The organism is Microbacterium sp. CIAB417 (assembly GCF_022788845.1).
Window position 1 is genome coordinate 1,129,195 of the sequence record NZ_JAHZUT010000001.1, and the last position, 56,121, is coordinate 1,185,315.

The window sequence follows — 56,121 nt, forward strand, 5'->3', positions numbered from 1 at the left end:
TGCTTGCGCGTCAGCGGTTCCTTCCCTGGGCTGTCCGATGTGCTCATGCCTTGCTCCGATACAGATGATGCTTCGCGATGTACTGAACGACTCCGTCGGGGACGAGGTACCACACCGGCTCCCCCTCGTGGACGCGCTGGCGGCAGTCCGTCGAGGAGATCGACAGCGCCGGCACCTCCAACTGGCTGACATCGTCGCTCGGGAGGCCATCGGTGCTCAGAACGTGTCCTGGACGCGAGACCGCGACGAAGTGGGCCAGATCCCACAACTCATCATGGTCCCTCCAGCTGAGAATCTGCGCTACGGCATCCGCTCCGCTGATGAAGAAGAGTTCGGCATCGGGTCGCTGCTGCTTGAGATCCCGCAGCGTGTCGATCGTGTAGGTGTCGCCCTCGCGATCGATGTCGACGCGACTGACCGTGAATCGCGGGTTGGACGCCGTGGCGATCACCGTCATCAGATAGCGGTGCTCGCTGGGCGTGACCGTGCGCTTCTGCCACGGTCGGCCGGTGGGGACGAAGATCACCTCGTCGAGGTCGAACGAGTGCGCGACCTCGCTCGCCGCGACCAGGTGCCCGTGATGGATCGGGTCGAAGGTCCCGCCCATCACCCCGATACGCGGTGCCCGTGAGGTCGTGGTCTCCATGGGCGGCTCAGTGGCCGTGCCCTGCTCCGTGGCCGTCCTTGCCGTGCTGCGCTGCCCACGCCTCGGCCTTCGCCGAGTGGCGGTTCGCGACGTGGCGGTAGGAGAACGTCACCAGTCCCAGAAGAGCGAACACGATCGCGGCGATGACACCGAAGATCAGCGTCTCGAGCGCCACGTTGCCGTGGTGCTCCGTCTCAGCGGCTGCCATCGCCATCTGTGCGACGAGATTCATCCTGACTCCGTTTCGTGACCGGGGGCGCGAACGCGCTTCCCCATCCTATCGCTCAGCCGCGCGTCTGCCCGGCCCCACGCGCGAGCCACTTCGTGCTGGTCAGCTCGGACAGTCCCATCGGACCTCGCGCGTGCAGCTTCTGCGTGGAGATCCCGACCTCGGCCCCGAACCCGAACTCCGCGCCGTCGGTGAACCGCGTCGAGGCGTTCGCCATGACCACCGCGGAGTCGACCTCGGCGAGGAAGCGCTCGGCGTTTCGGGCATCCGTGGTGATGATCGATTCGGTGTGCCCCGTGCTGTACCGGCGGATGTGCGCGAGCGCATCGTCCAGGGTGTCGACGACCTTGATCGCGATGTCGAGGCTGAGGTACTCAGTGGCCCAGTCCTCCTCGGTGGCGGGGATCACTCCGCTCACGAGTCCGGCCACCATGTCGTCGCCGTGCACGGCGACGCCTTCGCTCTGCAGCGCGCTGGCGACGAGCGGGATCAGCCGGGGCGCGGCCTGACGAAGGACCAGCACGGTCTCGACGGCGTTGCAGACGCTGGGCCGCTGGACCTTGGCGTTCACCACGATGTCGCGCGCCCAGTCGTCGGGAGCCGTCTCGTCGAGCACGATGTGCACGACGCCGGCACCGGTCTCGATCACCGGGACGGTCGACTCGGTGACCACCGTCTCGATGAGGGCCGCACTGCCGCGCGGCACGAGCACGTCGACGAATCCGCGCCCGTGCATGAGCGCCTTGGCCCCCTCGCGCCCGAAGTCGTCGACGGTCTGGACGGCCTCTGGGGTGACACCGGCGCCGGCGAGAGCCGCGCGCATGATCTCGACGAGAACGGTGTTCGACTCCCGGGCCGCACTGCCGCCGCGCAGCACGACGGCGTTGCCCGACCGCAGGGCGAGCGCGGCGATGTCGACCGTGACGTTCGGACGCGCCTCATAGATCGCCCCGACGACGCCGAACGGCACGCGCACCTGTTCCAGCGCGACGCCGTTGGGCATCCGGTGTCCGCCGACGACCTGACCGACCGGGTCGGGCAGCGTCGCGACGTCGCGGACGGCGGCCGCCAGAGCGGCGACCCGCCTGTCGTCCAGGCGCAGTCTGTCGATGAGCGCCGCGCCGATTCCGTCGGCCACGCCGCGAGCGATGTCTCCGGCGTTCGCGGCGATGATCCGAGCAGCTCCCGCCTCGATGGCCTGCGCGATCGCCTCGAGAGCGCGCGCCTTGTCATCGCTGGTGAGCCGGGCGATCGCTCGCGACGCATCCTTCGCCTGCCTCAGGCGCTCCTGCGGCCCGGCGGCCTCCGCAGCGGCGGATCCGACGGGTGCGGTGAGGGTGTCGACGCTCATCCGCCCAGTGTATCCAGCGCGCGAGCTCGACAGGGCCGATGTGACGGCGGCGAGACAGCCGCGATCAGCCCTGTGCCGCCGGCACGAACCACGTGCCGATGGACTCCCCGGACAGGGCGCGGTCGATGAGGTCGGCGCTGGTCACGAGCACGCCGATCCCGGATGCCGCGGCCAGCCGCGCCGCCGACACCTTGGTCGCCGCACCGCCCGTGCCCACGCTGTTGACCACGGTGGCACCGAACTCGAGGCCTGAGAGGTCCTCCTCGGGACGGATCGTCTCGATCGGCTCGGCCAGCGGGTCCGTCGGCGGCCTGGTGTACAGCGCCTCGACGTCGCTGAGCAGAACGAGGGCGTCCGCCTGGATGAGCTGGGCCACGAGTGCCGCCAGGCGGTCGTTGTCGCCGAAGCGGATCTCCTGCGTGGCGACAGTGTCGTTCTCGTTCACGATGGGCAGAATCCGCAGGCCCAGCAGGCGCTCCATGGCGCGACGGGCGTTGCTGCGGGACGTCGCGTGCTCCAGGTCTCCCGTGGTCAGCAGCACCTGTCCCGCGACGATGCCGAACGGACGCAGCGCCTCCTGGTAGCGGTAGACGAGGATGTTCTGACCGACCGCGGCCGCCGCCTGCTGGGTGGCGAGGTCGGTGGGCCGGGCATCCAGGTTCAGGAACGGGATGCCGGTGGCGATCGCCCCCGAGGAGACGAGAACGATCTCGCATCCGCGACCGTGCGCCTTCTGCAGCGCGTGCACGATCATCGGGATGCGCCACGACGACTCGCCGCTGATCGACGACGAACCCACCTTCACCACGATGCGCGCGGCGGTCGCGAGCCCTTCCCTGGTTCGTGCTGTCATTCCTCGTCCCCGTCGACGTCCTCGGCGGTGACGCGGCGGCGTTCCTCGGCTTCGGCGCGCTGCGCGGCGCGGGCGTCCATCCGCTCGTGGTACTGCTCGCGGCGCTGGCTCGTCGTGCGGCGTCCGTTCGGCGCCAGACGCGGATCGGTTCCTCGCGGGGCGACCATGAGCTCGGCTGCCGAGGACATCGAGGGCTCCCAGTCGAAGACCAGCCCGTCGCCCTCGCCGATGACGACCGTCGCTCCGGGTGTGGCGCCCACTCGGAACAGCTCGTCCTCGACGCCCAGCCGTTCCAGACGGTCCGCGAGGTAGCCCACGGCCTCCTCGTTCTGGAAGTCGGTCTGCTGCACCCAGCGCACGGGCTTCTCGCCGAGCACGCGGTACACGTTGCCGTAGCTGCCGCCCTCGACGCGCACGGTGAACTCCTTCACCGCGCCCTTCGGACGGATCACGACCCGCTCGCGCGGCACTTCGACCGCGGCCTGCGCGCGATGCTGCTCGACGATCTCACCCAGCGCGAACGTCAGCGGCCGCAGCCCCTCGTGCGAGACCGTGGAGATCTCGAACACGCGGAATCCGCGTTCCTCGAGCTCGGGGCGGACGAGCTCGGCCAAGTCGCGCGCCTCGGGCACGTCGACCTTGTTCAGGGCGATCAGCTGCGGGCGTTCGAGCAGCGGCACCTGCCCCTCGGGTACCTCATAGGCGGCCAGCTCGGCGATGATGACGTCGAGGTCGCTGATCGGATCGCGACCGGGTTCGAGCGTCGCGCAGTCGAGGACGTGCAGAAGCGCGGAGCATCGCTCCACGTGGCGCAGGAACTCCAGGCCGAGTCCCCGCCCCTCGCTCGCGCCCTCGATCAGTCCGGGCACGTCCGCCACGGTGTAGCGGGCGTCGCCCGCCTGCACGACGCCGAGGTTCGGGTGCAGAGTCGTGAACGGGTAGTCGGCGATCTTCGGGCGTGCGGCCGAGATCGCGGCGATGAGGCTGGACTTCCCCGCCGAGGGGTACCCGACCAGAGCGACATCGGCGACGGTCTTGAGCTCGAGGATGACGTCGCCCTCGAAGCCCGGCGTTCCGAGCAGGGCGAATCCGGGGGCCTTGCGCTTGGGCGTCGCCAGAGCTGCGTTGCCCAGCCCTCCGCGGCCGCCCTGCGCGACGACGAAGCGCTCCCCCGGAACGACCATGTCGATGAGGACCTCGCCCGAGGCATCCTTCACGACCGTGCCGACCGGCACCGGGAGCTCCAGGGTCTCGCCCGCGAACCCGGACCGGTGATCGCCCATGCCGAATCCGCCGTTGCCGCTCGAGCGGTGAGGCGAGTGGTGATACGACAGCAGCGTGCCGGTCTGCGGGTCGGCGACGAGCACGATGTCGCCGCCGTCTCCGCCGTTGCCCCCGTCGGGCCCGCCGAGCGGCTTGAACTTCTCGCGATGCACCGACACACAGCCGTTGCCGCCCTTGCCGGCGCGCAGGTGGAGCGTCACCGTGTCGACGAACGTGACCATGCGTCAGAACTCCTCGGAATACGCGAACGGGACGGGCAAATGCCCGCCCCGTCCGGATGATAGCTGTGCGCTGCGATTACTCGGCAGCCGCGACGATGTTGACGACCTTGCGGCCACCCTTCGCGCCGAACTCCACCGAACCGGCGGCGAGAGCGAACAGCGTGTCGTCACCACCACGGCCGACGTTGACGCCGGGGTGGAAGTGCGTGCCGCGCTGGCGGACCAGGATCTCGCCGGCGTTGACGGTCTGACCGCCGAAGCGCTTCACGCCGAGTCGCTGTGCGTTGGAGTCACGACCGTTGCGGGTCGAGCTCGCACCCTTCTTGTGTGCCATTTCTCAGCTCCTCTTCGTGCTTACTTGATGCCGGTGATCTTGACGCGCGTGAGCTCCTGGCGGTGGCCCTGACGCTTCTTGTAGCCGGTCTTGTTCTTGAACTTCTGGATGACGATCTTCGGGCCGCGGAGGTTGCCGAGCACCTCTGCGGTGACCTTGACCTTCGCCAGCTTGTCGGCGTCGGTGGTCACCGTGGCGCCGTCGACGAGCAGCACGGCAGGCAGCTCGATCTTCTCGCCCTGGGCAGCCTGAACACGGTCGAGCTGAACGATCGTGCCGACCTCGACCTTCTCCTGCCGTCCACCGGCGCGCACTACTGCGTAAACCACTTCATACCTGTTTCGTTGGGGAGCACTCGGCTCCGGAAATCTCACGGGAAGACTGTGCCTGCGTTCGTCGCAGGTCTGACGGGTGCGAGCACCGGGGCTCATCCGGACCGCCCCGAGGGACGGCTCAGCTCGCGCACCAAGGGTCCACTTTACCGGATGCCGGGCGCAGAGGCAAAGCGAGCGGATCCCGTGTCGCACGACGCACCCGGGAATAGGATCGCACGGTGACCGTACTCGTCGACGACCCGATCTGGCCCGCGCACGGACGCCTGTGGGCGCACCTGGTGAGCGACGCGGACCTCGACGAGCTCCACGTGTTCGCCCGCGCCAACGACGTCCCCGCACGCGCCTTCGACCTGGATCACTACGACGTGCCGGAGGAGATCCTCCCCCGGCTCGTCGCTGCGGGTGCGGTTCATGTCGGCGGCAAGGAGCTCACGCGCCGGCTGATCGCGTCAGGACTGCGCGTCCCCGCCCGCGACCGGCGCGGTCGCTGACCCCGCTTCGGCGTTCACGGCCACCGGAGTGCCGGTGAGCGCCGCCGTGGTGACGCGACGACGGTTGCGCCCCTGCCCGGGTGCCTTCGGCTCGGGGAGGGCGTCCAGCACCGAGTCGAGCAGCTGCTCGGCCTCGCTGCGGGGAGCCTTGGAACGCTCGGACCGCTTCTTGCGCGCCTTCTTGGGACGCTCGGCCACCGGCTCGACGGGCGCCGGGGCATCCGTCGACTCGCCGGACGCGGCACGCGTGGAAGCGGCGATCTGCGCGAGCGCGGACTTCGCCCCTTCCGGGATGCCGTGCGTCACGACCGAGGAGGCCGCCGGTGCGCTGCTGCTCTGGTTGCCGCCGCGCTGACGGCGACCGGAGGATCCGGAGGAGCTCGCGCGGTGCTTGACCACGGGATCGTGGTGCACGATGACGCCGCGGCCCGCGCAGACCTCGCAGGGTTCGGAGAACGTCTCCAGAAGACCCAGCCCGAGCTTCTTGCGCGTCATCTGCACCAGCCCCAGCGACGTCACCTCGGCGACCTGGTGCTTGGTGCGGTCACGGCTCAGGCACTCGACGAGGCGCCGCAGCACCAGGTCGCGATTCGACTCGAGGACCATGTCGATGAAGTCGACGACGATGATGCCGCCGATGTCGCGCAGACGCAGCTGGCGGACGATCTCCTCCGCGGCTTCGAGGTTGTTCTTGGTGACCGTCTCCTCCAGGTTGCCCCCGGATCCGACGAACTTGCCGGTGTTGACGTCGACGACGGTCATCGCCTCGGTGCGGTCGATCACGAGCGAGCCGCCGGAGGGCAGCCACACCTTGCGGTCCAGCGCCTTCTCGATCTGCTCCGTGACGCGGAAGGCGTCGAACGGGTCGATCTCGTCCTCGTAGGACTCGACGCGCTCGAGCAGATCCGGGGCGACGCTCTCGAGATAGGCGCGGATCGTGCGCTGAGCCTCGTCGCCCTGGATGAGCATCTTCGTGAAGTCCTCGTTGAACACGTCGCGGACGATCTTCACGAGCAGATCGGGTTCGGCGTGCAGCAGCGCGGGCGCCTGCTGGCTCTCGACCTGCTTCTGGATGTGCTCCCACTGGTTGGTGAGGCGCTGGACGTCCCGGGTCAGCTGGTCCTCCGTGGCGCCTTCGGCGGCCGTGCGGACGATGACACCGCTGGACTCCGGCAGCACCTCCTTGAGGATGCGCTTGAGGCGGGCGCGCTCGTTGTCCGGGAGCTTGCGCGAGATGCCGTTCATCGATCCGTTCGGCACGTACACGAGGTAACGGCCGGGGAGCGAGACCTGACTGGTCAGCCTGGCCCCCTTGTGCCCGACGGGGTCCTTCGTCACCTGGACGAGAACGCGGTCACCCGGCTTGAGCGCCAGTTCGATGCGGCGCGGCTGGTTGCCGGTCTCGACGCCGTCCCAGTCGACCTCTCCCGAGTACAGCACCGCGTTGCGTCCCCGACCGATGTCGACGAACGCCGCCTCCATGCTGGGAAGGACGTTCTGCACGCGGCCGAGGTACACGTTCCCGATGAGCGAGGCGTCCTGGTTGCGCGCGACGTAGTGCTCCACGAGCACGTTGTCCTCGAGGACTGCGATCTGGGTGCGGCCGTTCTTGGAGCGGACGACCATCATGCGGTCGACGGCCTCGCGCCGGGCGAGGAACTCGGCTTCGGTCACGACAGGACGTCGACGGCCGGCGTCGCGGCCGTCGCGGCGGCGCTGCTTCTTGGCCTCCAGGCGCGTGGATCCCTTGATCGCCTTCGGCTCGGTGATGTACTCGACGACGCGCTGACGCTGACGCGGCTCCGAACGCTCGTCGTCGCCATCGCCGCCGCGCCCTCGGCGGCGGCCGCGGCGCGAGGACGAACCCGTGTCATCGGAGTCCTGGTCACGGTCACGGTCGCGCTCGCGGCCGGGGCGCGCGGGCAGGGGCACGATCTCGGGAGCGTAGAAGTGCAGTTGCGTGGAGACCTGCGAGACGAACGTCTCCGGGATCAACCCGAGGCTGACCGCGGTCACGGGCTCGGGCTTCGCGGGCTTCTCGGCGACGGGCTCTGCCTGTTCCGTGGAAGCCTCGGCCGGAGTCTCGGCGACGGGCTCGGCGGATTCGGTGGCGGGCCCAGCCGGTGCCTCCGCGCCGGGCCCTGCGGGCTCGGCGGCAGGCTCTGCGGGCTTCTCCGTGGTGGGATCCGCGGGAGTCTGTCCCTGCGGGGACGCGGATTCTGCGGGAGCCTCCGTGGACGAGGCCGACACCGGCTCGGCGGGCGCGGCGTCCGTGGCCGGGTCATCCGCCGCCGGCTCCACCGGGGGCGCGTCCGTCTCGGCGTCAGCCGCAGCCACGATCACGTCTGCGGCGGGAGTGTCCTCGCTCGCAGCTTCCGGCTCGGGCGCGTCGACCGCCGGAGTCTCCTCCGCAGCGTCCTCGGCGGGAGTGTCCTGCGCCGCCTCGTCGACCGGGGCCGCGTCGGCCTCCGGCGCCTGTGGCGTCGCGTCTAGCGGTCGCTCTGCATTCTCGTCGAGGGTCGGGGTGTTGTTGTCATTGTTCTCATCGGCCATCTCTGGCGTACTCCCTGCACGGGCACTGTGTGCTCCGCGAAATCTCATGCGGCACGGGCCGCGAACTCACTCGGCGTGCGATCGGCTCTTGTGCTCTGATCGCGTGGGGCATGGGCCCCGAAGTCTTCGTCGATGCCCGTCTGCGGCGGCGCCGCGAGAAGCATCACAGGTCATTATCGCATCAAGCGCGGATTATCGCGGCATCGGAACCGCCGATCGTCCCGGCCGCCTCACGCCCGGCGCATAGCAATCGCTGAGATACTGGCGCTATGACGCAGCAGCGCCCCCGCTACATCGGGTACGGAATCTGGTTGATCATCGCGAGCATCATCGGATGGTGGGCCGCCTTCCAGCTCACGGTGGAGAAGTTCATCAAGCTCGAGGACCCGGACTCGCTGTCCAGCTGCTACTTCAGTGTCATCCTGCAGTGCGACGCGAACCTCGACTCCTGGCAGGGATCGGCCTTCGGGTTCCCGAACCCGATCATCGGGGTCACCGGCTGGATGGCCGTGCTCGTCATGGGCGTCGCCGTCCTTGCGAACGTGCGCTTCCCGCGCTGGTTCTGGGGCCTGTTCGGTCTCGGCATCACCGGGGCCTTCGTCTTCATCTGCTGGCTGATCACCCAGAGCATCTACGCGGACAACCTCGGAACGCTCTGCCCGTGGTGCATGGTGACATGGTCGGTCACGATCCCGACGTTCCTCGCGACCATGGTGCACCTCGCGCGCAACGGCACCTTCGCGACCTCCGAGCGCGTCCAGCAGCGCGCCGCACGGCTGATGGCCTGGGTGCCGCTCGCGACGATCGTCGCCTACGCGATCGTGATCATGATGGCGCAGCTGGCCGGTCTCGACCTGCTCGGTGAGGTCTACCGCGCGATCTTCTGATCCGCGGGGATGAGGAGTGCCCGCCCTCCCTGACGGAGGACGGGCACACGATCCCGGCTCAACGCCGCTGCGCGGCAACAGCCTGGCCTGCTCAGGTTTCGACTCGCTGCGCTCGCTCAACCTTGACACGTCCCGGCTCAACGCCGCTGCGCGGCAACAGCCAAGCCTGCTGAGGTTTCGACTCGCTGCGCTCGCTCAACCTTGACACGATCCCGGCTCAACGCCGCTGCGCGGCATTGAGCCGGGACGTGTCAAAACCAGATGGCGAGCTCGCGAGCCGCGGACTCCGGGCTGTCGGAGCCGTGCACGAGGTTCTGCTGGACGGCCAGACCCCAGTCGCGTCCGAAGTCGCCGCGGATGGTCCCCGGCGCCGCGGTGGTCGGGTCGGTCGTGCCGGCGAGGGAACGGAACCCCTCGATCACGCGGTTGCCCGCGAGGCGGATCGCGACGGACGGTCCGGAGAGCATGAACTCGAGCAGCGGCTCGTAGAACGGCTTGCCCTCGTGCTCGGCGTAGTGCGCGGCGAGCAGATCGCGGTCGGGCTCGACCAGGCGGATGTCGACGAGTGCGTAGCCCTTCGCCTCGATGCGCGCGAGGATCGCGCCGGTGAGGCCGCGAGCGACGCCGTCCGGCTTGACGAGGACGAGGGTTTCTTCGGTGGCCATGTCATTCACTCTCTGTCGAAGAATCGGTTTCGGCTCCGGCCGGACGTCGTGCGTCCAGCTTGGCCCCCATGATCGTCGCATACGCCCACATGCCGCCGAAAACCAGGACGACCATGAGGATGGCCGGGACCAGGATCGCGGACAGCGCGATAATCAGTTGGATCACCCAACCGGCCGCGATCGCCCACGGCCGGGTGATGAGGCCCGCCACGGCGATGCATGCGACAGCCAGGATCGCGCCGCCGACGATGCCCCACCAGTGCGGGATGCCTTCCGGCAGCACACGGAGTCCGAAGATCGTGAGACCGGCGAGGAAGACGATGATCGCCTCGAAGCCGAGCACGATCGGCGCGAGCTTCTGCACCAGCGTGCGCGGTGCGCGGGGACGCCGCGCCTGCGCGGCGCTCACGCCCGCCACCCCGACTTCCAGTCCTCTTCCTCGGCGAGGGCGATCGCCTCGCCCGCCAGTACGACGGAGCCGGCGATCACCACGGCACGACGATCCGAGGACGCCGCCCACTCGCGCGCCGCATCCGCGGCGTCCGCGAGAGAAGGATGCACGGTCGCGCGGTGACCCGCCTGCTCCACGAGATCGGCGATCGCATCGGCATCGCTCGCGCGCTCCGAATCGGGGGAGGTCGCGAAGACGTGGGCGGCAGCCGGGGCGAGCACGGAGACGATCCCGGCGGCGTCCTTGTCGGACAGGATGCCGAGCACGAGCCCCCACTCGTCGAAGTCGAAGCTGTCGTCCAGTGCCTGCGCGAGCGCCGTCGCCCCGTGCGGATTGTGCGCCGCGTCGACGATGACCGTCGGGGCGATGCCCAGCAGCTGCAGCCGTCCGGGCGAAGTCGCGCCCTGAAGGCCCTCGGTGATGATGTCCCCCGCGATCGCCTGGGATCCCGCGCCGATGAGCGACTCGACCGCGGCGATGGCGAGAGCCGCGTTGTGCCCCTGATGCGCGCCGTGCAGCGGCAGGTACTCCTCCACGTACTGGCCCGCGAGGCCCCGGACCGTCAGCAGCTGCCCGCCGACCGCCAGCTTCTGCTCGGCGAGGCCGAAATCCGTCCCCTCGAACGCGATGGTGGCGTTCTTCTCCGCAGCGACTCGCCGCAGGACCGCGACGGCCTCCTCCGGCTGCTGGGCGGAGACGACGGCGGCGCCCTCCTTGATGATCCCCGCCTTGACCTCGGCGATCTCCGCGATCGTGTCGCCGAGCCGGTCCGCGTGATCGATGTCGATCGGGGCGAACACGGCCACGTCTCCGTCGGCGGTGTTGGTGGAATCCCAGGCGCCGCCCATTCCGACCTCGAGCACGAGGACGTCGACCGGGGCATCCGACGCCGCGACGAAGGCGAGCACCGTCAGCAGCTCGAAGAACGTCAGGGGCGCGTCGCCCGCGGCCTCCAGCTCGGCGTCCACGATCCCGACGAACGGGTCGATCTCGTCCCAGGCGTCCGCCACGGCGGCGTCGTCGATCGGCTCGCCGTCGATCATGATGCGCTCGGTGAACCGCTCCAGGTGCGGGCTCGTGAACAGCCCGGTGCGCAGACCGTGGGCGCGCAACAGGCTCTCGATCATGCGCGCCGTCGACGTCTTGCCGTTCGTGCCGGTGATGTGCACCACGCGATAGGTGCGCTGCGGGTCGTCCAGCAGCGTGAGGATGCGCGCCACGCGCTCCTTGCGCGGCTGCACCCACCGTTCGCCGGCGCGCGCGAGAAGCGTCTCGTAGACCTCGTCGGCTCTCTGCCTGTCACTCACTTGTTCTCGCTCCGCTCGCTCGGCACGGATCCTTCGGCTCCTCCGACGCGGGTGACGGCGATCGTGAAGTCGCCGCGGTTCGCGTACGTGCCCTTCTCGATCTCGGCGGTGAACTCCGCGGCGTCCAGCGCATCCCCGGCACGCGCCACCCGATGCTCCACGGCGAGAGTCTCCCCCGCGACATCCGCGATGTCGAACGCGGCGGCCACGGCATCGGCGTCCTCGGCATCCGAGAACAGCAGCCCCAGACGGATGCGATCGCTCACGTCGAACCCGGCGTTCTTGCGCGTCTCCTGCACGGCGCGGATGACGTCGCGCGCCAGGCCTTCGGCCTCGAGCTCCGGCGTCGTCGCGGTGTCCAGCAGCACGAAGCCGCCGGTCGGGATGATCGCGAGCGCCTCGCCCTCCGGGCGGCCGGTCGTCTCCAGCGCGAGCTCGTACTCGTGCGGCTCGAGGACGATGCCGTCCGCGGTGACCACCCCGCCGTCCTCGGTCCAGAAGCCGTCCTTGGCGGCGCGGATGACGCGCTGCACCTCCTTGCCCAGACGCGGGCCCGCGGCACGGGCGTTGACGCTGAGCCGGTGGCTGATGCCGTACTCCCCCGCGGCCGTGTCGGTGAGCGGGACCAGTTCGACCGTCTTGACGTTGAGCTCGTCGCGCAGGATGTCCTCGAACTGGCCGAGAGACGCCGCCAGCGGCGACACGACGGTCAGCCGCGCGAGAGGCAGGCGCACGCGCAGTCGTTCCTTCTTGCGCAGCGCGTTGCCGACGCTGGACAGCTCGCGCACGGCATCCATGGCGTCGCGGATCTCGTCCGCGGCCGGGAACGCCGCGGCATCCGGCCAGTCCTCGAGATGCACGCTGCGTCCGCCGGTGAGGCCCTGCCACACGCGTTCTCCGATCAGCGGCACCAGGGGCGCGGCCACGCGGCACAGAGTCTCGAGGACGGTGTACAGCGTGTCGAAGGCCTCGCGGCTGGCCGGATCATCCGTCACGCCGACCCAGAACCGGTCGCGCGAACGACGGATGTACCAGTTGGTCAGCACCTCTGCGAAGTCACGCAGCCGCCCGGCCGCGGTCGTGGAGTCGAGCCCCTCGAGATCGGAGCGCACATCGCGGACCAGGTCGCCCAGGCGCGCGAGGATGTAGCGGTCGAGCACGTCCTCGGAGTCCGTGCGCCAGCTGGCCTGATAGCCGTCCGAGGCGTTGGCATAGGTGGCGAAGAAGTACCAGGAGTTCCACAGCGGCAGCAGGAACTCGCGCACGCCGGAGCGGATGCCCTCCTCGGTGACCGACAGGTTGCCGCCGCGCAGCACCGAGCTGGACATGAGGAACCAGCGCATCGCGTCGGAGCCGTCGCGATCGAAGACCTCGCTCACGTCCGGATAGTTGCGCAGGGACTTGGACATCTTGTAGCCGTCGCTGCCGAGCACGATGCCGTGGCAGCTCACGCCGGTGAAGGCCGGACGGCCGAACAGCGCGGTGGACAGCACGTGCATGACGTAGAACCAGCCGCGGGTCTGCCCGATGTACTCCACGACGAAATCCGCCGGAGCGTGCGTGTCGAACCACTCCTGGTTCTCGAACGGGTAGTGCACCTGCGCGTACGGCATCGAACCGGAGTCGAACCACACGTCGAAGACGTCCTCGATGCGGCGCATCGTGCTCTTGCCGGTGGGGTCGTCGGGGTTGGGACGCGTGAGCTCGTCGATGTACGGCCGGTGCAGGTCGACCTCTCCGTCGGGGTTGCGCGGCAGCGTGCCGAAGTCGCGCTCCAGCTCCTCCAGCGAACCGTACGCGTCCACGCGGGGGTGCTCGGGGTCGTCGCTCTTCCAGATCGGGATCGGCGAGCCCCAGTAGCGGTTGCGACTGATCGACCAGTCGCGCGCCCCCTCGAGCCACTTGCCGAACTGGCCGTGCTTGACGTTCTCCGGCACCCACGTGATCTGCTCGTTGTTCGCGAGCATGTCGTCCTTGATGTCGGTGACACGGATGAACCAGCTCGACACGGCCTTGTAGATCAGGGGGTTCCGGCAGCGCCAGCAGTGCGGGTAGGAGTGCTCGTAGCTCTGCAGTCGCAGCAGCTTCCCGCGCTCGCGCAGCAGCCGGACGAGCGGCGTGTTGGCGTCCATCCACAGCTGACCGGCGACATCCGTCACGCTGGACAGGAACCGTCCGCCGTCGTCCAGGGACAGGATGGTGGGGATGCCGGCCGCATTGGTGATCCGCTGGTCGTCCTCACCGTAGGCCGGTGCCTGGTGGACGACTCCGGTGCCGTCGGAGGTCGTGACGTAGTCGTCCACGAGCACGCGCCAGGCGTTCTCGGTCCCGTACGTCGCCGTGTCGGTGTAGTAGTCGAACGGCGGCTCGTAGCCGAGTCCGGAGAGCTCGGCGCCGGAGAGCGTGCGCTCGACGGCCGCGGCGGCCGCCGCGGCATCCTCGTAGCCGAGATCCTTCGCATAGCCGGACAGGAGGTCGGCGGCGAGCAGGTAACGACCCTCGCTGCCGTCGGCCGCGCCGCTCGGACCTGCGGGGAGCACGACGTACGCGATGTCCGGCCCGACGGCGAGCGCCATGTTCGTCGGGAGGGTCCAGGGCGTCGTGGTCCAGGCCAGCACGCGCACCCCGTCGAGGCCCTGCGCCTGAGCATCCGCACCGGTGAGCGGGAACGCGACGGTCACCGACGGGTCCTGGCGCGTCTGGTAGACGTCGTCGTCCATGCGCAGCTCGTGGGCGCTCAGCGGGGTCTCGTCGCGCCAGCAGTACGGCAGCACGCGATACCCCTCGTAGGCGAGACCTTTGTCGTACAGCGTCTTGAACGCCCACAGGACGCTCTCCATGTAGCCGAGATCGAGTGTCTTGTAGCCGCGGTCGAAGTCGACCCAGCGCGCTTGGCGCGTGACGTAGTCCTGCCACTCGCGCGTGTAGGCGAGCACCGAGTTCTTCGCCTTCGCGTTGAAGACGTCGATGCCCATGTCCTCGATCTCGCTCTTCTCGGTGATCCCGAGCTGCTTCATCGCCTCGAGCTCGGCGGGCAGGCCGTGCGTGTCCCATCCGAAGACCCGGTCGACCTTCTTGCCGAGCATGGTCTGGAAGCGCGGGAACAGATCCTTGGCGTATCCGGTGAGGAGGTGGCCGTAGTGCGGCAGGCCGTTGGCGAACGGCGGGCCGTCGTAGAACACCCATTCCTCGGCGCCCTCGCGCTGCGCGACGGAGGCCCGGAACGTGTCGTCCGTCTTCCAGAACTCCAGGATCTCCCGCTCGATCGCGGGGAACCGCGGGCTCGGCGTGACGGAGTCGGCCGCGGGGCCGAAGGCGGAGGTGCGGGGATAGGTCATCGTGTCTCGCAGTGGTCGTGGCGGATGCTGCTGCGAGGACGACCCTGTAGACAGGACCGCGGTACCACCCCGCGTGCGCCGCCTCACGGCGGGGCCACTCTCACTGCGGCGATGACGGGCCTGCCCCGCTCGGTTCTACTGGGTCTCGCGACCGTTCTTCCGAGAGCTCCCCGGTGATGGCCGGATCGATGCTTTGCGTCCATTGTACGCGCGGTCACGATGACCACGGATCACTCCCACCGGGAGACCAGCTCTGACGCAGGTCACGACTCCCGGTGGTAGCCGTGCAGGTCTTCCTGGACGCCGTTGATCCAGATCTCGGCGCCGCCGTCGGGATCCGGGATGCGGATCGTCCGCGCGAAGGCCTCATCCACGACCGATGCGTCGAATCCGGCGTCCCGCAGGCGCTGCGCGAGCGCGTCCAGGTCTTCGCGCGTCTCGAAGCTCAGCCCGATGCCGGGATCCCCGGAGTGCAGCCCGACCCGGCCGGCCTCGGCGTGCAGCTCGACCCAGCCACCGCGATCCGACGCGATCCCGGCGCGCAGACCGAGGGCTTCCAGGATCGCGCGCGGCTCGGCGAGGTCCTGCTGGAACCAGATCGGCTGCACCGACACGTCTCCGGATCGGGCGGCCGAACCCGCCGAGACCGAGATCGCGACGCCGGACGCCGCACGGACGGTCAGCATCTCGCCCACACCCTCCATCGACCCCCGCTCGACGTCGAACGACGACAGCGTGGATGCCGCGGCATTCACGTCCTCGACCAGGAGATGGACGTCCACCGCGCCAGGAGCATGCTCCGGCGTGGCGTGGTGCACGGCCAGCACGCCGTCGGCGTGGAACTCGCCCCACTCCGGCGCCGGCGCGAACGGTGTCGTGAAGCCGAGCACCTCGGCCAGTGCCCACCACCGCTCGGGCCTGCGCGTGTAGAGGATCTGCTGGACGACGGTCATGACTCCCCCTCGAGGTACGCGCGCAGCGCCTTCTCGACGAGGGCCGAAAGGCTCGTGCCTTCATCGATCGCGCGGTGCTTGACGCCGCGGACGAGATCCGGCGGCAGGTAGACGTTGAACTGCACCTTCGGTTCGGATGCTTGCATGCTAGCAATATAGAAGATGAGCAACGAATCCGCAAGCGTCCGACCCACGGCCTACGCTCGACGCATGGTCCGCTCCCCCGAATCCCCCGCCGCGCCGCGCGTCTCCCCGCCCGATGTTCCCGACGTCCTCACACCGGCCGAGCCCGCGCGCCGCGCCGACCTGCTCCAGTCCCGGCTCGCCCTCACGGGTGACGTCGACCTGGCCCACGCGACGCTCGAGCAGTGCGAGCTCTCCGTCGACGCCGGCACGGTGGATCTGACCGGGGCCGACCTTCTGGACGTCGAGATCATCGGCGTCCGCGCCGCGTCCGTCGGCCTGCGCGACGCGGGGATCCGTCGCCTGCGCGTCAGGGGCGGACGCATCGGAACGCTCGACCTCTCCACCACCCGGATCGGTGAGCTCGAACTGCGCGACCTGCACATCGACTACCTCAACCTCGGCGCCGCCAAGGGCACGGACCTGCTGTTCGCGGACTCGACGATCCGGACGCTCGACATGCCGCAGGCGCAGCTCACGCGCGTGCGGTTCGACGAATGCCGCAGCGACGAGGTCGACCCCCGCGGTCTGCGCGCGACCGACGTCGACCTGCGGGGACTGGACGCGATGTCGTTCACCGACGCGAACAGCCTGCGCGGCGTCACGCTCACCGGCTTCCAGGTCCAGCAGCTGGCGCCCGTGCTCGCAGCCGGCGTGGGGATCAGGGTGCGGGACTGAGCCCTGCCGCCAGCAGTTCGCGGGTGAAGGGATGCTGCGGCGCCGCGAACACGTCCGCCACAGGACCCTGCTCGACGATCGCCCCGTCCTGCATCACGAGGACGTCCTCCGCGACCGCTGCGACGACGTCGAGATCGTGCGACACGAAGAGCATCGTGAGGCCGCGCTCGTGCTGGAGTCGCAGCAGCAGTCGTAGCACGCGCTCCCGGATGGACGGATCCAGCGCCGACACCGGCTCATCCAGCACCAGGACATCCGGATCCGCGGCGAGCGCGCGGGCGATGGCGGCGCGCTGCCTCTGGCCCCCGGACAATGCCGACGGGCGCCGCGCCGCCAGGGCCGGATCGAGATCGACTTCCTCGAGCAGCGCCGTCGCGCGCTCCGCGCGCTCGCCCCTGGGCACTCCCGCGGCCTCCAGCGCCTCGCGCAGCGAGCGACCGATGCTCCAGCGCGGGTCGAACGCCCCGAGCGGATTCTGATGGACGAACTGGACACGATGCGGCCCGTGCCAGCGGATCTCTCCCGCGTCCGGGCGTTCGACCCCGATGATCATCCGTGCGAGTGTCGTCTTGCCGGATCCGGATTCGCCGACCACGCCCAGCGTCCGTCCGCGCGCCACGGCGAACGTCGCCTCGGTCACGGCCGTCACTCCTCCGAACGCCTTCGCGAGTCCGTCGACTGAGAGCAGCGTTTCGCCGGGCGCAGCCGAGGTCTCGCGCGGCCGATGGCGGGTCGCGGCGACGAGCGTCCTGGTGTACGGCTCCCGCGGGGCGTCGAGCACCTGAGCGGCGGGTCCCGCCTCGATGACCCGCCCGTCGCGCATCACGAGGATTCGATCGGCCACGCGGCGCACAGCGGCGAAGTCGTGACTGATGAACAGCACGGCGGTCCCGGCATCCGCGATCTCGCGGAGCAGGTCGAGCACGCGGGCCTGGACTGTCGAGTCCAGAGCCGTGGTGGGCTCGTCGGCGACGAGGACCGAGGGCGACGCGGCCAGTGCCGACGCGATCAGGGCGCGCTGGCGCAGCCCCCCGGACAGCTCGTGCGGATACTGCCGAGCGCGACGGCCAGCATCCGGCATCCACACGCGCTCGAGCGCCTCCTGGACGCGGGCGCGCAGCGCCGCGCCCCGCAGGCCCTTCTCGTGCAGGCGCAGGGGCTCGGCGACCTCCGAGCCGATCCGCTGGAGCGGGTCGAGCGACACCAGCGCATCCTGCGACACCAGCGCGACGGTTCTGCCGCGCAGCCGCCTCCAGGAGCGCTCATCGAGCCGTCGCACGTCGGCACCGGCCACCTCCCAGCGCTCCGCCGTGACCCGCGCGTCCGACGGGACCAGCCCCAGCATGGCGCGGGCCGTCAGCGACTTGCCCGCCCCCGACTCCCCGACGATCGCCACGCACTCACCCGCATCCAGGGAGAACGACACGTCGTCGACCACGACGTCTCGCCCGAACGCGATCCGCAGCCCCTGCACGTCGAGAGCCGTCATACCCGCCGCCCTTCCGCGCTCGCCCGCAGCACGCGCCCGACCGCCGTGGCCGCGATCACGGTCAGTGTGATCGCGAGACCGGGGAACACCGAGATCCACCAGGCCTGACCCAGCACGTTGCGCCCGCCCGCCAGCATGAGCCCCCATTCCGGCGTCGGCTCCGTGGGGCCGAGCCCGAGGAAGCTGAGTCCCGCTGCGGCCAGGATGCTCGAGCCGATGCCGATCGTGGCGAGCACGCTGAGCGTGCCGAGGACGCCGGGAACCACGTGACGCAGGAAGGCGCGACCGCGCGGGACGCCGAGGATGCGGGCGGCCTCGACGTGCTCCGCCAGGCGCAGTGTCCGCGTCTGCACCCGCGCCAGCCGGACGTAGACCGGGATCGCGGCGAGCGTGACGGCGATCGCCACGTTCACCGGGCCCGGCCCGAGGACCGCGACCACCACCAGGGCGATCAGGAACTCCGGGAACGCCATCAGCACGTCGTTGAGGCGCATGAACCCGGCGTCTACGATCCGCGGGGAAACGCCGGACAACGACCCCACCGCCAGCCCGGCGACGAGAGCGATCGCCGTCGCGAGCACCCCGATCCCGACCGATCGACCCGTGCCGTGGACGACGCGGGAGTACACGTCGCGGCCGCTCTGGTCGGTTCCGAAGAGGTGCTCGGCGCTGGGCGGGAGCAGCGTCGAGCGCACGTCGACCTGCAGTGGATCGTGCGTCGCGAGCAGCCCCGGAGCGATCGCGGCGAGCGCGACGACCGCCAGGACTGCGCAGGCGGCGATGAGCAGGACACGACGGGCCGCGGTCATGACCGGGCCCCCGCCCGCCGCAGACGCGGGTCCAGGACCGGGTGCAGCAGCTCCACGACGATGCTCACGACGACGAACACCAGGGCACTGAGCAGGATGATCCCCGCGATCACGGGAAGGTCGCGATCGGTGATGGCGGCCAGGGTCACCCGCCCGAGTCCCGGTCGCGCGAACACCGTCTCCACGAGCACCGCGCCACCCAGCACCGAGCCAGTGAGGTAGGCGGCGAGGGTGAGCGCGCCGGCCGCGCCGTGCCGCAGGCTGTGGCGCAGGGTCAGCCGCACCGGCCCCGCGCCCCGCGCGCGCACCGTCTCGGCGAACGGCTGACGCTCGGCCTGGGCGATGCCGTCGCGCAGCACCTGGCCGAGCAGTGCCGCCACCGGCAGCGCGAGTGTGACCGCAGGGAGCACGAGAGTGGCCGCGTTGCGCGATCCGGTCACCGGGAACCAGCCCAGGCCGAACGCGAACACGCTCAGCAGCAGGATGCCGATCCAGAACACCGGGGAGGAGAGGATGAACAGCTCGACGCCGGTCGCCACGACTCCGGCGATCCGCCCTCGTGCGAGCAGCGCCACGGTCAGCGCCAGCACCACCGCGATGACGAGCGCGGCGGCCGACAGCTGCACCGTCGCCCCCAGCTGACGGCCGATCACCTCGGTCACCGGCATCCTGAGCTGGTACGACTCGCCGAGATCACCCCGCACGAGCCCGGCGAGGTAGGCGACGTACTGCTCGAACGGCGGACGGTCGAGTCCGAGCTCTGCCCGGATGGCCTCCTTGACGCTGTCGGCGACCTGCGCCTGCGGCCCGAGCATGACCGACACCGGGTCACCCGGGATCACCCGGAACGCGAGGAACGCCAGCGTCGCCGCTCCCCACAGCACGAGAACGGCTGAGGCGAGCAGCCCGGCGATGCGCAGGGCGACCCGGGTCATTCGCGGCCCGTCAATCGACCGTGACGTCGTAGAACAGCGGGCGGCCGTAGAGGTCGTAGGCGAGTCCCTGCACGGTGTCGCCGACCGCGGTGATCAGCGACGGGCTGTACAGCGGGACGATGGCGGTATACGTGGCGTTCCACTGCTGCAGCTGCTGGTAGACCTCGGTGCGGGCCTCCTGATCGGTCGTCGCGACACCCTGCTCGAGGAGCGCGTCGATCTCGGCATCCGACACCTGCGAGGCGTTCTGGAACCCGTCGGTGTGCAGGTGACTGCGCAGGAGGTCGGGGTCCACGCCGGAGAAGCCCCAGTCGGTGAGATCGAAGGTCTTCGGCTCGTACTGCGCGTTGTAGGCTCCCGGTTCGAGGACCTCGCGCTCGACCTCGAAGCCGATCTCGGCGAGATCCGACTGGATGGCGTTGCCGAGGGCGGCGCGGTCGTCCGGGACCGGCGTCCACGCGATCCACCGCACGGACAGGCGCTGACCGTCCTTCATCCGGATGCCGTCGCTGTCGCGCTCGGTCCAGCCGGCCTCGTCCAGCAGGCGGTTCGCCTCGTCCTGGTCGAACGGCCAGGTCCCCTCGATCGACGCGTCATAGGTGGGCGTGGTCGAGCCGAGGATGCTCCAGGCCCGCGGGAACTGGCCGAAGAAGATCTCCTCGACCGCGGAGTCGATGTCGATGCCGCGCGCGAAGGCCTGACGCACCTTCTCGTCCGCGAAGACGCCGTGCTTCTCGTTGAGGTACAGCGAGTAGGGCAGGCCGGGGTACTCGCGCGATTCGACCGTGAGCGCATCCGACAGGTCGGCGGCGAGGTTCGGCGGAAGCTGGCTCGCGAGATCCGCCTCGCCGCTCTCCACGACTCCGGTGCGCACCGAGGCCTCCGGGAGGATCGCGACCTTCAGCGTCTCGAACTGCGCGGCTCCCGAGCCGTCCGGTCCCCACGCGTAATCCTCGTTGCGCGTGTACACGATCTCCTGGTCCGGGGTGTAATCGGTGAGTTCGAACGGCCCGGTGCCCACGGTGATGCCCGGCCCGCCGGCCTTGAGCTGATCGGCGGAGCTCTCCAGCACCGCCGGAGAGTAGAAGCCGAGCAGCGGGGTGCTGGCCGCCTGCAGGAACGGGGCGTACGGCTGCGAGAAGTTCACCCTGACCTCGTGTTCGCCCAGCACCTCGGTTCCCGCGTACCACTCGCCGCCGAGCATGCTCTCGGCCTGCGCGGAGGCCGTCTTCGGATCGGCGATGCGGTCGAAGTTCGCCTTCACCGCCTCGGCGTCGAAGGGTTCGCCGTCGTGGAACGTCACGTCGTCGCGCAGCTGGAACGTGTAGCTCGTCGCGTCGTCGGCGATCGTCCACTCGGTGGCGAGCCACGGCGAGAACGACCCGTCCTCCTGCTGGAAGACCAGGGAATCCAGCACGACGCGCTGGACCATGCTCGAGACGTCGAGCTGACTGGTCTGCGGGTCCATGTGGCCGGCCGACAGGTTGGCGCCTTCGATGGCCCAGACCACCTCGCCGCCGCCGTCCGCGCTCTCGCCTCCGGATGCGGCGCAGGAGCTCAGCGCGAGAGCGGCCGCGGCGGCGAGCGCGGTGACGGGCAGGAGACGACGGGCGGATGCGGTGGGCATGCGTGTCCTCAGAACGGGGAGAAGGGGTCAGATCAGTCTACGTCGGATTCTTGGACCGGGTCGATCTACGGCGTCGAGCAGCAGACGGATCGGATCGGTAGACTGTCTGCACTCACCCACACTCAGGCACGCACACACCGTGCCGTATACATCGCTCGAGGAGACCTCCATGTCCGCGATTCCCGACAAGCCCGCACTCGAAGGTCTCGAAGCGAAGTGGGACGGCGTCTGGGCCGAGCAGGGCACCTACCTGTTCGATCGCTTGCGCGCCGCCGAACTCGGCCGCGCCGGCGTCTACTCGATCGACACGCCTCCTCCCACGGCATCCGGTTCCCTGCACATCGGACACGTGTTCTCGTACACGCACACCGACGTCAAGGCCCGCTACGAGCGCATGCGGGGAAAGGCCGTCTTCTACCCGATCGGCTGGGACGACAACGGGCTTCCGACCGAGCGCCGCGTCCAGAACTACTACGGCGTGCGCTGCGACCCGTCCCTCCCCTACGACGCCGATTTCGTCCCGCCCTTCCACGGGGATGCGAAGAGCCTGAAGGCCGCCGACCAGGTGCCGGTCAGCCGACGCAACTTCATCGAGCTCTGCGAGACGCTCACGGTCGAGGACGAGAAGCAGTTCGAGGACGTCTTCCGCCAGATGGGCCTGAGCGTCGACTGGACGCAGACCTACCGCACGATCTCGGACGAGACCATCCGGCAGAGCCAGCTCGGCTTCCTCCGCAACGTCGAGCGCGGCGAGGCCTATCAGGCGCTCGCTCCCACGCTGTGGGACGTCGATTTCCGCTCGGCGATCGCGCAGGCCGAGCTCGAGGACCGCGATCAGCAGGCGTCCTACCACCGGCTGGCCTTCCCCAAGTCCGACGGATCGGGTGACGTCGAGATCGAGACGACGCGTCCCGAACTGCTCGCGGCGTGCGTGGCCCTCGTGGCGCATCCCGACGACGAGCGGTACCAGCCGTACTTCGGCAAGACGGTCCGCACGCCCGTCTTCGACGTCGAGGTGCCGGTGCGCGCCCATCACCTCGCTCAGCAGGACAAGGGCTCCGGCATCGCGATGGTCTGCACCTTCGGCGACGTGACCGACATCGTCTGGTGGCGCGAACTGGATCTTCCCAACCGCACGATCCTCGGCCAGGACGGCCGCGTGATCGCCGAGGCTCCCGACGCGATCACCTCGGAGGCCGGACGGGCCGCGTACGCCGAACTGGCGGGCAAGACCGTGTTCAGCGCTCGCAAGCAGATGGTCGAGCTGCTGGACGCCGCGGGCGCGCTGCTGGGCGTGTCGGCACCGTTCAACCACGCCGTGAAGTTCTTCGAGAAGGGCGATCGTCCGCTGGAGATCGTCTCGACGCGCCAGTGGTACATCCGAAACGGCGCCCGCGACGAGGACCTCCGCGACCAGCTCATCGCGAACGGCCGGGAGCTCACCTGGCATCCCGACTTCATGCGCGTGCGCTATGAGAACTGGGTCGGAGGCCTCACCGGCGACTGGCTGATCTCGCGCCAGCGCTTCTTCGGCGTCCCGATCCCCGTCTGGTACGGCCTCGACGAGAACGGAGAGCGGGACTTCGACCGCGTGATCCTGCCCGACGCGGCATCGCTGCCGATCGACCCGACCATCGACGTCCCGGCCGGCTACACGGCCGACCAGCGCGGCGTCCCTGGGGGGTTCGAGGCCGAGGTCGACATCCTCGACACCTGGGCGACCTCCTCCCTCACCCCTCAGCTGGCCGGCGGTTGGCAGCGGGACGAGGAGCTGTGGAGCCTCGTCGCCCCGTTCGACGTGCGTCCGCAGGGACAGGACATCATCCGCACCTGGCTGTTCTCGACCATGCTGCGCTCGACGCTCGAGGACGCTCGCGCACCGTGGGCCCACGCCTCGGTGTCGGGCTTCATCGTCGACCCCGATCGCAAGAAGATGTCGAAGTCGAAGGGCAACGTCGTCACCCCGGCCGACATCCTCGACAAGCACGGTTCGGATGCCGTGCGGTACTGGGCGGCCTCCAGCCGACTCGGGGTGGATGCCGCGTTCGACCCGCAGAACCCGACGCAGATGAAGATCGGCCGGCGGCTCGCGATCAAGATCCTCAACGCCGCGAAGTTCGTGCTCTCCTTCCCGGTTCCCGAGGGCGCGGAGATCACGCACGATCTGGACGCCTCGATGCTCGCCGCGCTGGACGTCGTCGTACGCGAGGCGACCACGGCGTTCGACGCGTTCGATCACGCGCGCGCGCTGGAGGTGACCGAGGCGTTCTTCTGGACGTTCTGCGACGACTACCTGGAGCTGGTGAAGGAGCGCGCCTACAACCAGGCCGACGTCGGCCAGCCCTCCGCGGCACTCGCACTGCGGATCGCGCTGTCGACGCTGCTGCGCCTGCTGGCGCCCGTGGTGTCGTTCGCCACGGAAGAGGCCTGGAGCTGGTTCGAGGAGGGCTCGATCCACACCTCCGCGTGGCCGGAACCGGCCGAGCGCGCTGGCGACGCTGCCGTGCTCTCCGCCGCCAGTGCCGCTCTCATCGGCATCCGCCGGGCCAAGACCGAGGCGAAGGCCTCGCAGAAGACCCCGGTCGCCCGTGCCGTGATCGCCGCCCCCGCCACGCACCTCGCGGCTCTGCGCGCCGCCGCCGGAGACCTGCAGGCGGTCGGGCGCATCGCCGAGCTCGACCTCGTCGAGGGCGAGGAGATCGCCGTGACGGAGATCGAATTGGCACCGGCGGAGGAGAGCTGATGCAACTGGGCACCCGGTGGTCCGCCGGCTCCGAACCGCCGGCGTCCGTCCCGGCATCCCTCCGACCCGGCATCGCGGCCGTCGAGGCCGAGGGCCACACCGGGTCCTGGACGCTGACGTGGCTCGAGGGCCGTCCGATCGCAGAGCTGGATGCCGGGTGGGAGGTCCTCGCGACGGCATCCGGCGAGGTCGTCACCCGCCCGTTCGAGGACTGAGCGTCACTTCAGCGGCAGACCGCACTGCGCGAGCGCGCGGTCGGTCGCTGCGGGATCGGCGGCCGTCGTCTGCTCGATCTGCAGGCGGGCGAGCAACGCGTCGTGGCGCTCCTGGCGGATCTCGGCGCGCCGGGTGATCCACCCGGTCACCGCGATGGCCCGTCGGAGCGCCCAGCGCTCGAGCGCCGTGGCCCCGCGCGGGATGACGGGAACCTGACTGGCGATCACGGCGCTCATGGACGCGCCTCCTCGCTGTTCGTGCTCCTGGTGTGCGTAGCGAGGGGGAAGATGTCCGCGCGGACACTGACCCGGCGCACCCCGTCGCCGGTCTGACCGCGGTAGGTCGCCGCGGTCTCGTCGATGACCTGCTCGATCCGTCGGATGAGCTCGATGGTCTGCTCGGCCGTGAGGCTCATACCCGATGTCATCGAGGAGCTCGCATCGACCCATTCCTCGGGCTCGAGATCGATGCGCCCGGTGAAGTACTCCATCAGCTCCTCGTGGCGGCGGCGGTGCACCTCGGCGACGGCGACCTGGAGCGCGGCTTCGCCGGCCGGGGATCCCTGCACAGCGCGGGAGTCGTACACGATCCCGCCCGGCGGACGCTCCCACCAGCGCTCCCGTCCCTGATGCTCGCCGGGGACCTCGCGGATGAGGTCGTGCCGCGCGAGGGTGCGCAGGTGGTAGCTCGTCGCTCCGGAGGACTCCCCCAGGATCGCGGCGAGCGTACTGGCGGTCTGCGGGCCCTCATTGGCGAGCACGTCGAAGATCTTCACCCGCAACGGGTGCGCCAGCGCCCGAAGCGCCCCCGCGTCGAGGATGCGGCGCTCCTCGGGACCCGCCTGCCGGGCGGCGTTCTCACGATCGGTCATGATGCAAAGATATCCTTGCAAAGAGCTTTTTGCAAGCTTTTCTTTGCATCAGCTGCGGCCCTGCGCGTCCGGATCAGCGTGCGGGCTGGTGTGCGGCGTAATGCTCGAGGACGTCCTCAGGCAGGCGAGGGATCTCGAACGGCCGGGAACCGGATCGGATCGAGAGCGCCCCGCCGACGCCAGCCGCGACGGCGTCCCGTGCCGCCACAGGGCTCGTCCGCGTCGCACCCCCGTCCCGCACGAAGCGGACGAACTCCGCGACCGTGAGCGGATCGGCGCCGCCGTGACCCCCCTCGCCGCCGTCCTCGATCGGAAAGCGCACGTGCCCGTTCTCGAGATAGTCGCTGCGCGCGCTCCAGAGCCGGATCTCACCGCCCGACTCGTCACCGAAGTTCTCGAGGCGCCCCTCCGTGCCGATCACGGTGTAGTTGCGCCAGTAGTCCGGGGTGAAGTGGCACTGCTGATAGCTCATCAGCACACCGCTGTCCGTGCGCATCAGGATCATCGAGATGTCCTCGACGTCGATCACCGGGTTCAGGTCCTGCTGAGCCGCCGGTGGCCAGTTCGCCATCGAGAACCAGTCCCCCATGCGGCGGTCGGAGTTGTCGCGGCGCGAGTCGACGGCGCCGTACACGGCGAGATCACCCATGCCCACCACGGACCGGGTCGGGGACCCGCCGATCCAGTGCATGACGTCGATGTCGTGAGCGCCTTTCTGCAGCAGAAGGCTCATCGCCCTGTCGCGCTCGGCATGCCAGTCCTTGAAGTAGTAATCGCCGCCGTGTCCGACGAAATGGCGGCACCAGATCGCCTTGACCTCGCCGATCTCGCCCCGGTCGACGATGTCCTTCATCATCTTCACGACCTGCATGTGCCGCATGTTGTGCCCGACGTAGACCTTCGTGCCGGTGCGGAAGCCGGTCTCCAGAATGCGGTCGGCGTCCTCGATCGAGGTGGCCAGCGGCTTCTCGATGTACGTGGCGATCCCTGCCTCGAGCAGCTCGACGGCGACGTCGGCATGCGTGAAGTCCGGAGTGGTGATGAACGTGCCCTCGAGCCGCGTCCCCGAGGCGAGGAGCTCGGTCACGGTGGAGAAGACCGGGATGTCCCCGAACAGGCGAACGACGCGCTCGCGACTGCGCTCGTCCGGGTCGACCGCAGCGACCACCCGGCCTCCGGCGGCCTCGACGTGACGGGCGATGCCGGCACGCGCGCCGACTCCGATCACCGCAACCCGGAAGTCCGGTGTTTCGACAGCGTTCTCGACGGTCATCAGCAGGTCTCCCGGGTCTCCGCCCGCAACGTGCTCGCGAGCGCTTCCAGCGTAGCTGCGGCCCTGACCGGGTTCCCGGCGGTCCGGTATCGGCGGCGTAGGCTCGATCCCATGACCGATGCCGCCGGCCCCCTCATCACGCCGTCCCCACTCCCCTATGCCCTTCCGGATTACGCCGCGATCCGCCCCGAACACTACCTTCCGGCCTTCCGCGCCGCGTTCGCCGAGCATCGGGACGAGATCGCCCGCATCACCGCTGCTCCGGACGAGCCCACGTTCGAGAACACCATGCTGGCGCTCGAGCGGTCGGGAGAGCTGCTCGAGCGCGTCGCGCACGCCTTCTACACCGTGAGCTCGGCGGACGCGACCGAGGAGATCCAGTCCATCGACGAGGAGCTCGCTCCGCTGATCGCCGCGCATGAGGATGCCGTGAACCTGGATGCCGCACTCTACGACCGCATCCGCCGCATCCATGACCGCCGCGACGAGCTGGGTCTCGCGGGTGAGGACCGCTATCTCGTCGAGCGCCGCTTCCGGGAGATGACGCATGCCGGCGCCGCTCTCGATCACGAGGCGAAGGCCCGGCTGACGGAGCTCAACCAGCGCCTGTCGACGCTGACGACGACGTTCGAGAAGAACCTGCTCGCCGACACGAACGAGCTCGCGGTGGCGTTCGAGTCCGCCGCCGAGTTGGACGGCCTGTCCGAGGGCGAGCTGTCCGCGGCATCCCGCGCCGCCGCCGATCGTGGGCAGAGCGGCTACCTCGTGACGCTCCCGTTGTTCACCGGGCACCCGTACCTCTCGTCGCTGACGAACCGCGAGAGCCGCCGCCGGATCATGGAGGCCTCGCGATCACGCGGTGCACGGGGGAACGCGTACGACAACCGCGCCGTGCTCACCGAGATCGCCCGTCTGCGCGCCGAACGCGCGTCGCTGCTCGGGCACCCCTCCCACGCGGCGTACGTCACCTCCGACGAGACCGCGGGGACGCCCGAGGCCGTCTCCGACCTTCTGTACCGTCTCGCGATCCCGGCCGCCGCCAACGCCCGACGCGAGAAGGCCGCGCTGCAGCGGATCATCGACGAGACCGAGCCGCGGCCCTTCGAGCTCGAGGCCCACGACTGGGCGTTCTACACGGAGAAGGTCCGTGCGGCCGAGTACGACATCGACACCGCGGCTCTGCGACCGTGGTTCGAAGCCGAACGCGTCCTGCAGGACGGCGTGTTCTTCGCCGCGACGCGCCTGTACGGCATCACGTTCGCCGAGCGATCGGACCTGGTCGCCTATCACCCGGGTGCTCGTGTCTTCGAGGTGTCCGACGCCGACGGCCGCGCGCTCGGGCTGTACATCCTCGACCTGTACACCCGGGACTCGAAGCGCGGCGGCGCGTGGATGAACCCGATCGTCAGCCAGTCGCGCGTGCGGGGCACGGCTCCCGTCGTGGTGAACAACCTCAACGTCGCACGTCCCGCGGACGGGCAGCCCACTCTCCTCACGCTGGACGAGGTCACGACGCTGTTCCACGAGTTCGGTCACGCCCTGCACGGGCTCTTCGCGACCGTCGCGTACCCGCATTTCGCGGGGACCAACGTGTTCCGGGACTTCGTCGAGTTCCCCAGTCAGGTCAACGAGATGTGGATCCTGTGGAGCGAGGTGCTGAACAACTATGCCCGTCACTTCGAGACCGGCGAGCCTCTGGACGCGGGAATCGTCGAGCGTCTGAGGGCGACCGAGACGTTCGACCAGGGGCACGCGACGAGCGAGTACCTCGCGGCCGCCTGGCTCGATCAGGCCTGGCACCGTCTGTCGCCGGAAGATGCCGTGGACGACGTGGCGGCGTTCGAGGCGGCCGCTCTCGCCGAGATCGGTCTCGACGAGCCGGCCGTGCCGACCCGGTACTCGTCGACGTATTTCGCGCACGTGTTCGCCGGCGGTTACAGTGCGGGCTATTACTCGTACATCTGGAGCGAGGTGCTCGATGCCGACACCGTCGAGTGGTTCCGTGAGAACGGCGGTCTGACGCGCGACAACGGCGACCGGTTCCGCGAGCGCCTGCTGGGCGTCGGCGGGTCGAAGGATCCGTTCGAGGCCTACCGCGACTTCCGCGGCCGGGACGCCGAGATCCAGCCGCTGCTGAAGCGCCGCGGTCTCGAGGGATGAGTCGTGATGGCGACCTCGCCGCGATCCGCGCGGTGTTCGACGCACGCGCTGCGACGTATGACGAGAGCCGAATGCATCGCGACGTCGCCGCTGCCGTCGCGGTGTTCGCAGATCTCGACGGCGTTGCGGATGTGCTGGACGTCGCGACCGGCACTGGGCTCGTTCTGAGGTCGCTGCATTCCCGACGCGGAGGACTCAGACTGGCTGGGGCGGATCTGTCCCCCCGGATGCTCGCCGTCGCGCGAGCCCAACTCCCGACGGCGTCCTGGATCGTGGCGGATGCCAGGAGCCTCCCGGTCGATGACTGTTCGGTGGATCTCATCACGTGCGTCACCGCTCTGCATGTCATCCCCGACACGGCAGGCGCGATCTCGGAGTGGCGGCGTGTGCTGCGCCCCGGCGGTCGCGCCGTCACGGCGACCTTCCTTGATGGAGGACGCCGGCGGCCGGCGCCGGTTCGGCCCTCCTATCCGAGCGATCACGCGCCCTTCGGCTCCGTCGAGCGACTCGAACGCACGGCGGCGGAAGGGGGGCTTTCGCATCTCCCGCTCGCTGACGTGGAGCGATGAGGAGGACGCCCTCCTCATCGCGGAATGGGTGCCCTCGCCGCCTCTCAGTGCCTAGGCTGAGCCCTGTCAGCACGTCCGTCGAGGAGGAGAACCCATGACCGCTTTCCCGGAGGCCCCGTTCGGCGCAGCCGATCGCATCGAGCTGGACCCGATGCCGCTCGCCGTGGTCCGCCACGTGGGCATCCGATTCGACGATCTGCGGGAGGCGTTCGACGCCGGCTATGCCGCGGTCGGCCGTCAGTTCGGCACCGGCGCACTCGTGCCCGCCGGTCCGGCGCTGGCGATCTACCACGGCAACCCGATGGAGGAGTTCGACCTCGAGCTCGGGTTCCCCGTCGCGAGCGCCCCGGCCGATCCGATCGATGCGGACGGAGTGCTGATCACGGCGTCGACGCTTCCCTCCGGGCCGGCCGTCGCGACGACCTACCTGGGTGCGTACGACGGCCTGGGAACGGGCTGGTCCGGGCTCGTCGAACGAGCAGTGTCCGCAGGCCTCATGCCCCGGGGCATCTCGATCGAGGTCTACGTCTCGGACCCGACGGAACGTGCTGAGCGGCTGCGCACCGATCTCATCCTGCCTCTCACCTGATCCTGGACACCGCGGGCGACCGCGTCTCGGCGGCCAGGGTGCGCACACGCTCGGCGATCGCGCTGGGGACCTCGGCGGCCGCGAAATGGCCGCCCCGCTCCAGCCGCTCGAACGAACGCAGATCGCGGTAGAAGGCGCGTGCCAGCACCTCGGGGTAGTCGTGTTCGTGCCGCTGGATCGCGACGACGGCCGGGACCTCGACGGGGGCGATGGCCGCGTCGGCGCCGTGATCGAAGTAGGGGCGGAACGAGGACGCGATCGTCTGGGTCACCCAGTAGATGGTCGCCTCGGTGAGGATGCGATCTCGTGAGATGAGCCGCTCCACGCCGGCCGGGTCATCAGCGGGCGTGTCACTCCATTCGACGAGCTTCTCCACGATCCATGCCAGCAATCCGACCGGCGAATCGTTCAGCGCCGCGGCCAGCGTGTCCGGGCGCGTGGCCTGAACGTGGGCGTAGGCGCCGTCGGGTCCCCCGGACTCCGACAGGCGGCGGAAGAACGCGCTGACCTCGGGATCGTCCCACGACTCGCGCTCGGCGTCGGTGCCGAAGTGCGCGTGCGTCACCAGGATTCCCGCGACGTTCTCCGGGTGTTCGGAGGCGATCAGATCGCTGACGTTCGCCGAGATGTCCTCGCCGTACACGAAGTACCGGTCGTACCCCAGCACTTCCGTCATCAGACCGTGCATCAGATCCGCCATGACATTCTCGGTCATGGTGCCGTCGTACGGCTCCGAGAAGGCGAAACCGGGGAAGCTCGGCACGACGACGTCGAACTCCGGGAGGAGCCGGACGAGGTCGAGCTGCAGCGCGAAGGTGTGCGGCCACCCGTGCATGAGGAGGATCGCGGGCGCGCCGGCGTCCTCGGCGCGGCGGTGCACGTAGTGGACCTGCGTGCCGTCGACCTCAGCGAGGAACTGCGGGAACTCGTTGAGCCAGCGTTCGCGGCCGCGCCAGTCGAACGAGCGCCAGGACTCGACGAGCTCGGCCAGGTAGGCCGCGGTCAGCCCGCTGTCCGGTCGCCTGGGCGAATCCGGCAGCAGGCGAACCCGCTCCAGACGTTCACGCAGGTCGCGAAGGACGTCATCCGGCACGGAGATCTGGAAAGGTCGCATACCGCGACCGTAGCGCGGACCTCCGACGCCGACCGCGGGTTCAGGCGCTCTTGCGCTTGCGCTCCATGATGACGGTCGGGGGCGCGCCCTCTTCGACGGCGGCACGCGTCACGATCACCTTCGCCACGTCCTCGGCAGAGGGGATCTCGAACATGATCGGCCCGAGGACGTCCTCGAGGATCGCACGGAGACCCCGGGCACCGGTCTTGCGCTCGACGGCGAGGTCGGCGACGGATCGCAGCGCGTCCTCCTCGAACTCGAGCTGCACGCCGTCGAGCTCGAACATGCGCTGATACTGCTTGACGAGGGCGTTGCGCGGTCCGGTCAGGATGTCGATCAGGGCGTCCTGGTCGAGCGGGGACACGGACGCGACGACGGGCAGGCGGCCGATGAACTCGGGGATCAGTCCGAACTTGTGCAGATCCTCCGGCAGCACCTCGCTGAACAGGTCGAGGTCTTTGGTCTTGTCGTGCAGAGGAGCGCCGAAGCCGACACCGTGCTTGCCGACCCTCGCGGACACGATGTCCTCGAGTCCCGCGAACGCGCCAGCGACGATGAACAGCACGTTCGTCGTGTCGATCTGCAGGAACTCCTGATGGGGGTGCTTGCGTCCCCCCTGCGGCGGCACCGAGGCGACGGTGCCCTCGAGGATCTTCAGCAGGGCCTGCTGGACGCCCTCACCCGAGACGTCGCGCGTGATCGAGGGGTTCTCGGCCTTGCGGGCGATCTTGTCGATCTCGTCGATGTAGATGATGCCCTGCTCCGCGCGCTTGACATCGTAGTCGGCGGCCTGGATGAGCTTGAGCAGGATGTTCTCGACGTCCTCGCCGACGTAGCCGGCCTCGGTCAGTGCCGTGGCGTCCGCGACCGCGAAGGGCACGTTCAGCCGCTTGGCGAGAGTCTGCGCGAGATACGTCTTGCCGCACCCCGTCGGACCGATCATCAGGATGTTGCTCTTGGCGATCTCGATCTCTTCGGCCTTCTGCTCGGCCGGCTGCAGGGTGCTGCGCGCGCGCACGCGCTTGTAGTGGTTGTAGACGGCGACGGCGAGTGCCTTCTTCGCAGGTTCCTGGCCGACCACGTACTCCTCGAGGAAGGAGAAGATCTCGCGCGGCTTGGGCAGATCGAACTCCGCGACCCCTGAGGCCTCGGACTCCGCCATGCGCTCTTCGATGATCTCGTTGCACAGCTCGACGCACTCGTCGCAGATGTACACGCCGGGGCCGGCGATCAGCTGCTGGACCTGCTTCTGGCTCTTTCCGCAGAACGAGCACTTGAACAGGTCGGCGCTCTCACCGATACGAGCCATGCGCATCCTCCTCAGGATCCTGAGATCTTCCTGACGAGCCTAACCCGTGCATCGGACACCGGGCCGTATTGCGACGGCCCGGTGTCCGGCCCGGGTCTCACACCATGCTCTTGGTGTGCCAGACCGTCTTCGTCTCGGTGAACGCCGCGATCCTCGCCGGAGTGGCGTCCACGGCACCCGGCGGGAGCACCCGCTTGAGCGTGTCGGCCGCGGCGATCTCGAGGTCGACCCACTCCAGCTCGCCGGCTCCGGCGAGGTCGAGCGCGTTGACGTCGGCGTGCGAGGCGAGCCACGGCGCGATCTCGGCCGGGGAGCCGGTGAGGATGTTCACGACGCCACCGGGGACATCGCTCGTGGCGAGCACCTCGGCGAGGCTGATGGCGGACAGCGGGAAGCGCTCGCTGGCGATCACGACGACCGCGTTCCCCGCGACGAGGGCCGGTGCCAGCACCGACACGAGCCCCAGCAGCGCCGACTCCTGCGGCGCGACGATCGCCACCACGCCGGTGGGCTCGGGCACCGAGATGTTGAAGTACGGGCCTGCGACGGGATTGGCGTTCCCCGCGACCTGGGCGTACTTGTCGCACCATCCGGCGTACCAGACCCACAGGTCGATCGCCTCGTCGACCTGCGCGCCGGCGACGGCGGTCGAGACGCCCTCCTGGGCGACGATCTCGTCGATGAACTGCGCGCGGCGGCCCTCCAGCACCTCAGCGACGCGGTACAGGACCTGGCCGCGGTTGTACGCGGTCGCACCCGACCATCCCTTCGCCGCCGCCCGTGCGGCGACGACGGCATCCCGTGCATCCTTGCGCGACGCCTTCGCCGCGTTCGCGAGGAAAGCACCCTTGGCGGAGACGACTTCGTAGGTGCGACCGGACTCGCTGCGGGGGAAGGCTCCGCCGATCGCGAGCTTGTAGGTCTTGGGGACGGACAGTCGCTTGGTCATGCCGAGGCTCCCTTCAGGTATGCGGCCAGACCGTGCCGGCCGCCCTCTCTGCCGTATCCGGACTCCTTGTACCCGCCGAACGGACTCGACGGGTCGAACCGGTTGAAGGTGTTCGCCCAGACGACTCCCGCTCGCAGCCGATCGGCCACGGCGAGGATGCGCGAGCCCTTGTCGGTCCAGATGCCGGCGGACAGCCCGTACGGCGTGTTGTTGGCCTTCGCGATCGCCTCGGCGGGGGTCCGGAAGGTCAGCACCGACAGCACCGGGCCGAACACCTCATCGCGCGCGATGCGGTGAGAGGCCTCCACCCCGGTGAAGATCGTCGGCGCGAACCAGAAGCCCTTCTCGGGGATCGCGCAGTCCGCGGTCCAGCGCCCGGCGCCCTCGGCCTCGCCGATGTCGCTGAGCTCACGGATCCGCTGCAGCTGTGCGGCGGAGTTGATCGCGCCGATGTCGGTGTTCTTGTCCAGCGGGTCGCCGAGCCTCAGGGTCGACAGACGCGTCTTCAGCCGGTCCAGCACCTCGTCGTGGATCGATTCCTGCACGAGCAGGCGGCTGCCGGCGCAGCACACATGCCCCTGGTTGAAGAAGATGCCGTTGACGATGCCCTCGACGGCCTGGTCGATCGGAGCATCGTCGAACACGATGTTCGCGGCCTTGCCGCCGAGTTCGAGCGTGACCTTCTTGCCGGTCCCCGCCACGGCCTTCGCGATGTCCCGCCCGACAACGGTGGAACCGGTGAAGGCGACCTTGTCGACGTCCGGATGCCGGACGAGTCGAGCGCCCGTCGCGCCCGCGCCGTTGAGGATGTTGACGACGCCGGCGGGAAGATCCGCCTGCTGCAGGATCTCGGCGAAGATCAGCGCCGTCAGCGGCGTGGTCTCGGCCGGCTTGAGCACCACGGTGTTGCCGGCCGCGAGAGCCGGAGCGATCTTCCACGCGAGCATGAGGAGAGGGAAGTTCCACGGGATCACCTGACCCGCGACGCCGAGTGCCCGCGGGGTCGCGCCGAGTCCGGCGTAGTCGAGCTTGTCGGCCCAGCCGGCGTAGTAGAAGAACCACGCGGCGACCAGGGGCACGTCGACGTCGCGGCTCTCCTTGATGGGCTTGCCGTTGTCGAGGCTCTCGGCCACGGCGAGCTCGCGGGCCCGCTCCTGCACCAGGCGCGCGATGCGGAAGAGGTACTTGCCGCGGTCGCGTCCGCTCATCTTCGACCAGGTCTTCTCATAGGCGCGGCGAGCCGCGGCGACGGCGCGGTCGACGTCCTCGTCGCCGGCGGCGGCGATCTCGGCGATCCGCGACTCGTCGGCCGGAGAGATGGTCGTGAAGCTGTCGCCGCCGCCGTCGACGAACTCGCCGTCGATGAACAGTCCGTAGCTCTGCTTGAGCTTCAGGATCGCCGTGGACTCCGGCGCCGGTGCGTATTCCAGAAATGACATGTTCGTGTCCCTGTCAGTCGATCGTGACGTAGTCGGGGCCGGAGTAGTGGCCGGTGGCGAGCTTCTGCCGCTGCAGGAGCACGTCGTTCAGCAGGCTCGAGGCGCCGAACCGGAACAGGTGCGGTTGCAGCCATTCCTCGCCGGCCGTCTCGGCGACCGTGACGAGGTACTTCACGGCATCCTTCGAGGAACGGATGCCGCCGGCGGGCTTCACCCCGATCCTCTCGCCCGTCGCGCGGTACCAGTCGCGCACGGTCTCGAGCATGAGCAGCGTGGTCGGCAGGGTCGCCGCCGGCTGCACCTTGCCCGTCGAGGTCTTGATGAAGTCGCCTCCGGCGAGGATGCCGAGCCACGATGCCCGCTTGATGTTGTCGTAGGTGTTGAGCTCCCCGGTCTCCAGGATCACCTTCAGCGAGGCGTAGGTGCCGTCCTCCCGGCGGCACGCCTCCTTGACCCGCGCGATCTGCTCGAAGACGAGACCGTAGCGCCCGGACAGGAACGCGCCCCGATCGATCACCATGTCGATCTCGTCCGCACCGGCGGCCACCGCCTCCGCCGTGTCGGCGAGCTTGATGTCCAGCGAGGCGCGGCCGCTGGGGAACGCGGTGGCCACGGCCGCCACGGAGATCTTCCCGTCGTCGGGATCCCCGTGCAGGCTCCCGAGCGCGTCCACCGCGTACGGCACCATGTCGCCGTACACGCACACGGCCGCGACGAGCGGAGTCTTCGGGTCGGCGGCGTCCGGGGTCTTCGCCTTCGCGACCAGGGATCGCACCTTTCCCGGGGTGTCCGCCCCCTCGAGCGTGGTCAGGTCGATGAGCGAGATGATCCGGTCGAGCGCCCAGGCCTTGGAGCTCGTCTTGATCGAGCGCGTGCCCAGGCCCGCTGCCCGCTGCTCGAGCCCCACGGCGTCGACGCCGGGGAGGCCGTGCAGGAAGCGCCGCAGCGTCGCGTCATCGGGTTCACCGCCCAGCACGTCCACCGCAGTCCTGCGGGCGAGTTCCTTCGTGGTCACTGTTCCTCCAACAATGCTCTGGCTGTGGTCTCATCGGTCACCAGGATCCGGCACAGGCCGCTGGTCACGACTGTACGCGCGATGTCGTGCTTGGCGGCACCGGAGGTGACGAAGATCGTGCTGCGTGCGGCGCGGAGACGGTCCAGGCCGACGCCGACCGTGCGGGCGTCGAGCTCGGGGTCGACGATGTTGCCGTCCGCGTCGACGTATCGCCCGAGCACGTCGCCCACGGCGCCGCGACGGGCGAGCTCGGCGACGTCCTCCTCGTCGAGGTAGCCGTTCTCCACGTGAGCGGAGGTCCGATCGCACGGACCTGCGCTGAACAGGAACGCGTTCGCGGCCTCCGCCTGAGCGAGCACGCCGGCGACGGTGCGGTCCGCCTCGATCGCCTGTTTGGTCTCGATGCGCTCCAGGATGGCGGGACTCGGCAGGAGCGCGACCTGACCGGACGCGCGCTGGGCGATCGTGGCCGCGAGCTGCGCCGCCCCGCCCGAGCGCCGGTTCAGGCTCACCCCGCCGTTGAGCTGGACGACCGTGACGCCGTGCGCCCATCCGTCGGCGAGGGCCTCTGCGACGGCGGTCAGCGTGCGGCCCCAGCTGACGCCGAGCACGCGGGGCACGGGGCGGAGGGCGGCGAGATGGTCCGCTGCTCCCTGCGCGACCCGCTCCAGCGTCATGGCGTCGTCGTCCGCAGCGGGCACGATAACGGCGTCCGCGAGGCCGAACGTCTCGGTGACAGCGCGCTCGAGTCCGAGACGGCGCGCCCGGGGATGCACGATCTCGATGCGGACGATGCCGCGCTCGCGAGCCTGCGCCAGGAGCCGACCGACCTTCCAGCGCGAGATCTTGAGGAGCGCGCCGATCTCGTCCTGCGTCCTGCTCTCGTCGTAGTAGAGCTCGGCGACGCGCACGGTGAGCAGATCGTCGTCCACGGCATCCTCCCTTCTCCTCCAGGGTAACGCCGGACCGACGCATGCGCGGGGTCTTGCTCATATGAGCAGCATCGCACCGGGCGCGCCCACATCCGCGGGCGAGCGGGACTCCCGGGCATGCGAAAGGGCGGCCCGGCAGAATGCCGGACCGCCCTTCGAACGCGTCGTGAAGGTCAGCCGCGCTTGCGCGTGGTGAGGACCTGATCGACGATGCCGTACTCCAGCGCCTCGCTCGCGGACAGGATCTTGTCGCGATCGATGTCGCGGTTGATCTGCTCCGCCGGCTTGCCGGTGTGCTTCGCCATGGTCTCCTCGAGCCAGGTCCGCATGCGGAGGATCTCCGCCGCCTGGATCTCGATGTCGGAGGCCTGACCGTGACCCGCCTCCCCCATCGCGGGCTGGTGCATGAGCACGCGCGCGTTGGGAAGCGCCAGCCGCTTGCCGGGTGCTCCGGCCGCCAGCAGCACGGAGGCGGCGGATGCCGCCTGCCCGAGCACGACGGTCTGGATCTGCGGTGCGACGTACTGCATCGTGTCGTAGATCGCCGTCATCGCGGTGAACGATCCGCCGGGCGAGTTGATGTACATCGTGATGTCGCGCTCGGCGTCCTGGCTCTCGAGCACGAGCAGCTGCGCCATGACGTCATCGGCCGATGCGTCGTCGACCTGCACTCCGAGGAAGATCACGCGGTCCTCGAACAGCTTGTTGTAGGGGTCCTGGCGCTTGAAGCCGTAGGCCGTGCGCTCCTCGAACTGCGGGAGCACGTAGCGGCTGGACGGCAGGTCGCCTGCGGAGCGGAAGGTGGGGGTGTACATGGGATTCCTTTCGCGTCCGCTTACTTGCTGCTCTGGTCGGTGCCGCCGCCGCCGTGGACGTCGCTGGCGTGCTCGCGGATGTGGTCGACGAAGCCGTATTCCAGCGCCTCATCGGCCGTGAACCAGCGGTCCCGGTCTCCGTCGGCGTTGATCTGCTCGACGGACTTGCCCGTCTGCGCCGCAGTGATCTCGGCGAGGCGCTTCTTCATCGAGAGGATCAGCTGCGCCTGCGTCTGGATGTCGCTCGCGGTGCCGCCGAACCCGCCGTGCGGCTGGTGCAGCAGCACACGGGCGTTCGGCGTGATGTAGCGCTTGCCCTTGGTGCCGCTGGTCAGCAGCAGCTGGCCCATGGACGCGGCCATTCCGATGCCGACCGTGACGATGTCGTTGGGAACGAACTGCATGGTGTCGTAGATGGCCATGCCCGCCGTGATGGAGCCGCCGGGCGAGTTGATGTAGAGGTAGATGTCCTTCTCGGGATCCTCGGCGGCGAGAAGAAGGATCTTCGCGCAGATCTCGTTGGCGTTCTCGTCGCGCACCTCTGATCCGAGCCAGATGATGCGGTCCTTCAGCAGCCTGTCGAAGACGCTCGTCGCGACAAGGGGTTCTGCAGCCATTTCAGCTCCTGTTTCCGTGTTCGGTGATTCGAATCTACCGGCGACAACGCGGCGCTCAGGTCGTGTTCGCCGTCGGCATATCGGGTGTCGTCCCGGCGATCTGCCTCGCGTACACCGTCATCGAACGGTGGTAGCGCGGCAGGTGCGGCACGAGTGCCAGCAGCGCCACCGAGAGACCACGCGCCGGCTGACCGGCGCTGGCCAGCGTGAGGGCGTGAACAGCCGCGACGGCGTCGCGGTACGGCGAGTCGGGATGCGCGTCGGTCTCGGCCGAGACCAGTGCCAGCGCCTCGTCGTACGCGCCGACATTGCGCAGCGAGCTCGCGAGCTGGACCACCGCCTGCGGCCGGTGCTCCTCGTCCAGGCCGAGTTCCAGCGCGCGGCGGTACAGGGCGATGGCCTCCGCCTCGCGTCCGGCCGAGTCGCGCGCACCCGCGCGTTCGAAGGCGGCGCGGGCGTCGTCGGCGCCGCGCTCGGCGGCGAGGGCGTCGATCCGGGCGATGATCTCGTCATCGACGGGCTCCCCCGCTGCGGCCGCCCAGATCTCGTCGACCCGCTCATCCCACGTCTTCATGTCTTCCTTCCGATATGCGAGAAGGCGGATGCCGAAGCATCCGCCTTCTCGTCAGGATCGCGCAGCGATCACTCGGCCTTGTCGGCCGCCTTCTTGGCCGGAGCCTTCTTCGTCGCCGGCTTCTTGGCCGCGGGCTTCTCAGCGGGAGCCTCGGCGTCGTCGGCCTTCTTCTTCGCGGGAGCCTTCTTGGCCGCCGGCTTCTTGGTCGGAGCCTTCTCGGCAGGCTTCTCGTCCTCCTGCACCTCGGCGGAGTCATCCGCCGACTCGTCCTCGTCCTCGACGGCGATGAAGTCGCTGAGGTCGACGGCCTTGCCGTTGGTGTCGACGACGGTCACCTTTCCGAGAGCGATCGCGAGAGCCTTGTTGCGGGCGACCTCGCCGACCAGCGCGGGGAGCTGGTTCGAGGACTGCAGCGCCTCGACGAACTCCTGCGGTGCCATGCCGTACTGCGCGGCCGACTGGATGAGGTACTGCGACAGCTCCTCCTGCGAGACCTGGACGTCGGCCTGCTCGGCGATCGTGTCCAGGAGCACCTGGGTGCGGAACTGCTTCTCGCTCGCCTCGGTGACCTCGGCGCGGTGCTCGTCGTCCTCGAGACGGTTCTCGGACTCGAGGTGGTTGTGCACCTCGTCCTCGATCAGCTGCGGCGGGACCGGGATCTCGATCTTCTCGAGCAGCGTCTCGACGAGCTGGTCGCGCGCGGCGGAGCCCTGCGTGAACACGCCCTGCTGGTTGACGCGCTCGGCGACGCTCTCGCGCAGCTCGGCGATGGTGTCGAACTCACTCGCGATCTGGGCGAAGTCGTCGTCGGCCTCGGGAAGCTCGCGCTCCTTGACGGCCTTGACGGTGACGGAGACCTCGGCCTCGCTGCCGGCGTGGTCGCCGCCGACGAGCTTGGAGCGGAACGTGGTGTCCTCACCGGCGGTGAGCGACTCGATCGCGTCGTCGATGCCCTCGAGCAGCTCGCCGGAGCCGACCTCGTAGGACACGCCTTCGGCGCGGTCGATCTCGGCGCCGTCGATCGTGGCGACGAGGTCGAGCTCGACGAAGTCGCCCTTGGCCGCGGGGCGGTCGACGGGGATCAGCGTGCCGAAGCGGCCGCGCAGGCGGTCGAGCTCGGCGTCGACGGCTGCCTCATCGGTCTCCACGGCGTCGACGGTCAGGGTGATGCCGTCGAACGAGGGCACCTCGATCTCGGGGCGGACATCGACCTCGATGTCGACAAGCAGATCGCCCGAGAAGTCCTTCTCGCTCGGCCACTCGATGATCTCGGCGGACGGACGGCCCACGATGCGGATCTTGTGCTCGTTGGCGGCGGCGCGGAAGAACCCGTCCAGGCCCTCGTTCACGGCGTGCTCGATGACCGCGCCGCGGCCGATGCGCTGGTCGATGATCGGCGCGGGAACCTTGCCCTTGCGGAAGCCGGGGATCTGCACGTCCTGCGCGATGTGCTCGTACGCGTGCGCGATGCTGGGCTTGAGGTCCTCGGGGGTGACCGTGATGCTGAGCTTGACCCGGGTCGGGGTCAGCTTCTCGACGGTGCTGTTCGCCATGCTGGTGTGTTCTCCTTGTGGTTCCCGCGCGGGAGCGCGGCGTGAAGCGTGTGGACGGAGTCGGGGCGACAGGATTTGAACCTGCGACCTCCCGCTCCCAAAGCGGGCGCTCTACCAAGCTGAGCTACGCCCCGGGGAATCCGCGCGCAGATTCAGCCCTAGGAAGTCTAACGGACGAGAGCAGTCCCGTCTGTCCGCTATGCTGGACCGGTCGGTGCTCAGGCTCCGGCCGGTCTCCCGGGCTTCCGGGGTCCGGGGGTGTAGCTCAATGGTAGAGTTCCAGTCTTCCAAACTGGCTGTGCGGGTTCGATTCCCGTCACCCCCTCCACTCTTCCGCTCGTCGTAAGGGGGCGTCGTGCACGAACGGCCCTCCGACGGCGGACACGACTTCCCGCCGCTGCTGGCCGGCTCCTCGGATGGCCCCGAGCCGCCGCGCGCTCGGCGGGGGCGGCAACGTCGGCGACGTCGGCGACGCGTCATCGGTGGCGTGCTCATCGGGCTCGTCCTCGTCGGAGCGGGTGCCGGCGTCCAGGTGGCGGCCCACCTCGGCTACGACGTGGCGCTCGTCGCGTTCCAGGATGCCGCGACGGTCGTCGAGAACGATCAGACCGACCTCGCGACCGATGCCGAACAGCTCCGGATGGAAGCGGACGCCGCAGGCGACATCGCCGCGGCCGACAGCGGAACCCTCATGCCCGCCGAAGCGCGCGGGTCGCTCGACGCGGCGATCGCGGCCGCGACCCCGGCGCTCGAGGATGCGGATGCCGCGGCCACCGCGGCGATCCCCACGGTGGACTCCAAGCCCATGTGGGCCTGGGACCTGTTCGCAGAGAAGGGACTGCTGGAGGAGGAGACGGCCGCGCTCGAGGGGCGGCAGGACGACATCGCCGAACAGCGCGATGCCCTGTCGGAGACCGGCGCGACCGTCGAGGAATCCGCCGTCGCGGCCGTCCAGGCCGCCGCGGCTGCGGCTGCCGATCTCGAAGCCGCGCACGTCAACGCACGCAACCCGGAGATCGTGGCGCTGCGCGCTTCGGCGGCCGATGTCACCGTCGCGGTCACCACACTCGACGCGGACGCGGTGTCCCGGTACGCCCAGTTGGAGTCGGCGGCGGCCGCCCTTCTCGAGAGCGAACAGGCCGAGCTCGCCGAGAAGGCCGGGCCGCTGCATGATGCGCGCGTCGAGATCGAGGCCTTCGCGCGGTCCCTCGCGCCCGACGTGCTCCTCGACTTCGACTGGTCACCCACCGTCCCCGGATACGACGGACCCTCCAACGGGGGCTGGACGACCTGGTGGTACGGCGACCCCGGGTATGCGACCATCGCGCTGTCGGACTACATCGCCGAGTCCTGGCCCGCTTCATGGGCCAAGGCGCTCGTCGCGCACGAGGTCGGCCACGCGATCAGCGTCAAGTGCGAGGCGATGTACGACTCGTCGAACCAGGACACGATCGAGGAATGGGCGACGGCCTGGGCGATCGGCATGGGCTTCACCGACCCGGCCAACGGCACCGACGTCTACGGCGCCCCATCGAGCGCGATGATCGACGCCGCAGCGGCCTGCCGCTGAACCCGGTCACCGCCCCTTGCGCGCCCGCTCGGCACCATTCGACATGCTTCGGCCGCTCGATATATCGGTATACACCGACGCGGAAGCGCACTACGCTTGCGCGCAACGGCCGGATGTCCCCCATGCGTCCGGCGAGAGGGGATCGATGATGGACGAAGCGGTTCAGAACCAGTCCGAGGGCCGCGCCGGAGGCACGCGGACGAAGGCGATCGTCGCGATCGCGGCGGGTGCCGTGCTCCTGCTCGGAGGAGGCGGAACACTCGCGTACTGGTCGACGACAGCGACGCTCGGCGGAGGCACCGTCGTCAGCGGCGACCTGGATCTGCAGCCGGCCGGCGCCAGTACGTGGACGCTGACGCCGGAGGGAGGAACGGCCGTTCCCGTGACCGACCTGAGCGCGATCGACATCGTGCCGGGCGACACTCTGACGTTGACCGGCGACTTCGCGCTCACCCTCGTCGGTGACAACCTGGTCGCCGATCTCGTGGTGGCGGACATCGCGACACTGCCCACAGGCATCCTCCCACCGGTCGTCAGCGTCACCGACGACACCGGTGCGACGTTCCCCGGGACCGGGCTCACCGACGCCCTGAACGGCGAGGTCGTCTCTGTCGAGGTCGCGTTCCAGTTCGACCCCGCGACCAGCGGGACCACGCTCACCACGACAGACTTCGTCTTCGAGGACGTGTCGCTGACGCTCTCCCAGGTCGATCCGACGCCCTAGTCGGCATCTCTGCGGGATGCCGTGAAGCGGCGCGTTCTGCTCGGAGCCGCTGCGGGGGCCGTGCTGGCTCTCGCAGCGGCGACCGGCGTGTCCGCCTACTGGCAGGCGCAACAGACGCTCCCTGGAGGCACAGCCACCAGCGGCGACCTCGACATCCAGGTGGAGTGGGCGGGCGGCACGGCGTGGAGCCCGATCGCACCAGGCGGGACGACCTCCAAGCGCGCCACCATCACGGTCGTCGGCACGGGAACGAATCTGAGCACGCGCCTCACGGCCGTGACAGCGAACGCCGCCGCGTTCAACGCATACATCACGCGATCGGTCAGCCTGGACGACTGCACGGGCGCGCCGGGGGCCGCGCTGCCCAGTGCGGGCTACCCCTCCAGCGGCGGTCTCTCACCCGGGGCGCAGGTGACCGTGTGCGTCCGGTACACGCTGTCACCCTCCGCTCCGTCGAGCCTCCAAGGTCAGGACCTTTCACCCAGAGTGACGTTCGACCTCGCACAACGGGGCGGCGGATGATGGGAACGCCACGTCGTCGACGGCGACAGCGCATCGCCGCCGCTGTGGTGCTCGCCGGCTTCCTCGCAGCCGGCAGCTCAGGCGCGAGCGCCTATTGGTCGGTATCGGACACGCACACGGGGACGTCGATTGCCCGCCTGTCGTTGCCGGCGCCAACGTCCATGACCTGCGCGAACTCGGGCCTCCCCCCGCTCGTGCAGACCGCGACGATGACATGGGCGAACGTGACCGGCGCGAACCGCTACCGTGTGGTCATCTCTCGCGCAGACGGCACCTCGACGGCAGTCGTCCTCAGCACGAACTCGATCGCACTGAACCAGGGGCTGCTCGGGGACCTGTTGTCGGGCCTGCTGTCTCCGACGACACTCACAGTGCGCGTCTATCCCGCGTATGAGAACTCCGCCACCAGCGGACTCTGGACTTCGACGAGCTCGAGGGCCTACACGGCCACGTCCGTGCTTCTCCCCATCGGCACGACATGCGGGGCGGCGGTGCCATGACCCCCGCCATCCGCCGCTCCCCCGGCCGGCGCGTGCGCGGCATCCTCACCGGCGTGCTGCTGGCGATCGTGTGCGTGCTCGCGCTGTTCACCGTCGTCGTCCCGTTCGTCCTGGGCGCGCAGAGCTACACCGTCCTCACCGGCAGCATGCGTCCCTCCCTGGAGCAGGGACACCTGATCGCCGTGCGTCCCACGCCGATCGAGGACATCCGCGTCGGGGACGTCATCACCTATCAGCGACGCTCCGGAGAACCCGAAGTCGTGACCCATCGCGTCGTCGCCGTCGGCGTCGACGGCACCGGAGAGCGCATCCTGACCACGCAGGGCGACGCCAACAACGTCGCCGACGCGGAGCCCGTGCGCGCCGTGCAGGTGCGCGGAGCGCTGGTCTACGCCGTCCCGTGGCTCGGTTGGATCAACATCTGGGCGACACCGGCGGTCAAGTCCGTCGTGGTCGCCGCGATCGGGGTGCTCGCCATCGCATGGGGTCTCGCCGCCCTGATCCACGATGTCGTCCGTCGTCGACGCGCTGCGTCAGTCGCCGCCGTCGGCGTCGTCGCCGTCGTGCTCGCCGGTGCGCTCGGCCCCGGCGCATCGCTCCCTGCGACGGCCGCTGAGGAGCGACCCCGCGTGCTCCTCAGCGAGGACGGCCTCACCTGGACGGATGCGGGAACGCTGCGCCTCCTCGACGACACCGACGCGATCGTTCCCGGCGACACGATCGCCCTCGAACTCTGGGTCCGCAACGCGTCCGACGACCTCGCCGATCTGCGGATCACGCTCTCCTGGATCCCGACGGACCCGGGTGACCCCGGCGATGTCGCGCTCGCCGAGCATCTGGAGAGGGCGACCACAGCACTCCTGGAGCGGGAACTGCGTCCCGGTTCCGACGAGCGGCTGCCGCTCCGGGTGGTCTTCCCGTCGACCTCCGGCAACGAGTCCCGTGAGGCATCCGTCGGACTTGAGGTCACCGCGACGCTCAGCCGTAGCGCCGAATCCGCCCCGCCGCCCGGAGCCGACCCGCTTCCGGCCACCGGCGCAGATCTCCCTGTCGCCGCGATCGCCGCCGCGGGAGTCCTCATGCTGACCGGCGCCACAGTGCTCATCACCCGGAGGACGCGGAAAGACCGCCGCGCCTGACGGTCACGACGGTCTTTCCGGATGCTGTGGCGCTACTGACCGCGGCGCTCGCGCAGCTGCGTCAGCGCGTCCTCGAGAAGCTGCTCGGCCTCGTCGTCGGTGCGACGCTCCTTCACATAGGCGAGGTGCGTCTTGTACGGCTCGGTCTTCGACAGCGCCGGGGGGTTGTTCTTGTCGCGTCCCGCCGGAAGCCCCGAGTTCGGGTGGTCGATGATGTCGGGGATCTCCTCTTCCGGGAGCCCGGCGGCGAAGTAGCGGACGGTCTCGTTGCCGAGTCCGTCCCAGTAGGACACCGCGATGCGGTCGGCGTGGTAGCCGTGGTCCTGTTCGCCCATGGGCCCGGAACCGACTCGGGTCCCGCGGATCGCGTTTCCTCCGGTGGCCATCAGATCACCTCGAACTTCGTGATGAGGCCCAGCGCGACGATCGCGATGAACCAGGCGAGCGCGAGCACGACCGTGAAGCGGTTCAGGTTCCGCTCCGCCAGGCCGGACGAGCCGACGGCCGTCGACATCCCGCCGCCGAACATGTCGGACAGACCGCCGCCGCGCCCCTTGTGGAGAAGGATGAGAAGAGTCAGCAGGACGCTCGTGATGCCCAGCACGACCTGCAGGACGAACTCAAGAACTTGCACGTGAAAAGCCTTTCGCTCGGGCCGGAATGCCCGCGTAACGGTCAAGTATACGGTGCGGCGGGGCGAAGGCCCCGCCGCACACTCACACGCCGACGTGCTTCTGGTAGCGGATGATGGCGGCGAACTCGTCGACCACGAGGCTCGCCCCGCCGACGAGCGCGCCGTCCACGTCGGGCTCGCGCATGAAGCTGGCGATGTTCGAGGACTTCACCGAGCCGCCGTACAGGATGCGCGTGCGGGCCGCGGCATCCGCGTCCAGCACGTCTGCGAGCACTCCGCGCAACGCGGCGCACACGTCCTGCGCCTGCTGCGGGGTCGCCGCCTGACCGGAGCCGATCGCCCACACCGGCTCGTAGGCGACGACGATGTCCGCAGAAGCGGGCACACCCTCGAGAGCGGCCTTGAGCTGACCGGCCGGCACCGCACTCGCGCCGAACTTCTCCAGGTCCTCAGCCGTCTCGCCGACGCAGATCACGGGCACAAGACCGTGCTTGAGCGCGGCTTTGACCTTCGCCGCCACGACGTCGTCGGACTCGGCGTGGTACTCGCGCCGCTCCGAGTGGCCGATGATGACGTAGGTCGCGTCCAGCTTGGCGAGGAACGCTCCGGACACCTCGCCGGTGTACGCGCCGGAATCGTGGGCGGAGACGTCCTGCGCGCCGAGCGCGAACGGGATCTTGTCGGCATCGATCAGCGTCTGGACGCTGCGGATGTCGGTGAAGGGCGGGAACACGGCCACCTCGACCGAGTCGCCCTCGTGACCGGCGTCCTTGAGCGTCCAGTGCAGCTTCTGCACCGTCGCGACCGCCTGCAGGTGGTCGAGATTCATCTTCCAGTTGCCCGCGATCAGCGGGGTGCGCTTGTTCTGCGCAGCAGACGCGTTCATCGAGCTGTCGCCCATCCGAGGACCTCCAGGCCGGGGAGTTTCTTGCCCTCGAGGAACTCGAGGCTGGCTCCACCACCGGTGGAGATGTGACCGAAGCGGTCGTCGTCGAAGCCGAGCTGGCGCACGGCGGCGGCCGAGTCGCCGCCTCCGACGACGCTCAGACCGTCGACGGCCGTGAGCGCCTCGGCGACGGTCTTCGTGCCGCTCGCGAACGCCGGGAACTCGAAGACGCCCATCGGGCCGTTCCAGAACACGGTCTTCGAGCCGCGGATCGCGTCGGCGAACGCCGCGGCGGTCTCCGGTCCGATGTCGAGTCCGATGCCGGCGGTGCCGGCTGCGGTCGACTCGATCGCGTCGACGGACACGGTCTCGTGCGCGGCATCCGCGGCAAAGGCCGCCGCGACCACGACGTCCGTGGGCAGCAGGATCTCGACGCCGCGCTCCGCCGCCTCGGCGATGTAGCCGCGCACCGTGTCGAGCTGGTCCTCCTCGAGGAGGCTCGATCCCACCGCGAAGCCCTGAGCCTTCAGGAACGTGAAGAGCATGCCGCCGCCGATCAGCAGGCGGTCGACCCGCGGGAGCAGGTGCGAGATCACGCCGAGCTTGTCGCTGACCTTCGAACCGCCGAGCACCACCGTGTAGGGCCGCTCGGGATTCTCGGTCAGGCGGTCGAGCACGTCGAGCTCCGCAGCGATCAGCATTCCCGCCGCGGAGGGCAGGATCTCCGCGAGGTCGTAGACGCTCGCCTGCTTGCGGTGCACGACGCCGAAGCCGTCCGAGACGAGCACGTCGCCGAGGCCGGCGAGCTGCTGTGCGAACGCCTGGCGCTCGGCATCGTCCTTCGAGGTCTCGCCGGAGTTGAAGCGCAGGTTCTCGATCACGGCGATGCCGCCGTCCTCGAGGGCGGCGACCGCCTCCTGAGCCGATTCACCCACGGTGTCGCGGGCGAACGCGACGGGCTTGCCGAGCAGCTCGGACAGGCGCTGAGCGACCGGAGCGAGGCTGTACTTCGCATCCGGCGAGCCGTCGGGACGGCCCAGGTGCGAGCAGACGATCACGCGAGCGCCGGCGTTGAGCAGCGCGTTCAGGGTCGGCAACGAGGCGCGGACACGGCCATCGTCCGTGATGACCCCGTCCCGCAGGGGGACGTTGAGGTCACAACGGACGATGACGCGCTTGCCCTCGAGCGACCCCAGGGATTCCAGGGTGCGCAGAGACATGTTCGGTTCTCAGAGACGCTCGGCGACGTACTCGGTCAGGTCGACGAGACGGTTGGAGTAGCCCCACTCGTTGTCGTACCAGCTCGAGACCTTGATCAGGTTGCCGCTGACGTTGGTGAGCGTCGAGTCGAAGATCGACGAGTGCGGGTTGTGCACGATGTCGCTCGACACGATCGGGTCGGCGTTGTACTGCAGGAAGCCCTTGAGCCGGCCCTCGGCCGCTGCCTTCTGGTACGCCGCGTTGACCTCGTCGACCGTGAGGTCCTCACGCGTCGTGATGAGCGTGAGGTCGACGATGGAGCCGGTGGGGACCGGAACGCGGTAGGACGAGCCCGAGAGCTTGCCGTTGAGCTCCGGCAGGACCTCGCCGATGGCCTTGGCCGCGCCGGTGGACGCCGGGGTGATGTTGATCGCCGCGGCGCGCGCGCGACGCAGGTCACCGTGCGGACCGTCCTGAAGGTTCTGGTCGGCCGTGTAGGCGTGGGCGGTCATCATGAACCCGCGCTCGATGCCGAACGCCTCGTTGAAGACCTGCGCCAGCGGGGCGAGGCAGTTGGTGGTGCACGAGGCGTTGGAGATGATGTGGTGCGAGGCCGGGTCGTAGGTGTCCTCGTTCACGCCCATGACGAACGTGCCGTCGACGCCGGTGCCCGGAGCCGAGATGAGGACCTTCTTGGCGCCCGCGTCGATGTGCTTCTTGGCGGCCTCGGCCTTGGTGAAGAAGCCGGTCGACTCGATGACGATGTCGACGCCCAGCTCGCCCCAGGGAAGGTTGGCGGGGTCGCGCTCGGCGAACGCCTTGATCTCCTTGCCGTTGACCGTGATGCTGTCCTCGTCGAAGCTGATGTCGGCGTCCAGCACGCCCCCGACGGAGTCGTACTTCAGCAGGTGCGCCAGCGTCTTGTTGTCGGTGAGGTCGTTGACAGCGACGATCTCGATGTCTGCGCCCTGCGCGAGGGCCGCGCGGAAGTAGTTGCGTCCGATGCGGCCGAAGCCGTTGATGCCGATCTTGACAGACACTCAGGTCTCCCTGTTTCTCGTGCGCTCGCGCGCTGTATTGATAGAGAAGTTCGTGGACGACGGCGTCCCGACGGGCAGAAGTCCGTCGGGACGCCCGTCTTGTCTACGACAGTACCAGCAGGCCGTCCGTCTGCTTGCGGGCGACGTCGAGGCGCTGCGCGACGTTCTCCCAGTTGGCGATGTTCCACGCGGCCTTCACGTAGTCCGCCTTGACGTTGAGGTAGTCGAGGTAGAACGCGTGCTCCCACATGTCCAGCTGGAACAGCGGGATGGTGCCCTGGGCGGTGTTGGCCTGCTGATCGAACAGCTGCTGGATGATCAGCCGTGCGCCGATCGGGTCCCAGCTGAGGACGGCCCAGCCGGAGCCCTGGATGCCGGTGGCCGCAGCCGTGAAGTGCGCCTGGAACTTCTCGAACGAGCCGAAGAACTCGTCGATCGCCGCCTTCAGCTCGCCCTCCGGCTGCCCGCCGCCGTTCGGGGACAGGTTGGTCCAGAAGATCGAGTGGTTGACGTGACCGCCGAGGTTGAACGCGAGGTCCTTCTCGAGCTTGTTGACGTTGGCCAGGTTGCCGGTCTCGCGCGCCTCGGCGAGGCCGTCGAGCGCGGCGTTCGCCCCCGCGACGTACGCCGCGTGGTGCTTGTCATGGTGCAGTTCCATGATCTTGCCGCTGATGTGCGGCTCGAGCGCCGCGAAGTCGTAGGGAAGGTCGGGGAGCGTGTAGGTCGCCATGTCGATTTCATCCAATCCGCGCCGCGCCGCGGCGCTTGCCGGTCCTCCGCGCCGCCCAGATGCGACGCGGAGCAGACGGTTTCCATCCTAGTGACGACAACGCGCACCGGGAGGGGAACCTTCCGCGGGATGACGAATGTGTCGTCAGACGTCGAGACCGGCGGGGACGGCGGCCTCGGTGCCGGGGATGCCCTCCGACTGTGCGCGCTTGTCGGCCATGGCGAGGAGGCGGCGGATGCGTCCGGCGACGGCGTCCTTCGTCAGCGGCGGGTCGGCGTGGTGACCGAGCTCGTCGAGGCTCGCGTCGCGGTGCGCGAGGCGCAGTTCTCCGGCGACCTTGAGGTGATCCGGGACCTCGTCGCCGAGGATCTCCAGGGCGCGCTCGACGCGCGCGCACGCCGCGACCGCCGCCTGGGCGGACCGGCGCAGATTGGCGTCGTCGAAGTTCACCAGGCGGTTGACGCCGGCGCGCACCTCGCGGCGCTGGCGCATCTCCTCCCAGGCCGCCGCGGTTCCGGCAGCCCCCATCTGGGTCAGGATCGAGCGGATCGCCTCACCCTCGCGCACGACGACGCGCGGCATGCCGCGCACCTCGCGCGCCTTGGCCGCGACGCCAAGCCGGTGCGCCGCACCGACCAGGGCCATGGCGGCCTCGGAGGACGGGCATGCGACCTCGAGCATGGCGGAGCGTCCGGGCTCGGACAGCGAGCCGGCGGCGAGGAACGCGCCGCGCCAGAGACCGGCGATCTCCTCGCGCGACCCGGTGGTGAGCCGGTTCGGCAGGCCGCGCACGGCGCGCCGACGCTGGTCGAGCAGGCCCGTCTGACGCGCCAGCGTCTCCCCCGCACCGATCACGCGGACCGCCCACCGGGCGCCGTCGTTCGCGCTGGAGGACTGGACCTGGGCGATCTCGGGACGCACACCGTAGATCTCGGCCAGATCCCTCGCCACGCGGCGGGCCAGGGTCTCGGCATCCACTTCGGCCTCGACGGCCACACGGCCGGCGATCGAGTGCAGTCCCCCGGCGAAGCGGAGGATCGCTGTGACCTCCGCGACGCGCACCGTGGGGGGCGCGTTCCGGATGCCGACCAGCTCTGCCTTGACGTCGGTGGTTAGTGCCACGAGACTCCTCTTCGCTCAGTGCACCGGATCGCGGCGCGAAGGACAAGCCTACTCGGCTCGGAGGATTCTCACTCGCGCCCGAGGTCGCGATGACGCACGTTCACGGCGACGCCGGGCACCTGCGCGAGGCGCCGCGCGAGCTCCTCCGCCGTCGCGACCGACCGGTGCTTGCCGCCCGTGCACCCGATCGCGACCGTGGAGTGACTCTTGTTCTCGCGCTGATAGCCCTCGAGAACCGGGACAAGGGCCTTCGCGTAGGCATCCAGGAACTCCTGCGCACCTTCACGCGAGAGCACGTACTCGCGGACCTGTTCGTCCTGACCGGTGAGCCCGCGCAGCTCGTCCATCCAGAACGGGTTCGGCAGGAACCGCATGTCGGCGACGAGGTCGACGTCGGTGGGCAGCCCGTACTTGAAGCCGAAGCTCAGCAGCGTCAGCCGATGCCTCGCCGCCCCCTCCTCCGAGAAGATCTCCGAGGTCTTGGTGGCGAGCTGATGGATGTTGAGGGTCGAGGTGTCGATGACGATGTCGGCGGCCTCGCGAACCAGCGTGAGCCGGGACCGCTCCACGCGGATGCCGTCGAGCAGCGTCCCGTCGCCCTGCAGCGGGTGCGGCCGGCGCACGGCCTCGAAACGCCGCACGAGCACGTCGTCGGAGGCGTCCAGGAACAGCACCTGGACGGATCCGCGCGAACGCAGGGCCCTCGCGACGTCCGGCAGGTCGTCGAAGAGACCGCGGCCGCGCACGTCGACGACCGCAGCGACCTTGGGCAGCGCGCCGCCGCCGAGATCGGTCAGATCGAGCAGCGGCCGCAGCATCTGCGGAGGCAGGTTGTCGACCACGTACCAGCCGAGATCCTCCAGCGCGTTGCCGACCGTCGTGCGTCCGGCACCGGACATGCCGGTGACGATGAGGAACTGTCCTTCGCCCTCGCCTGCCATCGGTACTCCCTCCTGTACCTCAACCCTATCGACTGGCGAGGTGCGCGTGGATGCCCTGGGCCAGGGCGGGGCCGATGCCCGGGACCTGCTGGATCTCCTCCGGAGTGGCCGCGCGGAGCCGTGCCACCGAACCGAAGTGCTTCAGAAGCACCTTGATGCGCGCGGCGCCGAGCCCGGGGACCTCGGCGAGGATCGTGCTGATGTCGCGCTTGCGGCGTCTGCGCTGATGACTGATGGCGAACCGGTGCGCCTCGTCGCGCAGACGCTGCAGCAGGTACAGCGCCTCGCTGGTGCGCGGCAGGATGACCGGGAAGTCGTCGCCCGGCAGCCAGATCTCCTCCAGGCGCTTCGCGATGCCGCACAGCGCGATCTCGGTGTGACCGGCATCCTGCAGAGCGCGGGCCGCGGCCGCCACCTGCGGTTGACCGCCGTCGACGAGGAGCAGCTGCGGCGGGTACGCGAAGCGCGGACGCCGGCGTGTGGTCGCGACCTCGCCCTCGGCCAAGGGATCGACGGGGAGGTCCTCTTCCTCCGGCGCATCCAGGTGGGCGAGCCGCCGGCGAAGCACCTGGTACATCGAGTCGGTGTCGTCGGTCGTCTCGGCGATGTTGAAGGACCGGTACTGGTCCTTCCGCGGCAGACCGTCCTCGAAGACGACCATGGAGGCCACGACGTTCGTCCCCTGGAGATGCGAGATGTCGTAGCACTCGATCCTCAGCGGAGCCTCCTCGAGGCCGAGCGCCTCCTGCAGGTCGGTGAGGGCCTGCGTGCGCGCGACGTAGTCGCTGGTGCGCTTCGTCTTGTGACGGATGAGGGCCTGCTGGGCGTTGAGCGTGGCCGTGCGCATGAGCTCGGCGCGCTGGCCGCGCTGCGCCACGGCGATCTCCACCTTGCGCGCGCGCCGGCCTCGCAGCCACACCTCGAGCTCGGCCGCGTCGTCCGGCAGGGTCGGCACGAGGATGCGGCGCGGGATCTCGCCGTCGGCCGCCTCGCCGTACACGCGCTGCAGGACCTGGTCCACGAGCTCACCTGAGGACACGTCGATCTCCTTCTCGATCGTGGACGCCCGCACGCCTCGGACACGCCCTCCCCGGATCACGAAGTGCTGCACGGCGGCCGACAGCTCGTCCTCGGCGATGCCGAACAGGTCGGCGTCCTCATCGGCGGGGAGCACGAGCGCGCTCTTTCCGAGCACCGCCTCGATCGCCGAGAGCTTGTCGCGGTACTTCGCGGCCGCCTCGTAGTCCATCGCCGCCGAGGCCTCGCGCATGCGCCGCGTCAGCTCTCGGGTGAAGCGCTCGTCTCCGCCGGCCATGAAGGCGACGAAGTCGTCGACCATCGCGCGGTGCTCCTCGATGGTGCAGGTCATCGAGCACGGCCCCCCGCACTTGCCGATCTGCCCGGGGAAGCAGGGGCGTCCGGTCTGCATGGCCCGCTTGTAACTGGCGTCGCTGCAGGTGCGGATCGGGAACGCCTTGATCATCAGATCGATCGTGTCGTGAACGGCCCACACCTTCGGGTAGGGGCCGAAGTAGCGGGCACCGGGGATTCTCCGGTTGCGCGTCACGATCACGCGCGGCGCCTCGTCCGCCATCGTGATCGCCATGAACGGATAGGACTTGTCGTCCTTGTATCGCACGTTGAACGGCGGATCGAATTCCTTGATCCACATGTACTCCAGCTGCAGGGAGTCCACGTCCGTGGACACGACCGTCCACTCCACCGATGCCGCGGTCGTCACCATGCGCCGCGTGCGCTCGTGCAGTGTGCGCAGCGGGGCGAAGTAGTTCGACAGCCGCTGACGCAGGTTCTTGGCCTTGCCGACGTAGAGCACGCGCCCCTGCGCATCGCGGAACCGGTACACACCGGGATCGGTGGGAATCTCCCCCTGCTTCGGCTTGTACGGCAGGACGTCCGCCATCAGCCGGCCTTCCGCACCTGGCGCCCTCCGCCGAGGATCTCGGAGAGGAACTGCCCGGTGTGGCTGTCCTCGACCGCGGCGATCTGCTCCGGCGTTCCGGTGGCGAGGATCTCTCCCCCGCCCGAACCGCCCTCCGGCCCGAGGTCGATGACCCAGTCCGCCGACTTGATGACATCGAGGTTGTGCTCGATGACGATCACCGTGTTGCCCTTGTCGACCAGTCCGTTCAGCACCTCGAGGAGCTTTCGCACGTCTTCGAAGTGCAGACCAGTGGTCGGCTCGTCCAGCACGTAGATGCTGCGGCCGTTGCTGCGGCGCTGGAGCTCGGTGGCGAGCTTGACGCGCTGCGCCTCGCCGCCGGACAGCGTCGTGGCGGACTGCCCGAGGCGCACATACCCCAGCCCCACGTCGACGAGCGTCTTCATGTAGCGGTGGATCGCCTGGATCGGCTCGAAGAACTCCGCGGCCTCCTCGATCGGCATCTCCAGGACCTCGGCGATGTTCTTGCCCTTGTAGTGCACGGCCAGCGTGTCGCGGTTGTACCGCTTGCCGTGGCACACCTCGCAGTCGACGTACACGTCGGGCAGGAAGTTCATCTCGATCTTGATCGTGCCGTCACCCGAGCACGCCTCGCAGCGCCCGCCCTTGACGTTGAAGCTGAACCGGCCCGGCTGGTAGCCGCGCACCTTCGCCTCCGGGGTCTCGCTGAAGAGCGTCCGGATGCGGTCGAAGACGCCGGTGTAGGTGGCGGGGTTCGAGCGCGGCGTGCGGCCGATCGGCGCCTGATCGACGTGGATGACCTTGTCCAGGTTGTCCAGGCCCGTCACACGTGTGTGCTTGCCGGCGAGCGAGCGGGCGCCGTTGAGCTTCGAGGCCAGCACGCGGTACAGGATGTCGTTGACGAGGGAGGACTTCCCGGAGCCGCTGACGCCGGTGACCGCCGTGAGGACGCCGAGCGGGAACTCGACGTCGACGTTCTTGAGGTTGTTCTCCCGAGCACCGACCACCTTGAGCATCCGGCGCTTGTCTAGCTTGCGGCGCTTGCGCGGAGTGGGGATCTCGCGCCGTCCGGCGAGGTAGTCGCCCGTCATGGAGCCCTTCTCGGCGAGCAGGGCGGTGTACGGACCCGAGTGCACGACGTCGCCGCCGTTGACGCCGGCGCCGGGGCCGATGTCCACGACCCAGTCCGCAGCTTCGATGGTCTCCTCGTCGTGCTCGACGACGATCAGGGTGTTGCCGAGGTCGCGCAGTGTCAGCAGCGTCTCGATGAGGCGCCGGTTGTCGCGCTGGTGCAGGCCGATCGACGGCTCGTCGAGCACGTACAGCACTCCGGTCAGGCCGGAGCCGATCTGCGTCGCAAGCCGGATCCGCTGGGCCTCGCCGCCCGACAGCGAGCCGGCGGATCGGCTGAGATTGAGGTAGGACAGCCCCACCTGGAGGAGGAAGTCCAGGCGCAGCCGGATCTCGCGCAGCACCTGGGCGGCGATCTTCGCCTCGCGCTCCGTCAGCGTGAGCTTCTCCATGAACGCGCGGGCCTCGGCGAGGCTGAGGTGCGAGACCTCCGCGATCGAGTGCCCGTGCACCTTGACCGCCAGGACCTCGGGCTTGAGACGGTTGCCGTCGCACACCGGGCACGGCACCTCGCGGAGGTACTCGCCCCAGCGCGCACGCTGCGTGTCGCTCTCGGCCTGCGCGTACTGGCGCTCGATGTACGGCACCACGCCCTCGAAACCGGAGGCGTACCGCATCTCACGGCCGTAGCGGTTCTTCCACTTCACCGTGACCTTGTAGTTGTCTCCGCGGAGCACGGCGTCCTGCACGTCGACGCGCAGATCGCGCCACGGCGTGTCGAGCGAGAAGTTCAGGTCGCGGGCGAGTCCCTCGAGCAGGCGCTCGTAGTACTGGAAGAGCCCCTTGCCCTGGGTCGTCCAGGGGATGATGGCGCCCTCGCGGATCGACAGCTCCTCGTCGCCGAGCATGAGGTCGACGTCGACCGACATCCGCGTGCCGAGCCCGGAGCACGCCGGGCAGGCGCCGAAGGGAGCGTTGAACGAGAACGTGCGCGGCTCGATCTCGGTGAGAGTGATGGCGTGCCCGTTGGGGCAGGCGAGCTTCTCGGAGAAGGACTGCCACGCGGCATCCCCCTCCTCGTCGACGAAGTTGATCTGCATCACGCCGCCGGCGAGTCCCAGCGCCGTCTCGACCGAATCCGTGACCCGGCCGAGGATGTCGTCCGAGGCGACCAGGCGGTCGACGACGACGGCGATGTCGTGCTTGTAGCTCTTCTTGAGAGTCGGGGGCTCGGCGAGCTGGATGAGCTCGCCGTCCACGATGGCGCGCGAGTAGCCCTTGGCGCCGAGCTCGCGGAAGAGATCGACGAACTCGCCCTTCTTCTGCGACACCACCGGCGCGACGATCTGATAGCGCGTGCGCTCGGGCAGCTCCATGAGCTGGTCCGCGATCTGCTGGACGGTCTGCCGCTGGATCCGCTCGCCGCACTCCGGGCAGTGCGGAACGCCGATGCGCGCCCAGAGCAGACGCATGTAGTCGTAGATCTCGGTGATCGTGCCGACCGTGGAGCGCGGATTGCGGTTGGTCGACTTCTGATCGATCGACACCGCCGGACTCAGCCCCTCGATGAAGTCGACGTCCGGACGGTCGACCTGACCGAGGAACTGGCGCGCGTACGCGCTCAGCGACTCGACGTAGCGACGCTGCCCCTCCGCGAAGATCGTGTCGAACGCGAGGCTGGACTTCCCGGAACCGGACAGGCCGGTGAACACGACGAGCGAATCCCGGGGGATGTCGATGTCGACGTTCTTCAGATTGTGTACG

Annotated in this window: 55 protein-coding genes and 2 tRNA genes (2 of these 57 cut by a window edge); 14 read left to right on the forward strand and 43 right to left on the reverse strand. The window is 69.3% G+C overall.

All coding sequences use genetic code 11. The features are described from left to right. The 8 genes from KYX17_RS05575 to rplU all read right to left on the reverse strand — a co-directional run. Window positions 1–47, reverse strand: partial view of a hypothetical protein gene (locus KYX17_RS05575; RefSeq protein WP_243225891.1) — the 5' portion only. The gene continues 1,099 nt to the left of window position 1, outside the view; only the first 47 of its 1,146 coding nucleotides appear in the window; the start codon lies at window positions 45–47; its stop codon lies off the left edge, out of view. Further along, window positions 44–646: a nicotinate-nucleotide adenylyltransferase gene (nadD, locus tag KYX17_RS05580; protein WP_243225892.1), complete on the reverse strand. Its 603-nt coding sequence runs from the start codon at window positions 644–646 to the stop codon at window positions 44–46. Before nadD ends, KYX17_RS05575 begins: the two co-directional genes overlap by 4 nt. A gap of 7 nt (window positions 647–653) precedes the next feature. Continuing rightward, a complete protein-coding gene (locus KYX17_RS05585) occupies window positions 654–878 on the reverse strand; it encodes a hypothetical protein (RefSeq protein WP_243225893.1) in 225 nt (74 codons plus the stop codon). Window positions 879–930: 52 nt separating this feature from the next. Beyond that, window positions 931–2,226 carry a glutamate-5-semialdehyde dehydrogenase gene (locus tag KYX17_RS05590; RefSeq protein WP_243225894.1) on the reverse strand — a complete coding sequence of 432 codons (1,296 nt, stop codon included), beginning with the start codon at window positions 2,224–2,226 and terminating at the stop codon, window positions 931–933. A gap of 64 nt (window positions 2,227–2,290) precedes the next feature. Further along, window positions 2,291–3,079, reverse strand: coding sequence for a glutamate 5-kinase (proB, locus tag KYX17_RS05595; protein WP_243225895.1), 789 nt, complete (start codon window positions 3,077–3,079; stop codon window positions 2,291–2,293). Continuing rightward, entirely contained in the window at window positions 3,076–4,584 is a 1,509-nt protein-coding gene (gene obgE, locus KYX17_RS05600; RefSeq protein ID WP_243225897.1) for a GTPase ObgE, read from the reverse strand. The genes proB and obgE overlap by 4 nt, the downstream gene beginning before the upstream one ends. Window positions 4,585–4,660: 76 nt before the next feature. Next, a complete protein-coding gene (gene rpmA / locus KYX17_RS05605) occupies window positions 4,661–4,918 on the reverse strand; it encodes a 50S ribosomal protein L27 (protein ID WP_243225898.1) in 258 nt (85 codons plus the stop codon). 20 nt (window positions 4,919–4,938) lie between these two features. Further along, the gene (gene rplU / locus KYX17_RS05610) at window positions 4,939–5,247 is read right to left on the reverse strand and encodes a 50S ribosomal protein L21 (RefSeq protein WP_243225900.1); all 309 of its coding nucleotides are present in this window, start codon (window positions 5,245–5,247) and stop codon (window positions 4,939–4,941) included. A gap of 224 nt (window positions 5,248–5,471) precedes the next feature. On the opposite strand from rplU, the gene KYX17_RS05615 reads away from it, so the two are divergent. Continuing rightward, a complete protein-coding gene (locus KYX17_RS05615) occupies window positions 5,472–5,744 on the forward strand; it encodes a DUF4031 domain-containing protein (protein ID WP_243225902.1) in 273 nt (90 codons plus the stop codon). Here the strand turns inward: KYX17_RS05615 and KYX17_RS05620 are convergent. Continuing rightward, the gene (locus tag KYX17_RS05620; protein WP_243225903.1) at window positions 5,703–8,297 is read right to left on the reverse strand and encodes an Rne/Rng family ribonuclease; all 2,595 of its coding nucleotides are present in this window, start codon (window positions 8,295–8,297) and stop codon (window positions 5,703–5,705) included. The genes KYX17_RS05615 and KYX17_RS05620 overlap by 42 nt on opposite strands. A 269-nt stretch (window positions 8,298–8,566) precedes the next feature. Here KYX17_RS05620 and KYX17_RS05625 point away from each other — a divergent pair, with 269 nt between their 5' ends. Then, window positions 8,567–9,184, forward strand: a complete 618-nt coding sequence (locus KYX17_RS05625) for a vitamin K epoxide reductase family protein (RefSeq protein WP_243225904.1) — start codon at window positions 8,567–8,569, stop codon at window positions 9,182–9,184. Between the two features lie 251 nt (window positions 9,185–9,435). Here the strand turns inward: KYX17_RS05625 and ndk are convergent, their stop codons facing one another. The 6 genes from ndk to KYX17_RS05655 all read right to left on the reverse strand — a co-directional run bounded on the left by ndk (window position 9,436) and on the right by KYX17_RS05655 (window position 16,044). Further along, window positions 9,436–9,849 (reverse strand): nucleoside-diphosphate kinase, encoded by a 414-nt coding sequence (ndk, locus tag KYX17_RS05630; protein ID WP_243225905.1) that lies wholly within the window; start codon window positions 9,847–9,849, stop codon window positions 9,436–9,438. A 1-nt stretch (window position 9,850) separates the two neighbouring features. Then, window positions 9,851–10,258, reverse strand: a complete 408-nt coding sequence (locus KYX17_RS05635; RefSeq protein ID WP_243225906.1) for a DUF4233 domain-containing protein — start codon at window positions 10,256–10,258, stop codon at window positions 9,851–9,853. Then, on the reverse strand, window positions 10,255–11,607 hold the full coding sequence (locus KYX17_RS05640) for a folylpolyglutamate synthase/dihydrofolate synthase family protein (protein ID WP_243225907.1): 1,353 nt from the start codon (window positions 11,605–11,607) through the stop codon (window positions 10,255–10,257). Before KYX17_RS05640 ends, KYX17_RS05635 begins: the two co-directional genes overlap by 4 nt. After that, on the reverse strand, window positions 11,604–14,945 hold the full coding sequence (gene ileS / locus KYX17_RS05645) for an isoleucine--tRNA ligase (RefSeq protein ID WP_243225908.1): 3,342 nt from the start codon (window positions 14,943–14,945) through the stop codon (window positions 11,604–11,606). The genes KYX17_RS05640 and ileS overlap by 4 nt, the downstream gene beginning before the upstream one ends. A 263-nt stretch (window positions 14,946–15,208) precedes the next feature. Continuing rightward, complete coding sequence (locus KYX17_RS05650; protein WP_243225909.1) at window positions 15,209–15,898, reverse strand: hypothetical protein; 690 nt, start codon at window positions 15,896–15,898, stop codon at window positions 15,209–15,211. Further along, window positions 15,895–16,044, reverse strand: coding sequence for a CopG family transcriptional regulator (locus KYX17_RS05655; protein ID WP_243225910.1), 150 nt, complete (start codon window positions 16,042–16,044; stop codon window positions 15,895–15,897). The genes KYX17_RS05650 and KYX17_RS05655 overlap by 4 nt, the downstream gene beginning before the upstream one ends. Before the next feature lie 64 nt (window positions 16,045–16,108). Between KYX17_RS05655 and KYX17_RS05660 the strand changes: the two genes are divergently transcribed. Next, window positions 16,109–16,759: a pentapeptide repeat-containing protein gene (locus KYX17_RS05660; protein WP_243225911.1), complete on the forward strand. Its 651-nt coding sequence runs from the start codon at window positions 16,109–16,111 to the stop codon at window positions 16,757–16,759. On the opposite strand, the gene KYX17_RS05665 is transcribed toward KYX17_RS05660, so the two are convergent. Genes KYX17_RS05665 through KYX17_RS05680 form a run of 4 tightly spaced genes read right to left on the reverse strand, consistent with a single transcriptional unit; the run spans window position 16,743 to window position 21,619 of the window. After that, window positions 16,743–18,248: an ABC transporter ATP-binding protein gene (locus KYX17_RS05665; protein WP_243225912.1), complete on the reverse strand. Its 1,506-nt coding sequence runs from the start codon at window positions 18,246–18,248 to the stop codon at window positions 16,743–16,745. The genes KYX17_RS05660 and KYX17_RS05665 overlap by 17 nt on opposite strands. Continuing rightward, window positions 18,245–19,057: an ABC transporter permease gene (locus KYX17_RS05670; protein WP_243225913.1), complete on the reverse strand. Its 813-nt coding sequence runs from the start codon at window positions 19,055–19,057 to the stop codon at window positions 18,245–18,247. Before KYX17_RS05670 ends, KYX17_RS05665 begins: the two co-directional genes overlap by 4 nt. Continuing rightward, window positions 19,054–19,992: an ABC transporter permease gene (locus tag KYX17_RS05675; protein WP_243225914.1), complete on the reverse strand. Its 939-nt coding sequence runs from the start codon at window positions 19,990–19,992 to the stop codon at window positions 19,054–19,056. Before KYX17_RS05675 ends, KYX17_RS05670 begins: the two co-directional genes overlap by 4 nt. A gap of 10 nt (window positions 19,993–20,002) precedes the next feature. Then, window positions 20,003–21,619 (reverse strand): ABC transporter substrate-binding protein, encoded by a 1,617-nt coding sequence (locus KYX17_RS05680; protein WP_243225915.1) that lies wholly within the window; start codon window positions 21,617–21,619, stop codon window positions 20,003–20,005. 169 nt (window positions 21,620–21,788) lie between these two features. On the opposite strand from KYX17_RS05680, the gene valS reads away from it, so the two are divergent. Continuing rightward, window positions 21,789–24,362 (forward strand): valine--tRNA ligase, encoded by a 2,574-nt coding sequence (gene valS, locus KYX17_RS05685; protein WP_243225916.1) that lies wholly within the window; start codon window positions 21,789–21,791, stop codon window positions 24,360–24,362. Then, window positions 24,362–24,577, forward strand: a complete 216-nt coding sequence (locus tag KYX17_RS05690) for a hypothetical protein (RefSeq protein ID WP_243225917.1) — start codon at window positions 24,362–24,364, stop codon at window positions 24,575–24,577. The genes valS and KYX17_RS05690 overlap by 1 nt, the downstream gene beginning before the upstream one ends. Window positions 24,578–24,580: 3 nt before the next feature. Here KYX17_RS05690 and KYX17_RS05695 read toward each other — a convergent pair whose 3' ends face one another. The 3 genes from KYX17_RS05695 to KYX17_RS05705 all read right to left on the reverse strand — a co-directional run bounded on the left by KYX17_RS05695 (window position 24,581) and on the right by KYX17_RS05705 (window position 26,722). Beyond that, window positions 24,581–24,814: a hypothetical protein gene (locus KYX17_RS05695; RefSeq protein ID WP_243225918.1), complete on the reverse strand. Its 234-nt coding sequence runs from the start codon at window positions 24,812–24,814 to the stop codon at window positions 24,581–24,583. Further along, the gene (locus tag KYX17_RS05700) at window positions 24,811–25,449 is read right to left on the reverse strand and encodes a transcriptional regulator (protein WP_243225919.1); all 639 of its coding nucleotides are present in this window, start codon (window positions 25,447–25,449) and stop codon (window positions 24,811–24,813) included. Before KYX17_RS05700 ends, KYX17_RS05695 begins: the two co-directional genes overlap by 4 nt. A 73-nt stretch (window positions 25,450–25,522) precedes the next feature. Further along, window positions 25,523–26,722, reverse strand: a complete 1,200-nt coding sequence (locus KYX17_RS05705; protein WP_243225920.1) for a Gfo/Idh/MocA family protein — start codon at window positions 26,720–26,722, stop codon at window positions 25,523–25,525. 111 nt (window positions 26,723–26,833) lie between these two features. On the opposite strand from KYX17_RS05705, the gene KYX17_RS05710 reads away from it, so the two are divergent. From KYX17_RS05710 to KYX17_RS05720, 3 genes are all read left to right on the forward strand, one after another. Further along, window positions 26,834–28,882, forward strand: a complete 2,049-nt coding sequence (locus tag KYX17_RS05710; RefSeq protein WP_243225921.1) for a M3 family metallopeptidase — start codon at window positions 26,834–26,836, stop codon at window positions 28,880–28,882. Window positions 28,883–28,953: 71 nt separating this feature from the next. Then, complete coding sequence (locus KYX17_RS05715) at window positions 28,954–29,451, forward strand: class I SAM-dependent methyltransferase (protein WP_243225923.1); 498 nt, start codon at window positions 28,954–28,956, stop codon at window positions 29,449–29,451. Between the two features lie 94 nt (window positions 29,452–29,545). Beyond that, complete coding sequence (locus KYX17_RS05720) at window positions 29,546–30,040, forward strand: GyrI-like domain-containing protein (RefSeq protein ID WP_243225924.1); 495 nt, start codon at window positions 29,546–29,548, stop codon at window positions 30,038–30,040. On the opposite strand, the gene KYX17_RS05725 is transcribed toward KYX17_RS05720, so the two are convergent. The 11 genes from KYX17_RS05725 to KYX17_RS05775 form a co-directional block, all read right to left on the reverse strand. After that, a complete protein-coding gene (locus KYX17_RS05725; protein WP_243225925.1) occupies window positions 30,033–31,154 on the reverse strand; it encodes an epoxide hydrolase family protein in 1,122 nt (373 codons plus the stop codon). The two genes, KYX17_RS05720 and KYX17_RS05725, sit on opposite strands and share 8 nt — an antisense overlap. 40 nt (window positions 31,155–31,194) lie before the next feature. Further along, entirely contained in the window at window positions 31,195–32,463 is a 1,269-nt protein-coding gene (gene clpX, locus KYX17_RS05730; RefSeq protein ID WP_243225926.1) for an ATP-dependent Clp protease ATP-binding subunit ClpX, read from the reverse strand. Between the two features lie 97 nt (window positions 32,464–32,560). Next, window positions 32,561–33,412, reverse strand: a complete 852-nt coding sequence (locus tag KYX17_RS05735; protein WP_243225927.1) for an aldehyde dehydrogenase family protein — start codon at window positions 33,410–33,412, stop codon at window positions 32,561–32,563. Next, window positions 33,409–34,851: an aldehyde dehydrogenase family protein gene (locus tag KYX17_RS05740; RefSeq protein ID WP_243225928.1), complete on the reverse strand. Its 1,443-nt coding sequence runs from the start codon at window positions 34,849–34,851 to the stop codon at window positions 33,409–33,411. Before KYX17_RS05740 ends, KYX17_RS05735 begins: the two co-directional genes overlap by 4 nt. 13 nt (window positions 34,852–34,864) lie before the next feature. Beyond that, window positions 34,865–35,866: a deoxyribose-phosphate aldolase gene (gene deoC, locus KYX17_RS05745; RefSeq protein ID WP_243225929.1), complete on the reverse strand. Its 1,002-nt coding sequence runs from the start codon at window positions 35,864–35,866 to the stop codon at window positions 34,865–34,867. Next, entirely contained in the window at window positions 35,863–36,798 is a 936-nt protein-coding gene (locus tag KYX17_RS05750) for a sugar-binding transcriptional regulator (RefSeq protein ID WP_243225930.1), read from the reverse strand. Before KYX17_RS05750 ends, deoC begins: the two co-directional genes overlap by 4 nt. Window positions 36,799–36,971: 173 nt before the next feature. Beyond that, on the reverse strand, window positions 36,972–37,613 hold the full coding sequence (locus KYX17_RS05755; protein WP_243225931.1) for an ATP-dependent Clp protease proteolytic subunit: 642 nt from the start codon (window positions 37,611–37,613) through the stop codon (window positions 36,972–36,974). Between the two features lie 20 nt (window positions 37,614–37,633). Continuing rightward, window positions 37,634–38,230: an ATP-dependent Clp protease proteolytic subunit gene (locus tag KYX17_RS05760; RefSeq protein ID WP_243225932.1), complete on the reverse strand. Its 597-nt coding sequence runs from the start codon at window positions 38,228–38,230 to the stop codon at window positions 37,634–37,636. 55 nt (window positions 38,231–38,285) lie between these two features. Next, window positions 38,286–38,804 (reverse strand): tetratricopeptide repeat protein, encoded by a 519-nt coding sequence (locus KYX17_RS05765; RefSeq protein ID WP_243225933.1) that lies wholly within the window; start codon window positions 38,802–38,804, stop codon window positions 38,286–38,288. A 68-nt stretch (window positions 38,805–38,872) separates the two neighbouring features. Then, a complete protein-coding gene (gene tig / locus KYX17_RS05770) occupies window positions 38,873–40,357 on the reverse strand; it encodes a trigger factor (protein ID WP_243225935.1) in 1,485 nt (494 codons plus the stop codon). A gap of 60 nt (window positions 40,358–40,417) precedes the next feature. Continuing rightward, window positions 40,418–40,491 (reverse strand) — tRNA-Pro (locus KYX17_RS05775). A 120-nt stretch (window positions 40,492–40,611) separates the two neighbouring features. Here KYX17_RS05775 and KYX17_RS05780 point away from each other — a divergent pair. The 6 genes from KYX17_RS05780 to KYX17_RS05805 all read left to right on the forward strand — a co-directional run bounded on the left by KYX17_RS05780 (window position 40,612) and on the right by KYX17_RS05805 (window position 44,812). Further along, window positions 40,612–40,685: transfer RNA gene (locus KYX17_RS05780), tRNA-Gly, on the forward strand. Between the two features lie 27 nt (window positions 40,686–40,712). Beyond that, on the forward strand, window positions 40,713–41,927 hold the full coding sequence (locus KYX17_RS05785; RefSeq protein WP_243225937.1) for a hypothetical protein: 1,215 nt from the start codon (window positions 40,713–40,715) through the stop codon (window positions 41,925–41,927). Between the two features lie 148 nt (window positions 41,928–42,075). Then, window positions 42,076–42,651: an alternate-type signal peptide domain-containing protein gene (locus KYX17_RS05790; RefSeq protein ID WP_243225938.1), complete on the forward strand. Its 576-nt coding sequence runs from the start codon at window positions 42,076–42,078 to the stop codon at window positions 42,649–42,651. 21 nt (window positions 42,652–42,672) lie between these two features. Then, on the forward strand, window positions 42,673–43,173 hold the full coding sequence (locus tag KYX17_RS05795) for a hypothetical protein (RefSeq protein WP_243225939.1): 501 nt from the start codon (window positions 42,673–42,675) through the stop codon (window positions 43,171–43,173). A 209-nt stretch (window positions 43,174–43,382) separates the two neighbouring features. Then, entirely contained in the window at window positions 43,383–43,673 is a 291-nt protein-coding gene (locus KYX17_RS05800; protein WP_243225940.1) for a hypothetical protein, read from the forward strand. Beyond that, a complete protein-coding gene (locus KYX17_RS05805; RefSeq protein WP_243225941.1) occupies window positions 43,670–44,812 on the forward strand; it encodes a signal peptidase I in 1,143 nt (380 codons plus the stop codon). The genes KYX17_RS05800 and KYX17_RS05805 overlap by 4 nt, the downstream gene beginning before the upstream one ends. A 32-nt stretch (window positions 44,813–44,844) precedes the next feature. On the opposite strand, the gene KYX17_RS05810 is transcribed toward KYX17_RS05805, so the two are convergent. The 10 genes from KYX17_RS05810 to uvrA all read right to left on the reverse strand — a co-directional run. Further along, the gene (locus KYX17_RS05810; protein ID WP_243225942.1) at window positions 44,845–45,198 is read right to left on the reverse strand and encodes an RNA polymerase-binding protein RbpA; all 354 of its coding nucleotides are present in this window, start codon (window positions 45,196–45,198) and stop codon (window positions 44,845–44,847) included. After that, window positions 45,198–45,446, reverse strand: coding sequence for a preprotein translocase subunit SecG (gene secG / locus KYX17_RS05815; protein ID WP_243225943.1), 249 nt, complete (start codon window positions 45,444–45,446; stop codon window positions 45,198–45,200). Before secG ends, KYX17_RS05810 begins: the two co-directional genes overlap by 1 nt. An 82-nt stretch (window positions 45,447–45,528) precedes the next feature. Continuing rightward, on the reverse strand, window positions 45,529–46,347 hold the full coding sequence (tpiA, locus tag KYX17_RS05820; protein WP_243225944.1) for a triose-phosphate isomerase: 819 nt from the start codon (window positions 46,345–46,347) through the stop codon (window positions 45,529–45,531). Further along, entirely contained in the window at window positions 46,329–47,552 is a 1,224-nt protein-coding gene (gene pgk / locus KYX17_RS05825; RefSeq protein WP_243225946.1) for a phosphoglycerate kinase, read from the reverse strand. Before pgk ends, tpiA begins: the two co-directional genes overlap by 19 nt. Before the next feature lie 9 nt (window positions 47,553–47,561). Next, window positions 47,562–48,572 carry a type I glyceraldehyde-3-phosphate dehydrogenase gene (gene gap, locus KYX17_RS05830; RefSeq protein WP_243225948.1) on the reverse strand — a complete coding sequence of 337 codons (1,011 nt, stop codon included), beginning with the start codon at window positions 48,570–48,572 and terminating at the stop codon, window positions 47,562–47,564. A gap of 103 nt (window positions 48,573–48,675) precedes the next feature. Then, window positions 48,676–49,302 (reverse strand): superoxide dismutase, encoded by a 627-nt coding sequence (locus tag KYX17_RS05835; protein ID WP_243225949.1) that lies wholly within the window; start codon window positions 49,300–49,302, stop codon window positions 48,676–48,678. 144 nt (window positions 49,303–49,446) lie between these two features. Continuing rightward, window positions 49,447–50,424, reverse strand: coding sequence for a DNA-binding protein WhiA (gene whiA / locus KYX17_RS05840; RefSeq protein ID WP_243225950.1), 978 nt, complete (start codon window positions 50,422–50,424; stop codon window positions 49,447–49,449). Between the two features lie 68 nt (window positions 50,425–50,492). Continuing rightward, a complete protein-coding gene (gene rapZ, locus KYX17_RS05845; protein WP_243225951.1) occupies window positions 50,493–51,365 on the reverse strand; it encodes an RNase adapter RapZ in 873 nt (290 codons plus the stop codon). Window positions 51,366–51,390: 25 nt separating this feature from the next. Then, window positions 51,391–53,286, reverse strand: coding sequence for an excinuclease ABC subunit UvrC (uvrC, locus tag KYX17_RS05850; protein WP_243225952.1), 1,896 nt, complete (start codon window positions 53,284–53,286; stop codon window positions 51,391–51,393). Further along, window positions 53,286–56,121: the 3' portion of an excinuclease ABC subunit UvrA gene (uvrA, locus tag KYX17_RS05855; protein WP_243225953.1), read on the reverse strand. Its footprint extends 53 nt past the window's final position; only the last 2,836 of its 2,889 coding nucleotides appear in the window; its start codon lies off the right edge, out of view — the gene reads right to left on this strand; its stop codon occupies window positions 53,286–53,288. Before uvrA ends, uvrC begins: the two co-directional genes overlap by 1 nt.

Bases quoted from the DNA above. Each gene is read 5' to 3' on its own strand.
- nadD (WP_243225892.1), bottom strand. From the start codon at position 646: ATGGAGACCACGACCTCACGGGCACCGCGTATCGGGGTGATGGGCGGG.
- KYX17_RS05585 (WP_243225893.1), bottom strand. From the start codon at position 878: ATGAATCTCGTCGCACAGATGGCGATGGCAGCCGCTGAGACGGAGCAC.
- KYX17_RS05590 (WP_243225894.1), bottom strand. From the start codon at position 2,226: ATGAGCGTCGACACCCTCACCGCACCCGTCGGATCCGCCGCTGCGGAG.
- proB (WP_243225895.1), bottom strand. From the start codon at position 3,079: ATGACAGCACGAACCAGGGAAGGGCTCGCGACCGCCGCGCGCATCGTG.
- obgE (WP_243225897.1), bottom strand. From the start codon at position 4,584: ATGGTCACGTTCGTCGACACGGTGACGCTCCACCTGCGCGCCGGCAAG.
- rpmA (WP_243225898.1), bottom strand. From the start codon at position 4,918: ATGGCACACAAGAAGGGTGCGAGCTCGACCCGCAACGGTCGTGACTCC.
- KYX17_RS05620 (WP_243225903.1), bottom strand. From the start codon at position 8,297: ATGGCCGATGAGAACAATGACAACAACACCCCGACCCTCGACGAGAAT.
- KYX17_RS05625 (WP_243225904.1), top strand. From the start codon at position 8,567: ATGACGCAGCAGCGCCCCCGCTACATCGGGTACGGAATCTGGTTGATC.
- ndk (WP_243225905.1), bottom strand. From the start codon at position 9,849: ATGGCCACCGAAGAAACCCTCGTCCTCGTCAAGCCGGACGGCGTCGCT.
- ileS (WP_243225908.1), bottom strand. From the start codon at position 14,945: ATGACCTATCCCCGCACCTCCGCCTTCGGCCCCGCGGCCGACTCCGTC.
- KYX17_RS05650 (WP_243225909.1), bottom strand. From the start codon at position 15,898: ATGACCGTCGTCCAGCAGATCCTCTACACGCGCAGGCCCGAGCGGTGG.
- KYX17_RS05655 (WP_243225910.1), bottom strand. From the start codon at position 16,044: ATGCAAGCATCCGAACCGAAGGTGCAGTTCAACGTCTACCTGCCGCCG.
- KYX17_RS05660 (WP_243225911.1), top strand. From the start codon at position 16,109: ATGGTCCGCTCCCCCGAATCCCCCGCCGCGCCGCGCGTCTCCCCGCCC.
- KYX17_RS05665 (WP_243225912.1), bottom strand. From the start codon at position 18,248: ATGACGGCTCTCGACGTGCAGGGGCTGCGGATCGCGTTCGGGCGAGAC.
- KYX17_RS05670 (WP_243225913.1), bottom strand. From the start codon at position 19,057: ATGACCGCGGCCCGTCGTGTCCTGCTCATCGCCGCCTGCGCAGTCCTG.
- KYX17_RS05675 (WP_243225914.1), bottom strand. From the start codon at position 19,992: ATGACCCGGGTCGCCCTGCGCATCGCCGGGCTGCTCGCCTCAGCCGTT.
- KYX17_RS05680 (WP_243225915.1), bottom strand. From the start codon at position 21,619: ATGCCCACCGCATCCGCCCGTCGTCTCCTGCCCGTCACCGCGCTCGCC.
- valS (WP_243225916.1), top strand. From the start codon at position 21,789: ATGTCCGCGATTCCCGACAAGCCCGCACTCGAAGGTCTCGAAGCGAAG.
- KYX17_RS05690 (WP_243225917.1), top strand. From the start codon at position 24,362: ATGCAACTGGGCACCCGGTGGTCCGCCGGCTCCGAACCGCCGGCGTCC.
- KYX17_RS05695 (WP_243225918.1), bottom strand. From the start codon at position 24,814: ATGAGCGCCGTGATCGCCAGTCAGGTTCCCGTCATCCCGCGCGGGGCC.
- KYX17_RS05700 (WP_243225919.1), bottom strand. From the start codon at position 25,449: ATGACCGATCGTGAGAACGCCGCCCGGCAGGCGGGTCCCGAGGAGCGC.
- KYX17_RS05705 (WP_243225920.1), bottom strand. From the start codon at position 26,722: ATGACCGTCGAGAACGCTGTCGAAACACCGGACTTCCGGGTTGCGGTG.
- KYX17_RS05710 (WP_243225921.1), top strand. From the start codon at position 26,834: ATGACCGATGCCGCCGGCCCCCTCATCACGCCGTCCCCACTCCCCTAT.
- KYX17_RS05715 (WP_243225923.1), top strand. From the start codon at position 28,954: ATGCATCGCGACGTCGCCGCTGCCGTCGCGGTGTTCGCAGATCTCGAC.
- KYX17_RS05720 (WP_243225924.1), top strand. From the start codon at position 29,546: ATGACCGCTTTCCCGGAGGCCCCGTTCGGCGCAGCCGATCGCATCGAG.
- KYX17_RS05725 (WP_243225925.1), bottom strand. From the start codon at position 31,154: ATGCGACCTTTCCAGATCTCCGTGCCGGATGACGTCCTTCGCGACCTG.
- clpX (WP_243225926.1), bottom strand. From the start codon at position 32,463: ATGGCTCGTATCGGTGAGAGCGCCGACCTGTTCAAGTGCTCGTTCTGC.
- KYX17_RS05735 (WP_243225927.1), bottom strand. From the start codon at position 33,412: ATGACCAAGCGACTGTCCGTCCCCAAGACCTACAAGCTCGCGATCGGC.
- KYX17_RS05740 (WP_243225928.1), bottom strand. From the start codon at position 34,851: ATGTCATTTCTGGAATACGCACCGGCGCCGGAGTCCACGGCGATCCTG.
- KYX17_RS05755 (WP_243225931.1), bottom strand. From the start codon at position 37,613: ATGTACACCCCCACCTTCCGCTCCGCAGGCGACCTGCCGTCCAGCCGC.
- KYX17_RS05760 (WP_243225932.1), bottom strand. From the start codon at position 38,230: ATGGCTGCAGAACCCCTTGTCGCGACGAGCGTCTTCGACAGGCTGCTG.
- KYX17_RS05765 (WP_243225933.1), bottom strand. From the start codon at position 38,804: ATGAAGACGTGGGATGAGCGGGTCGACGAGATCTGGGCGGCCGCAGCG.
- tig (WP_243225935.1), bottom strand. From the start codon at position 40,357: ATGGCGAACAGCACCGTCGAGAAGCTGACCCCGACCCGGGTCAAGCTC.
- KYX17_RS05790 (WP_243225938.1), top strand. From the start codon at position 42,076: ATGGACGAAGCGGTTCAGAACCAGTCCGAGGGCCGCGCCGGAGGCACG.
- KYX17_RS05800 (WP_243225940.1), top strand. From the start codon at position 43,383: ATGACATGGGCGAACGTGACCGGCGCGAACCGCTACCGTGTGGTCATC.
- KYX17_RS05805 (WP_243225941.1), top strand. From the start codon at position 43,670: ATGACCCCCGCCATCCGCCGCTCCCCCGGCCGGCGCGTGCGCGGCATC.
- KYX17_RS05810 (WP_243225942.1), bottom strand. From the start codon at position 45,198: ATGGCCACCGGAGGAAACGCGATCCGCGGGACCCGAGTCGGTTCCGGG.
- tpiA (WP_243225944.1), bottom strand. From the start codon at position 46,347: ATGGGCGACAGCTCGATGAACGCGTCTGCTGCGCAGAACAAGCGCACC.
- pgk (WP_243225946.1), bottom strand. From the start codon at position 47,552: ATGTCTCTGCGCACCCTGGAATCCCTGGGGTCGCTCGAGGGCAAGCGC.
- KYX17_RS05835 (WP_243225949.1), bottom strand. From the start codon at position 49,302: ATGGCGACCTACACGCTCCCCGACCTTCCCTACGACTTCGCGGCGCTC.
- rapZ (WP_243225951.1), bottom strand. From the start codon at position 51,365: ATGGCAGGCGAGGGCGAAGGACAGTTCCTCATCGTCACCGGCATGTCC.
- uvrC (WP_243225952.1), bottom strand. From the start codon at position 53,286: ATGGCGGACGTCCTGCCGTACAAGCCGAAGCAGGGGGAGATTCCCACC.